The organism is Lactobacillus taiwanensis (genome assembly GCF_017894345.1).
GTDB classification, from domain to species: Bacteria; Bacillota; Bacilli; order Lactobacillales; family Lactobacillaceae; genus Lactobacillus; species Lactobacillus taiwanensis.
Genome location: NZ_CP059276.1, coordinates 807,399 through 865,069, shown reverse-complemented (window position 1 = coordinate 865,069; position 57,671 = coordinate 807,399). Strand labels below are relative to the sequence as shown.

51 protein-coding genes, 1 tRNA gene and 5 pseudogenes (2 of these 57 cut by a window edge) are annotated in these 57,671 nt (G+C 34.1%); 8 read left to right on the top strand and 49 right to left on the bottom strand.

What is annotated here, in order from left to right; all coding sequences use genetic code 11:
* The 24 genes and pseudogenes from H1A07_RS04115 to rpsU all read right to left on the bottom strand — a co-directional run.
* A protein-coding gene (locus H1A07_RS04115; protein ID WP_094498782.1) for an IS110 family RNA-guided transposase crosses the window boundary here: on the bottom strand, positions 1–948 show its 5' portion. It extends 279 nt beyond the left edge of the window; the window shows 948 of its 1,227 coding nt (coding positions 1–948); it begins with the start codon at positions 946–948; its stop codon lies beyond the left edge, outside the window.
* Positions 949–1,217: 269 nt separating this feature from the next.
* On the bottom strand, positions 1,218–2,054 hold the full coding sequence (locus H1A07_RS04110; protein ID WP_094503172.1) for an ABC transporter permease: 837 nt from the start codon (positions 2,052–2,054) through the stop codon (positions 1,218–1,220).
* Positions 2,055–2,063: 9 nt separating this feature from the next.
* Positions 2,064–2,873: an ABC transporter permease gene (locus tag H1A07_RS04105; protein ID WP_094503173.1), complete on the bottom strand. Its 810-nt coding sequence runs from the start codon at positions 2,871–2,873 to the stop codon at positions 2,064–2,066.
* A 2-nt stretch (positions 2,874–2,875) separates the two neighbouring features.
* On the bottom strand, positions 2,876–3,583 hold the full coding sequence (locus H1A07_RS04100; RefSeq protein ID WP_094503174.1) for an ATP-binding cassette domain-containing protein: 708 nt from the start codon (positions 3,581–3,583) through the stop codon (positions 2,876–2,878).
* Position 3,584: 1 nt separating this feature from the next.
* Positions 3,585–3,953, bottom strand: a complete 369-nt coding sequence (locus H1A07_RS04095) for a GntR family transcriptional regulator (RefSeq protein ID WP_094498983.1) — start codon at positions 3,951–3,953, stop codon at positions 3,585–3,587.
* A gap of 313 nt (positions 3,954–4,266) precedes the next feature.
* Positions 4,267–5,514 carry a peptidase T gene (pepT, locus tag H1A07_RS04090; RefSeq protein WP_094498984.1) on the bottom strand — a complete coding sequence of 416 codons (1,248 nt, stop codon included), beginning with the start codon at positions 5,512–5,514 and terminating at the stop codon, positions 4,267–4,269.
* A gap of 11 nt (positions 5,515–5,525) precedes the next feature.
* Positions 5,526–6,323: a Nif3-like dinuclear metal center hexameric protein gene (locus H1A07_RS04085; protein WP_094496783.1), complete on the bottom strand. Its 798-nt coding sequence runs from the start codon at positions 6,321–6,323 to the stop codon at positions 5,526–5,528.
* Positions 6,320–7,033 carry a tRNA (adenine(22)-N(1))-methyltransferase gene (locus tag H1A07_RS04080; RefSeq protein WP_210145418.1) on the bottom strand — a complete coding sequence of 238 codons (714 nt, stop codon included), beginning with the start codon at positions 7,031–7,033 and terminating at the stop codon, positions 6,320–6,322. The genes H1A07_RS04085 and H1A07_RS04080 overlap by 4 nt, the downstream gene beginning before the upstream one ends.
* Before the next feature lie 84 nt (positions 7,034–7,117).
* Positions 7,118–7,410 (bottom strand): annotated as a pseudogene (locus H1A07_RS04075) (ABC transporter substrate-binding protein); the annotation flags it as partial.
* Positions 7,407–7,523 (bottom strand): annotated as a pseudogene (locus H1A07_RS10530) (amino acid ABC transporter permease); the annotation flags it as partial. The pseudogenes H1A07_RS04075 and H1A07_RS10530, both read right to left, overlap by 4 nt.
* Positions 7,524–7,771: 248 nt before the next feature.
* Positions 7,772–8,473: a ribonuclease H1 domain-containing protein gene (locus H1A07_RS04070; RefSeq protein WP_210145417.1), complete on the bottom strand. Its 702-nt coding sequence runs from the start codon at positions 8,471–8,473 to the stop codon at positions 7,772–7,774.
* Between the two features lie 45 nt (positions 8,474–8,518).
* Positions 8,519–8,746, bottom strand: coding sequence for a hypothetical protein (locus H1A07_RS04065; RefSeq protein WP_210145416.1), 228 nt, complete (start codon positions 8,744–8,746; stop codon positions 8,519–8,521).
* Position 8,747: 1 nt separating this feature from the next.
* The gene (locus tag H1A07_RS10140; protein ID WP_244974172.1) at positions 8,748–9,266 is read right to left on the bottom strand and encodes an LPXTG cell wall anchor domain-containing protein; all 519 of its coding nucleotides are present in this window, start codon (positions 9,264–9,266) and stop codon (positions 8,748–8,750) included.
* A gap of 220 nt (positions 9,267–9,486) precedes the next feature.
* Entirely contained in the window at positions 9,487–11,643 is a 2,157-nt protein-coding gene (locus H1A07_RS10135; protein WP_244974171.1) for an SEC10/PgrA surface exclusion domain-containing protein, read from the bottom strand.
* 387 nt (positions 11,644–12,030) lie between these two features.
* Positions 12,031–13,149 carry an RNA polymerase sigma factor RpoD gene (gene rpoD / locus H1A07_RS04050; RefSeq protein WP_004897200.1) on the bottom strand — a complete coding sequence of 373 codons (1,119 nt, stop codon included), beginning with the start codon at positions 13,147–13,149 and terminating at the stop codon, positions 12,031–12,033.
* A 15-nt stretch (positions 13,150–13,164) separates the two neighbouring features.
* Positions 13,165–14,976, bottom strand: a complete 1,812-nt coding sequence (dnaG, locus tag H1A07_RS04045) for a DNA primase (RefSeq protein WP_210145415.1) — start codon at positions 14,974–14,976, stop codon at positions 13,165–13,167.
* Between the two features lie 23 nt (positions 14,977–14,999).
* Complete coding sequence (gene glyS, locus H1A07_RS04040; RefSeq protein WP_210145414.1) at positions 15,000–17,072, bottom strand: glycine--tRNA ligase subunit beta; 2,073 nt, start codon at positions 17,070–17,072, stop codon at positions 15,000–15,002.
* The gene (gene glyQ, locus H1A07_RS04035) at positions 17,065–17,982 is read right to left on the bottom strand and encodes a glycine--tRNA ligase subunit alpha (RefSeq protein ID WP_210145413.1); all 918 of its coding nucleotides are present in this window, start codon (positions 17,980–17,982) and stop codon (positions 17,065–17,067) included. Before glyQ ends, glyS begins: the two co-directional genes overlap by 8 nt.
* A gap of 293 nt (positions 17,983–18,275) precedes the next feature.
* Complete coding sequence (gene recO / locus H1A07_RS04030; protein WP_094496701.1) at positions 18,276–19,028, bottom strand: DNA repair protein RecO; 753 nt, start codon at positions 19,026–19,028, stop codon at positions 18,276–18,278.
* Positions 19,029–19,940 (bottom strand): GTPase Era, encoded by a 912-nt coding sequence (gene era / locus H1A07_RS04025; RefSeq protein ID WP_210145412.1) that lies wholly within the window; start codon positions 19,938–19,940, stop codon positions 19,029–19,031.
* A gap of 24 nt (positions 19,941–19,964) precedes the next feature.
* Positions 19,965–20,492 carry an rRNA maturation RNase YbeY gene (ybeY, locus tag H1A07_RS04020; RefSeq protein ID WP_210145411.1) on the bottom strand — a complete coding sequence of 176 codons (528 nt, stop codon included), beginning with the start codon at positions 20,490–20,492 and terminating at the stop codon, positions 19,965–19,967.
* A complete protein-coding gene (locus H1A07_RS04015) occupies positions 20,492–21,400 on the bottom strand; it encodes a PhoH family protein (protein ID WP_153939140.1) in 909 nt (302 codons plus the stop codon). The genes ybeY and H1A07_RS04015 overlap by 1 nt, the downstream gene beginning before the upstream one ends.
* An 82-nt stretch (positions 21,401–21,482) precedes the next feature.
* Positions 21,483–21,926, bottom strand: coding sequence for a GatB/YqeY domain-containing protein (locus H1A07_RS04010; protein ID WP_057719105.1), 444 nt, complete (start codon positions 21,924–21,926; stop codon positions 21,483–21,485).
* A 104-nt stretch (positions 21,927–22,030) separates the two neighbouring features.
* Positions 22,031–22,207 carry a 30S ribosomal protein S21 gene (gene rpsU / locus H1A07_RS04005; RefSeq protein WP_210145409.1) on the bottom strand — a complete coding sequence of 59 codons (177 nt, stop codon included), beginning with the start codon at positions 22,205–22,207 and terminating at the stop codon, positions 22,031–22,033.
* A 151-nt stretch (positions 22,208–22,358) separates the two neighbouring features.
* Between rpsU and H1A07_RS04000 the strand changes: the two genes are divergently transcribed.
* The gene (locus H1A07_RS04000; protein WP_210145408.1) at positions 22,359–23,198 is read left to right on the top strand and encodes a pyruvate, water dikinase regulatory protein; all 840 of its coding nucleotides are present in this window, start codon (positions 22,359–22,361) and stop codon (positions 23,196–23,198) included.
* Positions 23,199–23,342: 144 nt separating this feature from the next.
* Here the strand turns inward: H1A07_RS04000 and H1A07_RS03995 are convergent, their stop codons facing one another.
* The 4 genes from H1A07_RS03995 to msrB form a co-directional block, all read right to left on the bottom strand.
* Entirely contained in the window at positions 23,343–24,221 is an 879-nt protein-coding gene (locus H1A07_RS03995) for a YitT family protein (protein WP_057719103.1), read from the bottom strand.
* Between the two features lie 88 nt (positions 24,222–24,309).
* Complete coding sequence (gene msrA / locus H1A07_RS03990; RefSeq protein ID WP_210145407.1) at positions 24,310–24,873, bottom strand: peptide-methionine (S)-S-oxide reductase MsrA; 564 nt, start codon at positions 24,871–24,873, stop codon at positions 24,310–24,312.
* A 154-nt stretch (positions 24,874–25,027) separates the two neighbouring features.
* Positions 25,028–25,795, bottom strand: coding sequence for an SGNH/GDSL hydrolase family protein (locus H1A07_RS03985; protein WP_210145406.1), 768 nt, complete (start codon positions 25,793–25,795; stop codon positions 25,028–25,030).
* 2 nt (positions 25,796–25,797) lie between these two features.
* Complete coding sequence (gene msrB / locus H1A07_RS03980) at positions 25,798–26,229, bottom strand: peptide-methionine (R)-S-oxide reductase MsrB (protein WP_057719100.1); 432 nt, start codon at positions 26,227–26,229, stop codon at positions 25,798–25,800.
* Positions 26,230–26,335: 106 nt separating this feature from the next.
* Between msrB and H1A07_RS03975 the strand changes: the two genes are divergently transcribed.
* Complete coding sequence (locus H1A07_RS03975; RefSeq protein WP_094496353.1) at positions 26,336–27,520, top strand: aminotransferase class I/II-fold pyridoxal phosphate-dependent enzyme; 1,185 nt, start codon at positions 26,336–26,338, stop codon at positions 27,518–27,520.
* A gap of 136 nt (positions 27,521–27,656) precedes the next feature.
* Here the strand turns inward: H1A07_RS03975 and aspS are convergent, their stop codons facing one another.
* The 6 genes from aspS to prmA form a co-directional block, all read right to left on the bottom strand.
* Positions 27,657–29,510, bottom strand: coding sequence for an aspartate--tRNA ligase (gene aspS, locus H1A07_RS03970; protein WP_210145405.1), 1,854 nt, complete (start codon positions 29,508–29,510; stop codon positions 27,657–27,659).
* Between the two features lie 5 nt (positions 29,511–29,515).
* A complete protein-coding gene (gene hisS, locus H1A07_RS03965; RefSeq protein ID WP_094499001.1) occupies positions 29,516–30,802 on the bottom strand; it encodes a histidine--tRNA ligase in 1,287 nt (428 codons plus the stop codon).
* Between the two features lie 281 nt (positions 30,803–31,083).
* Entirely contained in the window at positions 31,084–31,521 is a 438-nt protein-coding gene (dtd, locus tag H1A07_RS03960) for a D-aminoacyl-tRNA deacylase (RefSeq protein ID WP_210145404.1), read from the bottom strand.
* On the bottom strand, positions 31,521–33,770 hold the full coding sequence (locus H1A07_RS03955) for a RelA/SpoT family protein (RefSeq protein ID WP_057719095.1): 2,250 nt from the start codon (positions 33,768–33,770) through the stop codon (positions 31,521–31,523). Before H1A07_RS03955 ends, dtd begins: the two co-directional genes overlap by 1 nt.
* A gap of 17 nt (positions 33,771–33,787) precedes the next feature.
* Entirely contained in the window at positions 33,788–34,168 is a 381-nt protein-coding gene (locus H1A07_RS03950) for a hypothetical protein (protein WP_057719094.1), read from the bottom strand.
* A 33-nt stretch (positions 34,169–34,201) separates the two neighbouring features.
* Complete coding sequence (gene prmA / locus H1A07_RS03945) at positions 34,202–35,149, bottom strand: 50S ribosomal protein L11 methyltransferase (protein WP_210145403.1); 948 nt, start codon at positions 35,147–35,149, stop codon at positions 34,202–34,204.
* A gap of 61 nt (positions 35,150–35,210) precedes the next feature.
* On the opposite strand from prmA, the gene ybaK reads away from it, so the two are divergent.
* Positions 35,211–35,714: a Cys-tRNA(Pro) deacylase gene (ybaK, locus tag H1A07_RS03940; protein WP_094499004.1), complete on the top strand. Its 504-nt coding sequence runs from the start codon at positions 35,211–35,213 to the stop codon at positions 35,712–35,714.
* A 66-nt stretch (positions 35,715–35,780) separates the two neighbouring features.
* On the opposite strand, the gene H1A07_RS03935 is transcribed toward ybaK, so the two are convergent.
* The 10 genes from H1A07_RS03935 to H1A07_RS03890 all read right to left on the bottom strand — a co-directional run bounded on the left by H1A07_RS03935 (position 35,781) and on the right by H1A07_RS03890 (position 49,152).
* The gene (locus H1A07_RS03935) at positions 35,781–37,472 is read right to left on the bottom strand and encodes a glycosyltransferase family protein (protein WP_210145402.1); all 1,692 of its coding nucleotides are present in this window, start codon (positions 37,470–37,472) and stop codon (positions 35,781–35,783) included.
* Positions 37,473–37,551: 79 nt separating this feature from the next.
* A complete protein-coding gene (locus tag H1A07_RS03930; protein WP_210145401.1) occupies positions 37,552–39,978 on the bottom strand; it encodes a cation-translocating P-type ATPase in 2,427 nt (808 codons plus the stop codon).
* A gap of 14 nt (positions 39,979–39,992) precedes the next feature.
* Positions 39,993–41,009 (bottom strand): asparaginase, encoded by a 1,017-nt coding sequence (locus tag H1A07_RS03925; RefSeq protein ID WP_057718455.1) that lies wholly within the window; start codon positions 41,007–41,009, stop codon positions 39,993–39,995.
* 97 nt (positions 41,010–41,106) lie between these two features.
* On the bottom strand, positions 41,107–42,489 hold the full coding sequence (locus H1A07_RS03920) for a threonine/serine exporter family protein (RefSeq protein WP_094499009.1): 1,383 nt from the start codon (positions 42,487–42,489) through the stop codon (positions 41,107–41,109).
* Between the two features lie 108 nt (positions 42,490–42,597).
* The gene (locus tag H1A07_RS03915) at positions 42,598–43,524 is read right to left on the bottom strand and encodes an L-lactate dehydrogenase (protein ID WP_210145400.1); all 927 of its coding nucleotides are present in this window, start codon (positions 43,522–43,524) and stop codon (positions 42,598–42,600) included.
* Positions 43,525–43,602: 78 nt separating this feature from the next.
* On the bottom strand, positions 43,603–44,976 hold the full coding sequence (locus tag H1A07_RS03910; protein ID WP_210145399.1) for a flavocytochrome c: 1,374 nt from the start codon (positions 44,974–44,976) through the stop codon (positions 43,603–43,605).
* 14 nt (positions 44,977–44,990) lie between these two features.
* Positions 44,991–46,397 carry a class II fumarate hydratase gene (locus tag H1A07_RS03905; protein ID WP_210145398.1) on the bottom strand — a complete coding sequence of 469 codons (1,407 nt, stop codon included), beginning with the start codon at positions 46,395–46,397 and terminating at the stop codon, positions 44,991–44,993.
* 139 nt (positions 46,398–46,536) lie between these two features.
* Entirely contained in the window at positions 46,537–47,238 is a 702-nt protein-coding gene (locus H1A07_RS03900) for a methionine ABC transporter permease (protein ID WP_057718446.1), read from the bottom strand.
* Positions 47,231–48,280: a methionine ABC transporter ATP-binding protein gene (locus H1A07_RS03895; RefSeq protein ID WP_057718445.1), complete on the bottom strand. Its 1,050-nt coding sequence runs from the start codon at positions 48,278–48,280 to the stop codon at positions 47,231–47,233. The genes H1A07_RS03900 and H1A07_RS03895 overlap by 8 nt, the downstream gene beginning before the upstream one ends.
* A gap of 17 nt (positions 48,281–48,297) precedes the next feature.
* A complete protein-coding gene (locus tag H1A07_RS03890) occupies positions 48,298–49,152 on the bottom strand; it encodes a MetQ/NlpA family ABC transporter substrate-binding protein (protein ID WP_094496669.1) in 855 nt (284 codons plus the stop codon).
* Between the two features lie 421 nt (positions 49,153–49,573).
* Here H1A07_RS03890 and H1A07_RS03885 point away from each other — a divergent pair.
* The 3 genes and pseudogenes from H1A07_RS03885 (at position 49,574) to H1A07_RS03875 (ending at position 51,674) form a co-directional block, all read left to right on the top strand.
* A pseudogene (locus H1A07_RS03885) lies at positions 49,574–50,213 on the top strand (cell envelope integrity TolA family protein).
* Positions 50,214–50,226: 13 nt separating this feature from the next.
* Positions 50,227–51,056 (top strand): annotated as a pseudogene (locus H1A07_RS03880) (DNA/RNA non-specific endonuclease).
* A 228-nt stretch (positions 51,057–51,284) separates the two neighbouring features.
* Positions 51,285–51,674, top strand: a complete 390-nt coding sequence (locus tag H1A07_RS03875; RefSeq protein WP_077410342.1) for a helix-turn-helix domain-containing protein — start codon at positions 51,285–51,287, stop codon at positions 51,672–51,674.
* Positions 51,675–51,782: 108 nt separating this feature from the next.
* Here H1A07_RS03875 and H1A07_RS03870 read toward each other — a convergent pair whose 3' ends face one another.
* The 4 genes and pseudogenes from H1A07_RS03870 to H1A07_RS03855 all read right to left on the bottom strand — a co-directional run bounded on the left by H1A07_RS03870 (position 51,783) and on the right by H1A07_RS03855 (position 55,914).
* Positions 51,783–53,405: an ABC-F family ATP-binding cassette domain-containing protein gene (locus H1A07_RS03870; RefSeq protein WP_057718443.1), complete on the bottom strand. Its 1,623-nt coding sequence runs from the start codon at positions 53,403–53,405 to the stop codon at positions 51,783–51,785.
* 67 nt (positions 53,406–53,472) lie between these two features.
* A pseudogene (locus tag H1A07_RS03865) lies at positions 53,473–53,712 on the bottom strand (hypothetical protein).
* 154 nt (positions 53,713–53,866) lie between these two features.
* Complete coding sequence (eno, locus tag H1A07_RS03860; RefSeq protein WP_057718442.1) at positions 53,867–55,153, bottom strand: phosphopyruvate hydratase; 1,287 nt, start codon at positions 55,151–55,153, stop codon at positions 53,867–53,869.
* A gap of 176 nt (positions 55,154–55,329) precedes the next feature.
* Positions 55,330–55,914, bottom strand: coding sequence for a phosphatase PAP2 family protein (locus H1A07_RS03855; RefSeq protein WP_210145397.1), 585 nt, complete (start codon positions 55,912–55,914; stop codon positions 55,330–55,332).
* Between the two features lie 139 nt (positions 55,915–56,053).
* Here H1A07_RS03855 and H1A07_RS03850 point away from each other — a divergent pair.
* Positions 56,054–56,141, top strand: a tRNA-Ser gene (locus tag H1A07_RS03850).
* Between the two features lie 285 nt (positions 56,142–56,426).
* Here H1A07_RS03850 and H1A07_RS03845 read toward each other — a convergent pair.
* Positions 56,427–57,275 (bottom strand): LysR family transcriptional regulator, encoded by an 849-nt coding sequence (locus H1A07_RS03845; RefSeq protein WP_153939060.1) that lies wholly within the window; start codon positions 57,273–57,275, stop codon positions 56,427–56,429.
* Between the two features lie 121 nt (positions 57,276–57,396).
* Here H1A07_RS03845 and H1A07_RS03840 point away from each other — a divergent pair, with 121 nt between their 5' ends.
* Positions 57,397–57,671, top strand: partial view of an HAD-IC family P-type ATPase gene (locus H1A07_RS03840; protein ID WP_210145396.1) — the start only. 1,993 nt of this gene lie beyond the right edge of the window; the window shows 275 of its 2,268 coding nt (coding positions 1–275); it begins with the start codon at positions 57,397–57,399; the stop codon falls past the right edge of the window.

Genomic DNA, 57,671 nt, shown 5'->3' with positions numbered 1-57,671 from the left:
CATTTCACCTGATTGGTAACGCCCTGGATCAATACCAATAAAAGCGTTGATCTTGTTAGGATTAGAGAATCTGCGAATATCGCCTAATTCTGCTAAAACTCTAACAGCAGTAGTCTGTGCAAAACCAGGAATGCTCTCTAGATTCTCAAGATCATGATTTGGCAAAGATTTAGCTAGTTTTACCATTCTAGAAATTAAGTTTTCTCTTTGCTCGTTCAAGTTAATTAATCTTTGGGCATAGTATTGCACTTGTTCAGCTTCTACGCTGGTTTCAGAAACAACTGGATAAGTCATATTGGCGAGTTTCTTTAACTTAGCTGCAGTCTTTTGCGCATGCTTTATTCCAATACCTTTAAGCTGGATCAGCCAGTTGATAATTTCTCTTTCTTGGGCTTGTCTAATTAATTCACAGTGTGGGTAGTGACTGATTATTTTCCAATAGTTAAAGCCCTTCGCTGTACAGAATAATTGCTCTACTTCAGGAAAAGTAGATTGTAAAACTTGATGAAGTCTATTTTTAGCCATCACTAAATCAGCTGTTAGCTGGTCATAAAATCTGCTTAAAGCATTAAGCTGATGATATGCATTAGCTTGTATTTTATTAACCGGATGATGATAAAGTCGTTGAATTAGGGCTAGGTGATAAGCATCGGTTCGGTCGGTTTTATTATGACGCAAGCCCAAATCCATCTCTTTCTTAGCCTTAAGAGGATTAATAATGACATAGTCGTAGTCATAGTCTTCAAGAAAAGCTTGTAGTCTGCGAGAATAAACACCAGTAGCTTCAAAGATTATCTGTGGCTGTTTAGAGAAAGCAGCTAAGTCCTTTAACAGCAATGTGAAACCAGGAAGATCGTTAGTAATGGTGAGTTCATTTTTACTTTCACCAATTAATTCACAGACAGTAGAAGTAGCTTTGCTTACATCAATTCCGAATACAACTTGCATAATAAATACCTCCTAAAAATTAGTAGTAAAACGTATTTACTTAAGGAATCATATCTAATTTTCTAAACTCGACATCTAAGTGTCCACATTCTTCGAAGAGACTATTGAATTCTTGAGCAAAACTGCCAGTTTTTTATACGACATCAAGTGTCTAAGAACAAGACGGCATATGGTTTTACTACTATTTTCATCCTACGACTAGAACAAAAAATAGTGAATTGATTATCCCGTCGGATATCAATTCACTATTTAGCTTAGAATGTTTTTTATTATATTTTTGCCTCATGGTATTTATTTAATAAAACAATATTAATCGCAATTAAGATTAAATCTACGATAAAAATTGCAAGCATAGTTAAGTAATTAGAACTTAAATTAGATTTCACCTCGAGTGCATCCTTACTCAAGGTATTTAAAAACATCCCATTTTGTAAAAATCCAGTAAGTGAGTTCAAAACAAACCAATAAACGTTTATTAAAACTATCAAGCCGACACAGGTCAATGCGACAACTACTAAAAAGTAAACCATCTTACTAATTTTTTCTGGTAAAAAGTCACTGACTACTTTTCCAGTAAAATTAACTGAACTAATAGCAACGTAGATAAAAATTGCAATTAAAATTAGCAATATAACACTGCAAGCTAGATCAGTTAGATGAGCTTCTTGCCATAGTTTTCCTTCACCAATTGATCCAAAATTCTTAAATGTTGTCTTCCAAAATTCATTTGTAGTAATGACCGGTAATCCTGCTATAGCAATCATACCTATTTGTAAAACAACTAAATATAATCCATCAACAATTGCTGAGAACAAATTGGCAAATAGCAATGTACTTTCTTTTATCGGGACTAAGCGCCAAGTTTGAGAAGCATATATCTCTTCATTTTTTCTACTTGAAAGAACAAGATATGCTAGATCAAAGAAAGGCGTAATACTGATAAAAGCAACCATCATATAGGACTTACTCTCACCTTCAAAAACTGAATAAAATAGTGCCCAGAAGCCAAATAAAATTCCAGTAATTACCTGTAAAAAAGCCAAGCGGCGAACTAATCTAGCTTTATTTTGCGTTAACTCTTTAAAAATTGACGAAAATGTTACCATACTAGTTTCCTACTTTCCCTCGTGAAACTCCTTTAGTAGCCAAATATTAATTGAGCCTAAAATGATATCAATCAAGGCCATCACTAGATTACTTTCCGCAAAAGCAAGCAAACCATTATCTGTATCACCCCAACGTAATTGGTTCAATAAGCCACCTAAGTTGTTTGTCAGAACAATAAAGATAAAAATTAAGATAATCATAATTACAAAACGCACTAGCTTACTATGCTTATCTGGAAGAAAGTCCGTAATTGTTCTACTTGAAAGATTTAGTGTGGTAATAATGCTATAAACTAAAATAGCAAATAGTAAAAATGCTAAGAATGCGCTCAATATTTCTCTAATTGGAAACGAATCTGAAACTTTTTGCCAGAAGTGTGTTTCTTTCCCAAATGCCTGATTTATTTGCCAGATATTAGTTCTAATATCTTTACTCAAGAAAGCAGGCAAAAAAGTAACAATTCCCATTCCAATTTGGATTAAAACTAAGTAGAGTCCATTAACAATTGCTGATAAAATATTAGCCAAATAAAATTTGCTTGAAGAAATTGGTACTAAACGCCAAGTTTGAGAACTATATTCTTTCTCATTTTGCCACGCAGAAAGTATAACATACGCTATATCTGTAAAAGGAGTAAACGTAGCCACCATTACAAACCATGCAACTGGCTTATCAGTATTTGAAAATGCACCACCATTTGAAAAGAATGCCCAAAGCGCGAATACTGATCCAGCTACTAGTTGCAATAGAGCTAATAAATATACACTACGACGCTTCTTTTTGCCCATTTGATTAAATAATGCTTTAAAAGTAGTCATTTTTATTCAGCTCCTTCATCTGCATATAAACTTTCATAGTATTCTTCAATGCTATGTCCTTTTGCTCTAATATCATCTGCTGATAGATGACTAGCGATCTTTTTATCTTTAACAATTACTACTTCATCCAAGATCGTCGTAATTTCATTTACAAAGTGATCAGAAATAATAATTGTGCTATCAGCACTTTTCCAAAGCAAAATGGAATTAATAATCCTTTTTCTTGACATTGGGTCAATTCCAGAGAAAGGCTCATCAAGTAAATATAGCTTAGCTTCTCGGCTCAATGTTAAAGCAATTTCTAACTTTTCCCGCATTCCGCGAGAAAGTTGTCCCAATTTCATATCATTACTTAGCTTCATAAAAGAACGTAATTGTTCAAACTTACTACTATCAAAATCAACAAACAATTTTTGATAAAATTCTTCTACTTCTCCAACTTTTGTCGAATCGCTTAATCCTTTTAAATTGTCAGTCATTGCAATATTGGCCTTACGGTAAACTTCACTTCCATCACCATTAAGAAGCACTTTTCCTTGATAATGCTTGGCAATAGCCACGATTACTCTCATTAACGTTGTCTTACCTGCACCATTTTCACCAAGAAGAGCAATAATCTTACCAGAATCAACATCTAAACTTACATCTTTAAGAATAGTTCTTAAATTCTTTTTGTACGTCAATCCTTTTACTTCAAGTAGCTTATTCATTTTAATCCCCCTTCTCCTCTTCAATGAACTTTTTAAGCTCTTCAAGCGTTTTTTCAGGCGTAAGACCCAATTGCGCGGTACTTTCTAAAAATTCGCTCATTGTGTCTTTAATTAACTCCTTACGCTTTTGTAAAATTAATTCTGTATCTGTAGTAACAAATGATCCTAGCCCGCGTCTAACCTCAAGAATTCCCTCTGTATTCATCTGATTCAAAGCTCGTTGAACCGTGTTTACATTAACAGTTAGGTCAACTGCTAATTGACGCACTGAAGGGACTTTTTCTCCTGGTTTTATTTTTCCTAAGGCAATTTGTCGATAAAGATACTTTTCAATTTGTACATAGATTGGAATATTATCTTGAAATTGCACTCTTCACACCCTCTTTACTAGTGTATGATTTATCTATCACACTAATATAATACCAATATATATTTTCAAATGCAAATGCTTATTATGTTTCACAATTTTTAAATCGGATTTTTTAATAAAAAAATAGTAGATAAAATACTAAAGTATCAAGTATTTCATCTACTATTTAGCAAATTAATAATATCAGTGTAAAACAATTTTTAATTTTTAATTAATTTAATAATATTGATATAAAAGCATTTAATTGTCCTCAAAGAAAACCAGAAATCATTAAATTTAATCAAAATTAGTTAAAAAATGTTTCACTAATTATTTATTTCTTATTTCTTTCAACATTCAATTGATTAATCTTACGTAAAACATCCACAGCTTTCCACATGCTTTCGAGCACCGTATATTCATATCTCCCGTGCATATTTTCTTCACCAGCAAATAAGTTTGGACAAGGCAGGCCCATATAAGTTAATTGTGAGCCATCTGTACCACCACGAACTGGATCTTCATTAACAGTAAGCCCTTCAGCTTTATATGCATCCCGTGCTAGGTCAACAATCTCCATGTGCTTTTCTAGTTCATCAGCCATGTTGTAGTATTGATCCCACATCTTTAGCTTAATTCTCTCAGTTCCAAACTCATCATTCATTTTCTTAACGATGTCTTTAACTAGATTCTTTCTTCTCTCAAGACCATCACGTTCAAAATCACGAATAATGTAGTCCATATGAGCGGAATCTACAGTTCCGTCAAAATTCATTAAATGAAAGAATCCTTCACGTCCGTCAGTATGTTCTGGACGATCATGTTCAGGCAATTGATTATGAAAATCAATTCCTACTTGAATTGCGTTAATCATTTGTCCTTTAGCGACCGCTGGGTGAACGTTAACACCTTGAATGTCTAAACCAAATTGAGCTGCAGAAAAAGTTCCCCAGTCAAGTTTACCTGGTGCTTCTCCATCTACTGTGTAAGCAAAATCTGCTCCAAATTCTTCAACATCAAAATGCTCTGCTCCTGTTCCGATTTCTTCGTCTGGAGTAAAGGCTAACTTGATTTCACCGTGCTTTTCTTCAGGATGCTCCATTAAATACTCGGCAAAAGTCATTAATTCGGAAATACCACATTTGTCATCTCCGCCAAGCAATGTATCACCTGATGCAGAAATTATAGTTTGACCTTTATAATTCTTTAAATGTGGAAAAACTTCAGGATCTAAGTAAAATTCACTATTACCCAATTGAATCTTAGACTTACCATCATAATTTTCTGTGATTTGAGGCTTTACGTCAACCGAATTAAAATCTGCTGTATCACAGTGAGCTAGTAAGCCAAACGTTGGCACTTCATAATCAATATTTGAAGGAATAGTTGCAATGACGCAACCACTCTTTTGATTATAGTGAACATCTTTAAGACCTAGTTCTTCTAGGTCCTTCATAATCACATTTTTTTGAAAGTTTTCTTCTCTTTCAGTTGATGGAAAACGGTCTGAATGTTCGTCAGATCTTGAATTTACCTTCACGTATTTTAAAAATCTTGGTAATAAAGTTGGATATTCTGTCATTTTAATCTTCCCTAAAATAAATCTTGAAATGGATTAGTAGATACTTCTGATATTACTACAGGCACATTCCAATTATAGTCCTTATTCCACTTTTCAAGACGCTCGCCTACTTTATATTTAAAGAGCTTCTCAGTATAGTGACCTGGATCAACTACTGTTAAACCTGCAGAGATCATATCATGCCCAACGTGATAATATATATCACCGGTAATAAATGCATCGACACCATCTACCAATGCCTGTCGCCAAAATTTGCCACCATCACCACAAATAAATGCTACCGTAGAAATCATTTTGTCATTATCAGCAGTAATTAATCTTGCCATTGGGATTTGCATTTTATCTTTTACATAGTAAGCAAATTCTTTGGCAGTCATTGATTTAGGTAATTTTCCTTTTCGACCAATTGCGATTCCATCAGCATCTAAAGCAAAGGGTTCAATATCTCTTAACTCTAATTCCTCTGCTTGCCAATCAGCTGAGCCATTTTGAGCTTTATCAGAATTAGTGTGAATTGAATACACAGTAACACCGTTAGCAATTAATTTGCCATACATGGCATTTTGCGGATCTGCAAAATCAAGATTTTTAGCTGGTCTAAACATTACTGGATGATGACTAATAATTAAATCAACACCATTTTCAATCGCTTCATCAACTACTTGTGGACGTACATCCAAAGTTGTCATTACTTTTGTAACATCTGCATCCATTGAGCCAATTTGCATCCCTACAGGATCGCCTTCAGAAGCAATCTCTTCTGGAAAATCTTCTCTTAAGCGTTTTACAATATCTGCTACTTTCGTCATTTTAATACTTCCTCAATCATTTCAATTAAGGCATTTATTTTATCAATCTTTTCTTGATCTTTATTTTTAGCCTTATTTAAATTAGCAAGTAAGTTTTTATAATAATGAAGTTGGTTACTCCACTTTTTAATAAAAGCTTGATTCTTTTCTTTTGACAAAAATGATCCAAATTCCAAATCTTGTTCAGATAAAACCACTTTTTCTCTGCCTAATTTTGCCTTAATTATTTCATAGATATGGCCAGCAACTTCAATGATTTTTTCATTTACTATTTCATAGTGATGATCCATCAACCACTTTCTTACTAATGGTTCGCCAATATTAGCTTCCAAAATTAAGGTTGGATACTTTTTACCTTCTTGATATGCCGTTTCTAAAAGATTAGTCATCAGCTTTCCGCCCATTCCCGCAATTACTACGGTATCAATTCGATCTTCAGCCTTTAAAGTCTCTAAGCCTGATCCTAATCTTGTTTCAATTTTCTCTTCTAAACCTGCTTGTTCAATATCTTGTTTTGCATTATTCAAAGGACCTGCAGCAACGTCGCTTGCAATCGCAAAATCTATTTTTTCTTCTTTTACTAATGCAATTGGCAAATATGCATGATCGGTACCAATATCAGCCAATCGGCTTTCAGGATCTACCATTTTACCAATTTGAGCTAGTCTTTCTTCTAACACACTCTCACCTCTTATTAAAAATTTTAGCATAGATAGCTTAAAACTTACTTGAAAATATTTTTAACAAAAAAAGCAACAGAAGATCAATTAAACTTCTGTTGCTTTAAAATCAATTTATTTATTCATAATAATATCAGATGGCTTAACATCATCACCAAAGCAAGGCTTCAATTCTTGGTTATAATCATTTAATCATTTACAAAGAATCCATCCTTACTAAGTTTATTGATGTGCTTATTAGCCCAATCGAGAAGTGACTTGTTACCCTTCTTAACTGCAGGAGCGATGTATGAATTTGGACCTAAGTGCTTAATTCCAACAGTATACTTAGGATTGTTCTTTGCCCAAGCATACAAGTATGAATTATCGTCTGCTAAAGCGGCAGCACGACCATTCTTCATTACATTATTCGGAAAAACTCTAAATATAGTCTAAATATCATTTTCACAAGTCGACTCTTAGAAGTTCTTAAAACGCCAAATAAAGCTCCGAGCGCTAATCCAATTATCAAGGAAAGTATATTAAATTTATATCTACTACCATACATCTTCTTTATACTAAAAAAGCCTTGCGGCAATATTAGTCTCTATAATAAGTCTTATTACCAAGATATATTTACGTCATTTTATCAACAGAATTTTTCATTAATATTTACATTCTTCACAAAAGAGAACATATCACTCAAGTCTTGGAGTGTATGTTCTCTTTTGTGAAGAATGTAAATATTAATGAAAATAAAAAGTTATTTATTAGATTAGTTATTTAATACTATTTGCCATAGTTTTCTACAGCATCTTTTGCTAAGTGGTCTGCCTCTTCGTTATATTTAACGTTAGTATGAGCAGATACTTTATGAAAGACAAGTTTCATATACTTACTTGTTTCTTTAATTAGATTATAATAGCTCGTCTTAACGTCCTTTTTCTCAACAGCTTTGGAATCTTGGGATCTATTTCCATCAATGTTGTAGCCATAAGCCCAGCCAACTAGGCCTGCATAATCAAAGTAGATGTCTAAACGTTTAAAGCCTTTACTGCGTGCCCACTTGATACCCTCTTCAATAGCTTTAATTTCACCTGCAACATTTCTCATCCCCTTAGGATCACAAGTGTCATTTTTAGGTTCTTTATGATCCTTAGAAATCTCAATCCAGCCAGCGCCAGCGATATCTTTATTGATATCTTCCATGTAACTACCATCTGTTGCAATGATAGCCTCATCATCAGTTAAGGAAGAAATACGATTTTCTATTTCCTTATTAACTGCTTCGTTATCGTTTGGATCAACGTCGTTCTTTTCAACATAGCCTTGATTAATAAAGTCTTTGGCTTCATTTTCTGTATTAAAGCCCTTATAAATAAGACTAGTTTTCCCTTGAATTTTAGATTTTACTTCAGTATTCCAATCACCAGAATATATATTGGTTTCACCTGTATTTGCATCAACAGTTGCATAAAATCTTTTACTCATATTATTTAATGACCTCTCTTATAAGAAAAGAAATAATTAGATTGTTTACCAACGATAATTGCGTTTAATTGGCACATATCTTATGATTGTTTTTACTTTTTCCTTTTTTGGTTTAAATTCAGAGCCAGAATCATCAAAAAGAATTCCACAAATCATAACGAATAAACCAGCAACTAACCAAAAAGCAATGACACACAACAACTTAACCGTGCACCAAATAAATGCGAAGAATTTGCCTTTCTTTGTTTTCGCGTTTCTAAAACAATCGTACATACTAATTACGTCTTCTCTTCTTATCTGAAATTAATGAACCTAAACCGATTGAACTTAATGATAAACCTGCAAGTGCTGCAAATAAACTTAATTTATCATTTGCGCCTGTTTGTGGTAATGCATGTTTAGTATTCTTAGTTGAAACAGCAGGTTTTACAGTAGCTGCTTTAGCAGTGTGTTGACTAATTGTCTTAGTGCCATAAACAACATTGTCTAAAGCCTTATTGATTTGAGCATCAAAGGCTTTACGTGCAGCTAATTTAGCAGCTTTTGCGTGAACTTGCTTGTTGTTTTCGATAATTTGAGTATTTGAAGCAATTCTGTTATTAAGTGACTTGATAGTCTCTTGTGACTTAGCAATTGATTGGTCTAAATCTTTAACCTTGTTTGCTAACTTGTCAGCTTCCTTCTTAGCAGCTTCGTATTCTTGACTAGCCTTGTCGTAATCTGCTTGAGCAACACGGACTGCTTCTTCCTTATCAGCCAATTCTTTATCAGACTTAGCAATACTATCAATCAAGTCTTTATGAGTGTTTACGTAGTTATCGTAATCAGCTTGTGCCTTTTCTAAGTTAGCTTTAGCGCTTGTTTGGGAGGACTTAGCGTCTGATAGCTTAGTTGTTAAGTCAGCTAATTGTGCTTTAACAGCATCTAATTCTTGATTGATATTAGCTAATTTAGCTTTGTTTTGGTTGAGAACTTTCTCGGCTTCATCTTTAGCCTTAGTAGCTGATTGAAGCTTAATTGTTAGCTTGATCTAATTGTGACTTAGCATTGTTGTAGTCGTTAAGTACAGTAGCATGTGTTTGTTCATAATCAGCTAACGCATTAATAGTGTTATCTCTTGCTTGAATTAATGCTGGTTGTGCAGCCTTCAAAGCGTCAACATGCTTAGACACTTGACCAATTTGACCTTGAACAGTACCTTGTTCAGTCTTAGCATTTGCTAATTTAACAGATAAATCAGTAATAGTTTTTGTTAAATCATTTACTCTAGTTTGTGATTGAGCAATATGATCATTCAATGACTTGATTTGATTATCTAAATCAGTCTTTTGACCTTGCAAAGCATTTACTTCATTTTGAGCGACTGCATAAACTTGTCCAGCTTGAGAGCTATCTGAATTATCAGTAGGAATTACATCTTTGACATTGAACTTGTTATAGTCAATTGGGTGTGATAATGGATTTCCAGGAATTGTATTATCGATAATAGTTTCCAAATTGATTCCAAGATCTCCACTAATTCCACCTAATTCTTCATGAGGTGCATTTGCCATGATAGCAAAGCCAAAATATGTTGGGTCTTCTTCATTATGATTTTTATAATTTGTGTTATCCCACAGACTCATACTTGTAACAATGGATGCATGTTCCCATTCGCCTTGTTCATAATTAAACATCCATTTGGTGACAGCATTATATATATTTTGCTTTAAATCATCCATGTTTTTAATGCTAAATGATCCAAAACGGCCATCAAGATCACTGTCATAATAGGTACCATAGTGGCCGGCTTCCCCCCCCATACCGGGTTTTACGCCATTTTCAACTAATGCTTTATTAATTGCTTTTGTATCATGACCTGGGTGGCTTCCATCAACATTACCGTTAGCAAAACTATCGGCTGGATGATCTGCTTCATAATACTTAGCTACGTCATTAGCATATTTTAATGATCCTACAGTTAACTTCACAGGCTGTTTACCCATTTGGGTACGAATTTGGTTAACTAAATTAATGCCAAATTTATTAGCGTCTAAGCGTTCCTCATATGTTAAATGCATCATGTCAATTTTGTGTTCTTTATCTTTTGCATTATGCTCGAAGTGATTCATTGCTCGTTCTTGCTTTGATAAATCACCTAATTCTTTGACCATTTCAGCATCTTTTTCAGGGGTCCATTGTACATAATTTGGATCATGATTATCATTCCACTTATGAAATGCTTTATTGAATTCAGGCGTGATAACAATCTTAGTTTGGTTTTCACTTTGTGAATCTAATGCACTCTTTGCTTGATCACGTTTAGCGATAGCACTAGTTAATTTGCCATTTACATCGCTGTTTTGCTTTTGTATATCATTTAACTTAGCTTGACTTTGATTAAGATCAGTCTTAGTTTGTAAGTCAGCTAATTGCTTTTGACTTTGAGCTAAATTAGTTTCATTTTGCTTTAAATCCTGAGCTGCTTTGTCAGCTGCTGACTTCTTAGCATTATATTCATTTTGAATAGGTGCATAATCCTTTTGTACATTATCAAAATGCTTTTGAGCTTGAGCTGAATCAGCTTGAGCCTTATTTAATTGCTCATTAACATTATTCAATGTTTCAGTATTGGTCTTGATTTCGCTTTCAGCGTTAGTTCTTTGACCAAGCAAATCAGTTTGCTTATTTTGCGTATCTTGAACTTGACCACTTAAGTCATTAACTTTTTGATCTAACTTCTTTTCAGCGTCTTGAGCAGTATGTACCGCATTTTCAGTAGTAGTATCATATTGAGCGTGCAAATCCTTATTTTGAGCTTCAGTTTGAGTCAATTCTTGTTTAGCATTGTCTAACTTAGTTTGAGCGTTTGAAACTGCATTTTCTTTAGCTGGCAAAGTATTTTGAGCTTCAGTTTTAGCTGATTCTGCTTGAGTCTTAGCTGCTTGATCTTGTTTTAATTGATCTTGCGTCTTTTGAACAGTATCAGTATCTTGCTTAATTTGACCTTGTGCAGTCTTATCTTGAGCAACAGCTTGTTTTTCTTGCGTTGCGTTATTTAAGTCTAGCTTGCTATTAACATTAGCTTGCTTCACTTCAGCAGCCTTAACATTTGTAGTCTTAACACCGGCTACAGATCCAGCAGCTAGCACAGCTGCAGATACATACAATAGTTTGTCTTTGTTCTTCATTACTACGTCCTCCATCGTATTAAATAACTGAATCTACCTATTTAAAGGTTGATACGAGCCTATTCTACCCCCCCCATCTTTGCTTTTGTCAATGCTCTATATGAAAATTGATCGTATATTTTATAACATTCTATTTAACTACCATCGCTTCCATCTATAAAACAAACAAAATAGTCTATCTAAAACTTAAAAGTTAGAAATTACGTGTTTCTTTCATGGTTTCTGCTTTTTTTAAAAAAAAGCAAAAAAATAAGAGGTACAGCATGTTATGCTGTACCTCTTATTTAGGTTGCTTGACAAGTAGCCTAAAGAACTGAATCCCCACGATTCGATTCTTAAAAAGTTTATATTTCAATGTATCAATGTCTTAACTTAATGGCATTAATACTAGTCTAAGAAATCTTTCAATTGGTTTGAACGACTTGGGTGACGTAACTTACGCAAAGCCTTAGCTTCAATCTGTCTGATACGTTCACGAGTTACTCCAAATACTTTACCAACTTCTTCTAAAGTACGAGTACGTCCATCATCAAGACCAAAACGCAAACGTAAAACATTCTCTTCACGATCCGTTAAAGTATCAAGTACTTCTTCAAGTTGTTCTTTTAACAATTCATATGAAGCATGTTGTTCAGGACTAGTTGCATCCTTATCTTCGATAAAGTCTCCTAAGTGAGAATCATCCTCTTCACCAATTGGCGTTTCAAGAGAAACAGGTTCTTGAGCAATCTTCAAAATTTCACGAACCTTATCAGTTGGCATGTCCATTTCGGCACCAATTTCTTCTGGAGTTGGTTCTCTACCTAAATCTTGTAAAAGTTGTCTTTGAATTCTGATTAACTTATTGATTGTTTCAACCATATGTACTGGAATACGGATAGTTCTAGCTTGGTCAGCAATTGCACGCGTAATTGCTTGTCTAATCCACCAAGTTGCATAAGTTGAGAACTTAAATCCTAGACGATAATCGAACTTGTCAACGGCTTTCATTAAGCCCATATTACCTTCTTGGATCAAATCAAGGAAGGACATCCCTCGACCAACATAACGTTTAGCAATAGAAACAACTAAACGTAAGTTAGCTTCAGCAAGTTCTTGCTTAGCTTCTTCATCACCAGATTCAATCCTCTTAGCTAACGCAATTTCTTGATCAGCATTTAATAAGGAAACACGTCCAATTTCCTTCAAGTACATCCGCACTGGATCGTTCATTCTTACGCTTGAAGGTGCTGACATATCCTTTAATTCAGCCTTCTCAACATCTTTTTGCTTCTTTAAAGCTAATTTTGAAGGTTCACCATTTTCATCAACAATACTAATTCCATTGTCTTCAAATTCTTGAACGAGTTGATCTACTGCTTTTCCTTGAAGATCATATGGCTTAATTAGTTGAGCAGTAAATTCTTTTTCAGTAATTTGTTTGTCTTTTTTAACTTCCTTAACAACTTCCTTGACCTTTTTATCAAGTGTCATTGTTGTTTCTTTGGTAGTCTTACTTTCTGCCATGTAAAAAAGCCCCCTCTAAAACTTCTTTCTTCTTAACGCAATTACTTTTTGCGCTATTTCAAGCTCTAAACTATTATCTTGTTTTCTTTGAGCATCCTTCAATTGATTAAGCAACTCATTTAATTGCTGATCAATCTTACTTTTTTCCAATGCCCGCAATTGATCATCTAATTCACGCTTAGAATAATCAGGAGGCATTGAAATCATCTCCATATTAATAATTATACCTTGAAGTTCTTCAGGAATAAAATCAATGAAGCCAGTAACATCTGCTCCTTCATGAGTTTGATGATACTTTAACCAAAATTCTGCTAATTTTGCATAACGTTCATCTGGAAACAAGAATTGCTGACTCAATAGGTAATCTCGCGCTTCATCACTATGTATAAACAAGTAAAGCAAGCGATCAAGAGTAGGATTTCTTGTCTCAAGGTCAGTCCCTGCTTGTTCTTCTTTAGACTCACTAGGCTGATCTATTGGAAATGATTCAGTAGTTTGATAAGTTTGCTGATGATTCTTTGCACGCTGTAACTTCCGTCTTTCACGCACAAAAGTCACTTTCAATGATTCACGAGTAACCCCTGTTTGACGTGCTAATTTATCAAGATACAAATCCGCTGCAACTAGATCATTTAAGCCAGCAATCATTTGTACACTAGCCGTAATATATCCTAGCTTCTCTCGATCATTATGTAAATTATATTGATTAGCTAGTCTTTCAAGCAGAAAATCCATTGAACTAAGCGCACCGGCAACCTCTGCTTGATATTTTTCTACTCCATATTTCTTTACATATTCATCTGGATCGAGATTTTCGGGTAAAACAATTACTCCCAGATTAAATCCCTGCACTTGTCCGAATAATTTCGTTGCTCGTTCAGCAGCATGAACGCCAGGCGGATCTCCATCATAGTTAATTAAGATATTGGGAGTGATCCGTCTCAGCATATAGACTTGCTCCGTAGTTAAACTTGTTCCCATCGAAGCAACCCCCGACTTAATTCCAGCCTTATACGCAGCAATTACATCCATGTATCCTTCGTAAAGAATTAAATGTTTTTCGCTTCTTGCTGCTTTTTTTGCTTCAGCAAAGTGAAACAGCAATTTAGATTTATTAAAAATCTTAGTTTCTGGACTATTCATATACTTAGCAATAGTTTTATCATTACTAATTCGTCGACCAGAAAATCCTACTGTATAACCTGATTCATCCCCTAAAGGAAACATTAATCGATCACGAAAACGATCAAATAACTGTCCGTCCTGCGATTCTACAAATAAGCCACTCTCTCTCAGTTCGTCATCTGTGTAACCTTCTTGGCGAAGATAGGTTAACAAAATTGTATCGTTATCAGGTGCATATCCCACCTTAAAATGCTCTAATAAGTCATTAGTTAATTCACGTTTTTGAGCATATTCAAGTGCTCTTTCACCAACTTTAGTTGTTAAGAGAATATGTTGATAAAATTCGGTTGCCTGTCGATACATCTTTCTAAGCGGACTAAGCGGCTTTACTTTTTCGCCATAGCCGTCTGGCATGTGAAGATGGGCTAATTCAGCAACTTTTCTTACACTTTCAGGAAAAGTTAGATGATCCTGATACATTAAGAATTTAAATACGTTTCCACCTTTACCACATCCAAAGCATTTAAAAAACTGTTTTCCTTCATTAACAGTAAAGGAAGGTGTTTTTTCTTGATGGAAAGGGCACAGGCCTAAATAATCTTTACCTTTTTTTTCTAAAGAGACATATTGACTTATTACATCCACAATATCGACAGAGTTTCTAACTTCATCGATAAATTGTTCAGGAATACGTCCTGCCATCGATGGATCATCCCAATCAATTATTATTTAATTACTAATTTACTTAAGTCACCCATTCGATCAGCTAAGTTATTAATCTTTAATAATTGAGCTAAACGATTATTCTTTACCTTTTCATCCTTATCAAGAATCATATTACTTTCAAAGTAATTATTAATTACAGGTTGTAATTCTACAAAGCCTTTGTAAAGATCGGCAATACTTACATCAGTATTTTCTTCTAATGCATTTACACCAGCATATAATTCTTCTTCACTAACATCTTGGAAAAGACTTTCATCAATGTCATTAGCATTTCTATATTTTGCTTTCTTCAAAATATTAGTAATTCTAGTCAAACTTTCAACTACTGGCTTGAAGTCAGCATCATCATGATGCATTTGCAAGGTCTTAGCAGCAGCCAAAATTTGAATTGGATCTTGTTGACTAGATGCAAGAACAGCGTCAATTACATCATAGTCATACTTTTCAACTTGTAATTGTTGCTTTACACGATCACGAATAAAGTCGGAAATTTCATTTTCAGCTTCAGCACTCTTAGGTAACTTAGCTGCGGTCTTACCTGACAGTAATTGAATCAATTCTGGTAAAACATCTTTAATAGGAAGTGACCAACCTTCGGTCAATAAAATTCTTACAATTCCGTATGCGTTTCTTCTTAATGCATATGGGTCATTAGATGAAGATGGAATCATACCTGCACCGAAGAAGGAAATGATTGTATCAAGTTTATCTGCAATTGAAAGTAAAGAACCTACAGTAGTACTTGGTAATTCACCTTCAGCACTAGTTGGCATATAACTTTCTTTAATTGCTACACTAACATTTTCATTTTCACCAATTAAGCGTGCATAGTGCATTCCCATAACACCTTGTAATTCAGCAAATTCACCGACCATTGAAGTAACAAGGTCAAATTTGTAGATATCACTAACTCGGTCAAAGTCCTTCATTTCAGTATCTGAAACCTTAAACTTCTTACCAAGGTAATCACCAATAATTTGAACACGTGCCATATGTTCAGCTACTGAACCAATCTTATCATGGAAAGATACATTCTTAAGCTTATCAACGAAGTGAGCTAATGGGTACTTCTTATCTTCATCATAGAAGAATTGAGCATCATCTAAACGAGCAACAAGAACTTTTTCATTACCAGCGATGACATTGTCTAAGTACTCACTATTTCCATTTCTAACTGAAATGAAGTGATTAATTAATTTGCCGTTTTCATCATAGACTTCAAAATATCTTTGATTATCTTTCATTGAAGTAATTAATACTTCATCAGGAATGTTCAAGTATTTTTCATCAAAAGAACCAGCAAATACAGTTGGATATTCAACCAAATTAGTAACTTCTTCAAGTAAGCCCTTATCAATATTCACTTTCCAGTTATGTTGAGCAACGAGTTCTTGGATTTGGTTAAGAATCATACCCTTACGTTCATCAGCATTAGCAATTACGTATTGGCTCTTTAATGCTTCCTCATAATCATCAGCGTTAGCTAATACAACACTGTCACCTAAGAAACGATGACCTTGAGTTTTACGACCAGCTACTACATCTAGTAACTTAACTGGCACTACTTCACTACCAAGTAAAGAAACCATCCAATGAATTGGACGAACAAATTCGAAGTCGTAGCTACCCCAGCGCATCTTAGTTGGGAAAGTCATTGCTTTAACAATATCGCTCATTCCCATTAAGATATCAGAAGCTTTTTTACCTTCTTTTTGAACATGAACATAGGCATATTCAGTGCCCTTAAGCTCTTCAAAATAAATATCATCAGTAGTCATCCCTTGACCACGGGCAAATCCTTGAGCAGCTTTTGTCCAATTACCATCTTTATCTTGGGCAATCTTCTTAGCTGGACCCTTTTTTACTTCATCAATATCGTCTTGCTTTTCAGCTAAATCTTGAACTAAAATCGTTAAACGACGTGGAGTTGAATAAGTCTTAATATCTTTAAAGGACAAACCATTTTCCTTTAAATACTTTTTAGTACGATCAGCTAATTGTTTAACACTTCTAGAAACAACGTGAGCTGGCATTTCTTCGGTGCCAATTTCAAATAAATAATCTTTAGTCATTGTTTTGCCCCGCTTTCTTAGTTTCTTCTTGGTGTTTCAATAATGGGAAGCCACGTTTTTCACGTTCTTCAACAAATCCCTTAGCAGCAAGGTGAGCTAAGTTTCTAATTCTTGATAAGTAACCTGCTCTTTCAGTAACAGAAACTGCACCACGTGCATCAAGCAAGTTAAAAGTATGACTACACTTCAAAATGTAATCGTAAGCTGGATGAATTAGATTTTGGCTTAATAAGCGTTTAGCAGTTGCTTCATAAGTATCAAAGAACTTAAGTAATTGTTCTTGATCACTTTCTTCAAAAGCATACTTAGAATGTTCATATTCTGGTTGCTTGAAGATATCACGATACTTAACTCCATCGCCCCATTCAAGATCAAAGACTGAGTTTACATCTTGAATATAAGAAGCAAGACGTTCTACACCATAAGTAATTTCACTCATAGTTGGTTTAACATCAAGTTCTCCAACTACTTGGAAGTAAGTAAATTGAGAAACTTCCATTCCATCAAGCCATACTTCCCAACCAACACCGGCACAACCCATAGATGGGTTTGCCCAGTTATCTTCAACAAATCGAATATCATGTTCAAGAGGTTCAATACCTAATACTCTTAAACTATCTAAATAGTATTGTTGAATGTCCTTTGGTGCAGGCTTAATAACTACTTGGAATTGGTGGTGCTGGTATAAACGATTAGGGTTATCACCATATCGACCATCGGCAGGTCTTCTTGAAGGTTCGACATAACAAGCTGCCCAAGGTTCTGGTCCAACAGCACGTAAAAATGTATATGGACTCATTGTCCCGGCACCTTTTTGTTCATCATATGAAGGCATAATCATACAACCTTTAGAGGCCCAGAACTGTTCCAATTTAAAAATCATATCCTGGATATTCAGTTTTTCTGACATCTATCTCTCTCCTCACAACATAGGCATAAAAAAAGCCTATGCAAAAATTGCATAGGGACGATTTACTTCGCGGTTCCACCCTAATTCAGGAAAATATTCTTCCTGCCCTTAATTAACAACTTTGACTAAAAGGTGCCTTTTCCCAAATGCACTTCCACCATTCTACACTCGCTGTATTGGTACTTTTCTGTTCCTTTATAGTTGTCAAAATACGTATCTATTTTATCATCTTTTATAAAAAAAGACTAGTAAGAAACCTTACTAGTCTTTAAACGAATATAAAAAGTCAACAGCTAAAAAAGCGCCAATTCATCAAGAAACTTTTTAGTTTTTAAATTAAGATCCAGATAATTAACATACATCCGATCAATCACTTTGCCAGAGTCCTTTTTTAATTGCGGATTAATTTTTATTTTCCCTAAACGATCAATATCAACCAAAGCTAGAGTACGAATCAAGGCTACTACTTTAGGATCTAGATGCATCCTTTGACTGACACTATTAAAGTGATCACTACAAATAATTCCACCTAATTCCAGCGAGTAGTCAAACACGCCTTGTACTTTACCACAAATTAAACAACGATCTAATTGTGGTGCTACTCCATATGCATTAAGCAACTTCAATTGCACCATCTGGGTAATAATTGCCGCATCTTCTCCAGAATTTATCTTCAGCAACGCTTTCATAATCAAATCATAAAAACTTCCAATATCTTTATACTCAACAAAAGCATGGTCAAGCAAGTCTAAAACATAACTCGAATACGCATTCTTAGTTAAATCTAAATATAAATGGTCCAGCTGCTTTACATCCTTGAAAGTCCGCAGCGTACTGATTCCCTTCCAATTTGTATTTACAATATACTTTCCATAAGAGAAGTTAAGGGTTGCAGCTCCTAATCTGGACTTTGGTCTCAGTGCTCCTCTTACATCTATTGTAAAAATACCCTGATCTTTAGTCATGATCTTGGTTAGAACATCAGCTTCTTTATACTTTTTTCTTTTAAAAATTAATCCTTGAACCTCACAAAGTTCACGTGCCATCTATCTTAATTCCTTAGCGTTGTAGCCAATAGATTTAAGAAAGGCAGGATCAGAACGCCAATTCTTTTGAACCTTAACCCATAGGCGCAAATTAACCTTTTCACCTAATAAAGCTTCAATTTCCTGACGTGCAGCAATTCCAATCTGCTTCAACATTTGACCTTTCTTGCCGATAATAATGCCCTTTTGACCGGAACGCTCAACATAAATTGTAGCCTCAACTTGAAGCTTACCACCTTCATGATCCCGCATTCGGTCAACTACCACGGCCGTTGCATGCGGAACTTCTTCATGAGTGAGCTTCAAAACCTGCTCGCGAATTAATTCAGCTACAATAAAATATTCTGGACGGTCAGTCAATTGGTCTGCATCATAAAATTGCGGACCTTCTGGCAAATATTTAGCAATTGTTTTAATCAACTCGGAAACATTATTTCCTTGTGAAGCAGAAATTGGAACAATTTCAGCAAAATCGCCTAGATTCTTATATGAATCTATAATAGATAATAACTCATCTGGGTGGACTTTATCAATCTTATTTATCACTAAAAATACAGGCTTTTTAATTTTTTTAAGAAGTTCAGCAATATATTGGTCTCCCTTACCCGCTGGTTCAGGTTCAACCATAAATAAAACTACATCCACTTCATCTAAAGCAGAGTAACTTGACTTATCCATAAAATCATCTAATTTATTTTTTGGCTTATGAATCCCAGGAGTATCAATAAAAACTATTTGCTCCTGATCATCAGTATAAATACCTGAAATTTTATTTCTGGTGGTTTGTGGTTGTGGTGACATAATTGCCACTTTTTGACCTACTAAATAATTCAAGAGAGTCGATTTACCCACATTAGGTCGACCAATTAAAGCCACAAAACCTGATTTAAAGTCTTTTTTTTCATCCATCATTGTTACATCCTTTTTATTTAAGTTTTAGTGAATTTGCTTTCCATGATTTTCTTGATCAGGATGGAGCGGAAGTCCATATTCACGTAAAACTTTACCTTGGATACCAAACATAACCTTGGCTTCATCATCTTCAATATGATCATAACCATTCAAATGAAGGTATCCATGAACTAGTGTATATCCAAACTCCCGATTAAATCCAGTTTCATACTCTACACTATGTCTTTTAATGACTTCAGGGCAAAGAAATAAATCCCCAATATCTTCTACAAAATCAGGGTTATCACTAAAAGCACTCATAAACCCTTCATCTAATCCATCTTCAATCGCAAAAGAAATTACATCAGTTGGACGATCTTTTTTGCGATACTTTTTATTAATTTCATGGATTTTTTCGGAAGAAACAAAGTTAATACTCATTTCTTGAGCATTCTCTTTATGAATTTCTTTTTTTGCTGATAATAACAGCTTGCTAATCCATGGAATCCAATCTTTATCGCTATCTTTTAAGAAATTAACTTCATCATTAAAAGAAATGTCTAAATTATTCACTAATGTCCCTCTTCTTCATATGCTCTAACAATTTTGGCCACAACGGGATGACGAACTACATCATTAAAAGTAAAGTTAATGAATTTTACTTGCTCAATATTATTTAAAATATGCTCAGCTTGCAATAACCCACTCTTTGCTTTTCCTGGTAAGTCAATTTGAGTTTGGTCCCCATTGACAACCATTTTAGAATTAAAACCTAATCTTGTTAAAAACATCTTCATTTGTGCTTGTGTTGTATTTTGTGCTTCGTCTAGAATTACAAACGCATCATCCAAAGTTCTACCGCGCATATATGCTAGGGGAGCTACTTCAATCACTCCACGTTCCATTAAACGATTGGTTGGCTCTACTCCTAAAATTGCATAAAGAGAATCATAAATTGGACGTAAATATGGATCAACTTTTTCTTTCAAGTCTCCTGGAAGAAAACCTAACGATTCACCCGCTTCAACTGCTGGTCTAGTTAAGATAATTCGTGACACTTCTCCCTTTTTAAAGGCAGCAATAGCCATAACTACCGCTAGGAAAGTCTTTCCTGTACCAGCGGGTCCAATCCCAAAAACAACATCATATTTTTGGATTGCTTCAATATAGCGTTTTTGTCCCATATTTTTAACACGAACAGGGCGTCCTTTAGCATCCCTAATAAGGATTTTATTATACAACTCTCCAAAGAACTCTAAGGTTCCTTTATCCGCCATTTTAATTGCACTTACAACATCAGTTGCGGTAATAGTAACTCCACGGGTAACAACCTTATCTAAAGCAGTAAAAATTTGCATAATTTTCTTAACAAGGCTTTCTTCCCCGGTTACTTCAATTTCGCTACCAGTATCAGTCACTTGCACATCATAAGATTCTTCAATTAAACGCAAATTTGCATCGTTAATTCCAACTAAATTCATAATTATTTCTGGTTTAGTTGGTGTAAATGTTGCTTCTATAGTTTGTCCCACTTAAAATTTATCCTCCGTTAAATAAAAGCTATCAGTTAAGCTTTTTACCAACAATTGAAGAAGCTGCTTTACCATCAGCTCTACCCTTAATTTTTGGCATTAAAGCTTGCATAACTTTACCAAAGTCTTTCTTAGAACCTGCTCCAATTTCTTTGATGGTTTCTTCAACAGTTTGTTCAAGTTCTTCCTCAGACATTTGTTTTGGCATATATTTTTCGATTAATTCCATTTCTTTTTTAGTTTGATCAATCAAATCGTCTCTGCCTGCTTTTGTAAATTCTTCCAATGATTCTTTACGTTGCTTAAGAGCACTCGACAAAACTGTTAATTCATCATCATTAGTTAAATCATGTCCTACTTTAATTTTATAATTCATCGTAGCAGCCTTAAGAGAGCGGATGGTAGTTAATGCTTCCTTATCCTTAGCCTTCATAGCTGTTTTCATATCTTGCATTAAAGTATCATTTAATGACATCTATTTTTTCTCCTCTTTAATCAAAACTTACATAATCTATTTTAAACTTTTTATACAAAAAAAGCTCTTGATAGATTGAATTTCTACCAGGAGCTTTCTTTATATTAATAATGTCTACGCTTACGAGCAGCTTCGGATTTTAACTTTCTCTTAACGCTTGGTTTTTCGTAGAATTCACGCTTGCGGTATTCTTGCAAGGTACCACTTCTAGAAACGGAACGTTTGAAACGACGAAGAGCATCATCAATAGACTCCTTTTCGTGAACGATTGTCTTAGCCATGTGAGATCCCTCCTTCCATTTCTTGGCACACAAATATGTGCCACAACAATATAGTTAAATTATAGCTAAACGAGAAAAATCGGTCAATAGTCGATTAACATTTTTCTTACTTATTTTGGTATAATTTAGATAAATAATGAGGTGAAGATATATGACTGAAGAAAAGAAAAATCAAAAAATTGTTAACCTAATTATTATCTCTGACTCTGTAGGTGATACAGCTTTCAACATGGTTCAAGCTGGGGCAGTTCAATATCCCGATGTTAAATTTAACTATCGTCGCTATCCTTTTATTACTAATCGTGAGAAGTTAGAAAAAGTATTTAGTGAAATTATTGAATTTGAAAACGTATTAATTGCCTTCACACTAATTCATGAAGATGAGCAATTAGCTGTCATTAAATTTGCGCGTGAACACAATATGAAATATGTAGATTTACTTTCTGGAGTAATTGAAAATATTCATGCCCTAACTGGTGAAGAACCTAAACATGAAATTGGGGCTGTACACCACATGGGACAAAATTACTTTGATAGAATTTCTGCAATGGAATTTGCCGTAATGTATGATGATGGTAAGGATCCTAAAGGATTCTTAGAAGCCGATGTTGTTTTACTCGGAGTTTCAAGAACTTCTAAGACTCCTCTTTCATTATTCCTAGCAAATAAGAACTTAAAGGTTGCTAACCTACCTCTTGTTCCTCAAACTCATATTCCAGATGAAATTTACAAAGTAGATCCTAAAAAGATTATTGGTTTGACCAATGACCCATCTGTCTTAAATGAAATCAGACGTCAAAGAATGATCGCTTATGGTTTAAATCCTGATACTACTTACTCTAATATGGATTCGATCAATGCAGAACTTGATGCAGCTAACAAGCTTTATAAAAAACTTGGTTGTTATGTAATTAATGTTGCTCATCGGTCAATCGAAGAAACTGCGGCTTTAATTATGGAACACTTAGGCATTGATGACTATGCTAAATAGACTGAAATAATCAGAAAAAATATTGATATAAAGCTAAAGTTACAATCTATTTTGAAATGGATTGTAACTTTTTTGCGTCAAGTCTCCATTATAAAAAGGCATAATCTACAAAACAAAATTATGTAGATTATGCCTTTTCGTTTATTAGACTGGTTTCTGCTCCTTAAAGCGACCATATACTTTATCAACTTCACTTACACTCATAAATGCATAAGGATCAGACTGAATAACAATATTATAAATATCAAACATATCATAGCGGTCAATAATCGTCATTAAAACAGTTTTTTCTGTATGACTATAGGCCCCTTCAACATCATGAAAAATAGTAATACCACGGTGCATCTTACGCTGAATACCTTCAATAATATGTTTAGGATGTTCAGTGACAATAAAAACTTGCATCTTCTGATGTTGAGTATAAACAGCATCAATTACTCTACCGTTAACAAAAATGTTCAAAGCAGTATACAAAGCCCGTGTCCAACCAAACACGAAACCAGCACAGATAACAATAATCAAATTAAAGAAAATATTAATTTGACCAAAACTTTTGCCAGTTTTCTTTCTTAAGATAATACCTAAAACATCTAGTCCGCCTGTCGAAATTCCTGACTTTAATGCAATTCCAGTTCCGACACCATTAATTACACCACCAAATAAAGCACAGATGATTGGATCATAGGTAATTTTAATTGGTGCAATTGCTCGCATCATGATGGACCCAAGTAAAACAGCAATAATTGTAAAAATTGTAAAGCGATGCCCTATTTTACACCATCCCAAAATAAAAAGTGGGATGTTCAAAACAAAGTACATCACTGATGTCGACAAAGTAAATGGCATGAATCGTTCAGACACTGATTGAATAATCTGAGCAAAACCAGTAATGCCTGAAGCGTAAATTTTACCTGGCCCCCAGAAGAAATTGAGGGCTACCGCAACCGCTAAAGCATAAAGGAATGCAGCAGATAATTTTGAAATTAGATAGTGTCTACGAGACAGCTTTTCTAATTGACTCATCTTGATTTTCCTTTTTGTATCAAATAATCTTTTGCATTATCTATTCTAACAATCATTACTAAAAAAGAAAGCAAATTCTTCGCTTTATCTATTTATTATTTTTCCAATGTCTCTCTATAAATTGTGCTCTTCCACCTGCTTCTTCCATTTGATAACGAAGAGGATTCTTTTTATAAAAATCTTGATGATATTCTTCCGCTGGATAAAAAGAGTGCGCTGGTTCAATTTTGGTTACAATTGGTTGATCAAACTTATGTGATTGTTCTAATTGCTTTTTAGATTCTTCTGCAATTTTCTTCTGCTCAGGAGAATTATAAAAAATAATCGGTTGGTACTGATTACCACGATCTTGGAATTGTCCCATTGCATCTGTTGGATCAGTTACTTGCCAATAAATATCAACAAGTTTTTTATATGAAATAATTTTAGGATCAAAGGTAATCTTTACAGCTTCAACATGCCCCGTTGCACCTGTACAAACTTCCTCATAACTTGGATTCTTGACATGACCACCGGTGTAACCAGATACTACACTAATAATTCCAGGATATGTGTCAAACGGTTGCACCATGCACCAGAAACATCCGCCAGCAAAGATAGCCGTGTCATACTGCGATTCTTTAGTGTTATCAAGGGGTTTAGCTACTTTCATTTTATTAGCACTTCTTTCTAAATTTTAATAATTCTGGATTATTTCCACTATTTTTTCACTATCAAGAAAAACACATTCTGCTTAACTTATACTTTATCAAAAAATAGTGAACCAGTTTTCTACTAATTCACTATTTAGCTTAAAATCTTTATCTTTACTTACTATTTTTGATTTTCAGTAATTCATTTTCAATTGCAGGTAACCAACTTAGCTTATAGCCCGCACGCGTTGGATGAATTGGGTCAAGCATATAAAGTTCTCTGTCTTTATCATCATAATCAAAAGAATCTTCATCCCATAAATCAAGAAAATCAAAGTTCCACTTGTTTTGTAGTTCTTTAACTCTTTCAACCATTTGACCATAGAGCTCCGAATCAAATTTGGGATTACTAAAAATCAAAACAGGACAATTCCAATTTTTCTTTACATAATTTAAAATATATTCAATTGCGCCAGTTACAGTTTGAGTATCATAATCCGTATCTTTAACAATTTCACCTAAATTTTCCTGTCCTTTAGTAGCATCATTCGTTGATAATTGTAAAACAAAAGCAGTCAATTCCTCTAATACTGGTAGTCTTCCTAAACGTCCAACATACGAATTACCATCATTATCAACTAATGTCGTTCCAGAAACAGCATCTTTAAAGACACAAACATTGTCCTTCTTACTTAGATAATCAACAAATGATTCTCCTAAGGAACCTGCTCCATACGTTACTGAGCTACCCAAAAACGCAATCTGGTTATTAATTAAGTCACTAGGTTCCATTTGAGTTTCAGCAACACTATACTTTTTAGCATTTCCTTTTGCTTTAATAGCTCTAATTAAAAAATCTGGATTCATCTTACCAAATTTTAATAATTTCGGAATATGTTCTTCGGGTACATCTAAATTATAAAGTTCTTCTTCAAAATTCATTCTTATCGTCCTTTGAATAATTTTTGATATTCTCCATAACCTTCCTTCTCTAGCTTATCATAAGGAACGAACTTTAACGCAGCAGAATTTATACAATATCTTAATCCACCTTTATCTTTTGGACCATCTGTAAATACATGTCCAAGATGCGAATCAGCCACTGGACTTTTTACTTCTGTTCGCTCCATTCCGTGGGACTGATCTCGATGATACACTAATTTTTCAATTGGCTTAGTAAAACTAGGCCAGCCACAACCTGCATCATACTTATCTTCACTAGAAAAAAGCGGTTCACCAGATACTACATCAACATAAATTCCTTTTTTATTAAACTTATCATACTTTCCAGTAAAAGGATATTCTGTCGCAGCATGCTGTGTAACTTCATATTGTTCAGAATTTAATTTCTTAAGTGCTTCTTCTTTATTAAACATTTTCTCACCTTCTGTGTTAAAGATATCAAATTTTAGTAGAAAAATGTTGTTTCATAATTTTCCTTTCTATACAATAATTTATAATATTAGTGGAGGGATTTATATTATGCTAAAATTAGCAAACGACTTATCACTTACAAAAAACACACGATTAAATTCATTAGGACCTTCTAAAATTAGAGCCTTTGATGCAAAAGCTTCTAAAATTCCCGGAATTATTAAATTAACTATTGGTGAACCTGATCTAAATACACCCGATCATGTTAAAGAAGCTGCTATTGCTGATATCAAAGCGAATGATTCTCACTACGCTCCACAGGCTGGTAAACCGGAATTATTAGAAGCTATCAGTAAGTATTTAAAAAGAAGCATTGGTGTTGATTACGATTCAAAAAGTGAAATTTGTGTAACTGTCGGCGCTACTGGTGCTTTAAACGATGTCTTCATGTCTATTTTAAATCCAGGAGACAAAATTTTAGTTCCTACTCCAGTTTGGGCTCTTTATTTTCAATTAATCAAATTAACAGGTGCTATACCTGTTCAAATTGATACTTCAAAAGATGGCTTTATTCTTACACCAGAACATCTTGAAAGTGTTTTACAAAATGAAGGTAAAGGCGCCAAGGCAATTATCTTGACTGATCCATCAAATCCTACTGGTCGAGTATATCCAGAAACAACTTTAAAAGCACTTGCAGAAGTTATTACTAAGTACCACCTATTTTCTGTAACTGATGAAATTTATGGAGAATTAGTTTATGGCAATAACGTTCATCACTCTCTATCTCAATATATCCCTGAACGAAATATTTTGATTTCAGGTCTTTCAAAAGCTTACGCAATGACAGGATGGAGATTAGGATATATTGCTGCTCCAGCCGATATTATGAAAACAATTCAAAAAGTTAATGCCTTTTTAGTTACTTCAGTCACTGATAATGTGCAAGCAGCAGCAATTGAAGCCTTAAATAATGGTCAAGCTGATCCGTTTGAATCTAGAAAAATTTACGAAGATCGACTCAAATTTATGAAGGCTGGACTAGAAAAATTGGGCTTTGAAATGTCTACTCCACAAGGCGCATTTTATATTTTCGCTAAGATTCCTGATACCTTTGGTACTGATGATGAAGCATTTGCAAATGAACTAGCTACAAAAGCAAAAGTCGGCGTAACTCCTGGCCGCTACTTTGGTAAAGGTGGTCAAGGATATGTAAGAATGTCTTATGCCTCTTCAACTGAGCAGTTACAAGAGGCATTAAAACGAATTGCAAAATTTGTTGAAAATATTTAATTAAATAAAATCATGTACATAAAAAGCCATTCTAAAGACTAATTTCTAGAATGGCTTTTTTAACTACATTTAACTAACAAAAAAGTGAAGTCTATTCCATGAATGGACTTCACTCTTTTTAATTCTAAATTATTATTTATTCATCCCAAGTTGAATTTTTATCGGCATCTTCTTGAGCTTCCTTTTCAAGACGTGCTTCAATTTCTTTAACACTGTCTTCATACTTGTCTTCTACCTTGATGCCAATATCATCTAATTGTTGATCAGCAACTGGAGCTGGAGCATGCATCATTGGTTCAGAAGCAGAGGCATTCTTTGGAAAGGCAGTTACGTCACGAATATTATCTTTTTGTGCTAGCATCATAGCAAATCTGTCTAATCCAATAGCAAGACCTGCATGTGGTGGAAATCCCATATCTAAAGCATCAAGTAAGTAACCGAATTGTTCATAAGCACGTTTCTTAGTAAAACCAAGTGCCTTGAACATTTTTTCTTGAATTGAACGTTTATGGATACGGATTGATCCACCACCCATTTCATCACCATTCATAACAATGTCGTATGAACGCGCATGAGCCTTGTGTGGATCTGTATCAAGTAACTTAATACCTTCATCATCTGGCATTGTAAATGGATGGTGAGCAGCAATCCAGCGACCTAGACCTTCATCATATTCAAATAATGGCCAGTCAACAACCCATACAAAGTCATAAACATTTTCTGGAATAATACCAGTTTCTTTAGCGAATTCACGACGTAAGTGATCAAGTGAATCAGTTACAACCTTCCACTTATCAGCAACAAATACTACTAATTCGCCACCTTCAAGTTCGAATTCCTTCTTCAGAGCTTCTTTGTTTTCATCAGTTAAGAAACGAGAAACTGGTCCTGAAAATTCACCATCTTCGTATTTAACCCAAGCTAAACCTTTAGCGTGGTAGCGTTTAATGTAGTCTTGTTTTTCTTCAATCTTCTTACGTGAGTATTGCTTAGCACCATTCTTAACAGCAATTCCTTTAACATAACCACCGTCAGCTATTGCACCTGAGAAGACCTTAAACTCACTATCCTTAAAGATTGGACTTAAGTCATGAATAAACATTTCGTAACGAGTATCTGGCTTATCAGAACCGTACTTGTTCATTGCTTCATCCCAAGTAATACGCTTGATTGGTGTCTTCAAGTCAATTCCCATTACATCTTTCATAATCTTCTTCAAAAGACCTTCAGTATAGTCTTGAACTTGCTTTTCATCAGTAAATGATGTTTCCATATCAATTTGAGTAAATTCAGGTTGACGGTCACCACGCAAATCTTCGTCACGGAAACAACGTGCTAATTGGTAGTACTTATCAAAACCTGCGCCCATCAATAATTGTTTAAATAATTGTGGTGATTGAGGAAGTGCATAAAAACTACCCGGATAAATTCTTGATGGAACTAAGTAGTCACGAGCACCTTCTGGAGAAGACTTACCTAAAATTGGAGTTTCAATATCAATAAATCCATTTTCGTCAAAGTATTCATGAGTAGCCTTTAAGATCTTTGAGCGAAGCATAATTGCCTTTTGTAAAGTTGGGCGACGTAGATCAAGGTAACGATACTTTAATCTAGTTTGTTCAGCAGACTTAATATCATCTTTAATTTCAAAAGGTGGAACCTTAGACTTATTCAAGATATCAATTTCAGTTGCATCAACTTCAACTTCACCAGTCTTCATATCTGGATTTACACTCGAACGCTTAACAACTTTTCCCTTAACTTCAATTACATCTTCATTGTTAAGAGAATCAGCAATGTCCATTAATTCTTTACCGGAATCTTTATTAACAACAACTTGAACAATACCTTCACGATCACGAAGATCAATAAATACTAAATTACCTAAATTACGAACACGTTGTACCCAACCATAAAGAGTTACTTCTTGTCCTTCATATTTGCTAGTAATATTACCAGCATAGTCTGTTCTTTTTTCCATATTCATCATAATTTTTAATCCTCTATCTTTTTCATTACAGATTTCATATCATTTAAGTCTTCTAAACTTAAGTCTAGAGTCTTTCCATCAGCTAAACGCTTAATATTAAGAACACCATTTTCAAGTTCTTTAGCACCCAATGTAATTACAAATTTTGCATGAACACGATCAGCTTTTCTAAATTGTTGCTTTAATTTCTTTTGATCAACATCGTATTGTGCCTTAAATCCTTGTTTGCGAAGAGAACGAGCAATCTCAACAGTCTTCATTTCAGTACCAGCACCAATATTAGTAATAAAGAAATCAATTCCTTCATCTTCAAATAATGCAGGATTTTGTTCTTTAAGAACAAGCATCAATCTTTCTTCACCAATACCAAAACCAACTGCTGGCGTTTCTGGGCCATCAAATTCTTCAACTAGATGGTTATAACGTCCACCACCTAAAATTGTAGTTGCTGATTCCCATAAGTTCTTATCTTCAACTTCAAATTCAAAGATTACCCCAGTGTAGTAGTCAAGACCACGAACTAAATCATCATCCAAAACATAATTAATGCCTAATTGTTCAAGCATATCAGTAATAGTTTCAAAATTCTTCTTAGAATCTTCATCTAAGTAGTCAACAATTCTTGGCGCATCAGGTAAAAATTGTTTATCTTCTTCAGCCTTTGAATCAAGAATACGAAGTGGATTCATTGACAAGCGTCTTTGTGAATCTTCTGAAAGTTGATCTTTAAGCGGAGTAAAGTAATTTACTAAGGCATCATGATAATCTTTTCTAACTTGTTCATTACCTAAAGTATTGATGTGTAATTCATAGTTCTTAACACCAAGTTCAGCAAGTAAGTCATGTCCCATCATAATGGTTTCAACGTCAGATAGTGGACTATTTGAGCCAAAGCTTTCAACACCAATCTGGTGAAATTCACGTTGACGGCCTGCTTGGGGTCTTTCATATCTGAAGGTGTTATCGATATAGTAAACATTAAATGGCTTTACTACATCTGGCCCATATAATTTATTTTCAACATAGGCTCTAACTACGCCAGCTGTTCCTTCAGGACGAAGTGCAATATGACGTCCCCCTTTATCATTAAAATCATACATTTCTTTTTCTACAACATCTGAACTTTCACCAGATGAACGAGAAAAGACCTCATAATTTTCAAAACTTGGTGTACGAATCTCACGATAGTTTGCACGCTTAAAGAAATCTCTTGCGATTTTTTCTACTTTTTCCCATGAACCAGAATCTGCTGGCAAAATATCGACTGTACCTTTTGGTCTTTGAACTTTCATTTAATCATCCTTTAATATATTAATAAAAAAGCGCCCTTGAACTAAATCAAGGGCGCAATAAATTAGCACGGTACCACCTTTTGGTTGCTGCGATTAACGCTCGCGAAACGATCTATTATCTGCTAAAGGTGTCACAGATCGCAATCTATCCGCTCTCTCACCCAACAAGCGGTCTCTGTGATAGATCATGCTAATCTACATTCTTTGTCATCGATAATTCCTTCTTAGCTTATATTTTTAAGACTAGAAAGTCAACCTTTGTAAGCTCTTTCTTGAATATTTTAAATATCTAAAACAATTGTAAATGGACCGTCGTTTTCTAAGCTAACTTGCATATCTGCTCCAAATTCACCAGTTTCAACGTGAAAGCCTCTATTTTCTAATTCATGGTTAAAGTCTTCCCACAACTCTTTTGACTTAGGCGGCCGCATTGCATCTACAAAACTTGGTCGATTTCCTTTTTTTGTATTAGCTAGCAAAGTAAACTGACTGACACTTAAAATTTCTCCGTTTACGTCTTTTAAAGATAAATTAGTTTTTCCCTCTTCATCTTCAAAAATACGCATTTTTGAAATTTTATCAGCAGCCCTTTCTACTTGTTCTAATTCGTCACCCTCGCGCAAGCCTACTAATAAAAGAAAACCACGTTCAATCTTACCTACAACTTTATTATCAATAGCAACTTGAGCTTTATTTACTCTTTGAAGAACAACACGCATTAATTAATTGACCTCTTTGCTTCATAAACATTTGGCACATCCCTCATTCGGGTCAGGATATCTTCTAAATGCGCAGCATCCCTAACTGATACAGTCGCATAGATATGTGCCATATTATTACTATCTACTTTTCCAGATATATTAACAATATTCTTAGTCTTAGAATTTAGTGCATTAATTACATCACTTAAAAGACGTGAACGGTTAAAGCCATAAATTTCAATATCAGCATTATAGTTCTCTTTATTCTTATCTTTAGCAATGTTTTCCCAAGCAACATCAATCAATCGGCCCTGCTTTTTAGCTTCTTCGGTTATATTTGGACAATCTGCACGATGAATAGTTACGCCACGTCCTTTAGTTACATAACCAATAATTGGATCACCAGGAACAGGATTACAACATTTAGCTAAATGCAGCATTAAATCCGATACACCCTGGACCATAACACCATTATTATGCTTAACGCGCATAATGTCTGCTGGAGCATCTGAATCGTTGTCTTCTTCTGTACTTTGCTGACCAGCGTTCATAATTTTTTCTTCAAGTTGACGCTGCTTTTCATCTTCAGCTTTTTTACGTAAATCTTCAGTCAAACGATTTGCGACTGTTGCCGCAGAAACTTCACCATACCCAACTGCAGCAAACAACTCTTCATCGTTGTGATAGTTGAAATGATCAATAACCCGCTGAACATCAGCTTTAGTCATAAACTCTTTAGGAACTAAATCACGATTTGACAATTCCTGTTCAATCATGCTTTGGCCCTTTTCAATATTTTCTTCTTTATCTTCTGCCTTGAAGAAACGTTTAATTTTATTCCGTGCACGTGAAGTTTTTACTAAGTTAACCCAATCACGAGATGGTCGAGCTGAAGCTTGAGTCAACATCTCAACAATATCCCCAGTTTTCAACTTATAGTCTAACGGTACTATTTTACCGTTAATTCTAGCTCCAACTGAATGTGCTCCCACTTCAGAGTGAATCATATAAGCGAAATCTAATGGACCAGATCCTTTAGGTAACTCATAAACGTCGCCCTTAGGAGTAAAAACATATACACGATCTGAGAAAATATCAGTTTTCACACTCTTCATAAACTCATGAGAGTCTTTGGTTTCATTTTGAAGTTCAAGGATTTCTTGGAACATGTTGAGCTTCTTATTTGCATCAGTTTGCTCAACTTCACCCTTTACACCTTCTTTATAAGCCCAGTGTGCGGCAACACCATACTCAGCTACTTGGTGCATAGCTTCAGTTCTAATCTGAATTTCTAAAGGCTTGCCGCCAGGACCAATAATGGTTGTATGAAGTGACTGGTAGCCGTTTACTTTTGGAACTGCAATATAATCTTTAAAACGACCTGGCATTGGCTTCCACTTAGTATGAACTGCACCTAAAACAGCATAACAATCTCTTACTGACTTAACAATTACACGAACAGCTAACAAGTCATAGATTTCACTAAAATCTTTGTGCTTATTAACCATTTTTTTATAAATCGAGTAAATATGCTTAGGACGACCGTAAATTTCATACTTGATACCTAAACTATCTAAAGTTTGCTTTAAGGTTGAAATTGCATCTGCAATGTATCCTTCACGCTCGCTACGCTTAGACTGCATTAAATTCACAATTCGGTAGTATTGTTGTGGGTTAAGATAGTGCAAACTCATATCTTCAAGTTCCCACTTAATAGTTCCAATACCTAAACGGTCAGCAAGCGGAGCATAGATATCTAAAGTTTCATCAGCAATTCTTCTTTGCTTGTCAGGACGCAAATGATCCAAAGTATGCATATTGTGCAAACGATCAGCTAACTTGACCATGATTACACGCAAATCTTTAGCCATCGCGATTAGCATCTTTCGATGATTATCAGCTAGATATTCTTCATGACTTTTAGATTTATACTGAATCTTACTTAATTTAGTTACACCGTCAACAATAAAAGCAACATCTTTGCCGAACTTTTCTTTAATATCATCATTTGTTACTGGTGTATCTTCAACTGTATCATGTAAGTAGCCTGCCGCAACCGTATCAGGATCTAAACGCAAAGTTGCTAAAGTTCCTGCAACTTGAGTAGGGTGAATAATATAAGGCTGACCAGACACTCTAAATTGACCTGCATGAGCTTTTTTAGCAAATTCATATGCTGATTCAACAAAAGCTAAGTGCTCATCATTCATGTACTTCTTACATTCAGCAAGAACCTCTTCATGAGTCATTTCACGATATTTTGACATAAAGTATCACCTATTCTTTATTTCTTTTCTTTGTAAAAATCATCATGCCATAAACCAAATAATTCAAAACTTAAATATACTAAACATAATAAGAAATTGTATTTAGCAAAGTGAATTAAGACTGCAATAGCAAAAACAATTGGGAAAAGTAATAACCACCAGTAGCTTAATTTGCGAACTTGCATGATACGACCAATTTGATAACTTAAATAAGTATTAAAAATAAAGAAAACTAATCCAATTCGCCAAACACGACTCAAGTGAACTAGTGGACATATAATCCAAACAATTACTCCTAATAAAGTTAACCAAATAAGTGGCATAAATGATTTTTCATTTATTTTACTCCACCATGGCTTAAAATTAAAATTTTTCTTTTCTTCACTTTTTTTCTTCATTTTTTGCTTACCTTTTCATTCTATAAATTATTTTTAATCTGACTTTCTAGCAATTAATAAACCAATCCAGCGTCCTTCTTGCATTTTCATTTTAATCTCAAAGTTATTTTCTGCAAGAGCTTTTTCAATTTTTGGAAGCTGCAAATAATCAATTCCTGAAAAAATCACTTTACCATTTTCACTTAAATGACTATCCAAATCTGGAATTAATTCTAATAAAATATCGGCTAAAATATTTGCCACAATTAAATCATATTTTTCATCGATATCTTTTAATAAATTAGCTTTTCGGACATCGATATTGTCGATATTATTTAACGCAATATTTTCTTTAGCGGCAGTAACGGCTTCATCTGAAATATCCGTTCCTAAAACATGACTTGCCCCTAATTTACTTGCAGCAATTGCTAAGATTCCTGAACCAGTTCCTACATCTAAAACAGACATTGGTTTTACTAAAGCACGTTCCATGGCTAATAATACTAACTGAGTTGTAGTATGCCCACCAGTTCCAAAAGCTAGGCCAGGATCTAACCGAATCAATTGTTGATCAGAAAATGCTGGTTGATAATCTTCCCACTCCGGAACAATAGCCAAATGGCGAGAAAAATCAATAACATGATAATACTTTTGCCAAGCTGTATTCCAATCTTCATCAGCTACTTCTTTAGTACTGATTGAGACCTCTCCAGCACTTAGTCCATAGCCTTTCATTTCGTTTATCTTATCAGTAATTTTTTGAACTAACTCTTTTTTATCAGCATCTTCATAATTAAAATATGCTGTTAACTCTAAATCCCTAGGTAGGTTTTCAATGTCGTCTAGTTCAACTAAACTGCTGTCATGCTTTTCACCTTCGGCAACAAAATCACTTCGCTTGCGACTTTCAATGCCTTGGGCATTCAGTTCATCTTGCATGAAAAAACTTAATCCATCTTCAAGTTCATGGCTACATTCAACTTTTATTGCTAATAATTTCACTAATCTTGTCCCCTTTTGACATGTTAAATTCTCACGTTTATGATATTAAAAGGTGAGAAAAATGTCGAAAAAAAATAAAAAGAAAAAACTTAATAAGACGTTGGTCGAAAAAATGCTCGATCAACAAAAAATTCCATATAAACAATTACAATTCGCTACAATTCAAAAAGGCGATGTTAAACAAATGGATACTTCTATTTTAGACGATGAAGAGGCTTTGGTCTATAAAACCTTGGTATGTGAGGGAAATAAAAATAGCCCAATTGTTGGCGTTGTTCCTGTTACCGAACATTTGAGCATGAAGAAATTGGCTAAGGCTTCTGGAAACAAAAAATGTGAACTTCTTCCCCTCAAGAAATTAGTCGCAACAACTGGCTATGTTCATGGTGCAAACACACCAATTGGTATTTATCAAAAACATCATTTTCCAATTTATTTAGACAGCAGCATGAAAGACCATAACCAAATTGCTGTTTCAAGTGGTGAAATTGGTAGAAGTATCATGATCAATCCTGATGATTTACAAAAAGTTACTGAAGCGACTTTTGTAGATTTATTAGAATAATAAATCCAATTAAAAAGCTTCTCATAGCTAGAACTATTAATTCTAGCTATGGGAAGCTTTTTTAGATTATTTCTTTATTATTTTGACTAATCTAAATACCCCATAAATCATCATTATAACCCAACCTAGGATTGAAATACACAATAATACTGTAAACCAAGTTGGTGTCTTAAATGAAAGAATAGCTGTATTTTCTCCTACTTTTACTGTTACTTGAGGCATTCCAATTTCATTAAGTTTTGGATTCACCTTTTTGCCATTTACATTCAATTGAGATTGGCGATACATAAAAATTGGTAGAGTAACTAGCTTTGCCTTAGCCTCATTCCACTTAAGTTGCAATTGGCCACCTGGTAAATTTTTCTTACTAAAGTTTTTTTCTTGCGGTGCCATACTCATCAATATCCCCGTAACATCCGAAGACTTGATTTTCCTTTGAACAGGAAGATAATCAGGGCTATTAATTGCAATCTTTTTAATATATACGTCTAGCCCCTGTTCTTTCATTTCTTTAACATTACTAGTAATCCCTTTGTTGTAAGTAATATTATTATTTATTTCATTAAAGTCAGCTCTAACGTTGAATAACACTACTACAATAGCTAAAGCACTAGCAATTATACCAATCTTTTTACCATGATTTTTAATTATTTCAGTAATAGTTAGGCCAATACCGATAAATAGTAGCGGATAAGCTACTACCGTAAATCGATTTGGAAATTGCAGATAACCAGTTACTGCTGGAAAATTATCTTTAATAAATTGCCATGGAAATAAGTTAGAACTTAAATAAAGAAATACTACTCCTTCAAGAGTTACGAAAGTATTTAGTCTAGAAGACCTAAAGTTAAATAATACATAAATTATTTGGACGATAAATAGTAATAGAGTAACTTCAGTAATGGATGTCCACATCGTAGACGCACCAGCAACAGATAAGTTCAAAGCTGTTAGAACTGGTGAATAATTAATTGGGGATGCCATTTGATTAGTAGGATAAAGCAATAAAAATGCTCCCCAAACATTAGCTGTTAAAATAATAAACAAGCCAACTGCTTTAAAGGCATCAATCCACATTTGATGTTTATTTTTACTTAAAACTAAGCCGTAAATAAAGAATGGAATTAAAGTTAAAATAGCAAAAAAGGTACTCAATAAATGAATTTGAGCTACAATTGCCATAACAATTCCTAGACTAACCCAGCTAAAACGTTTCTGATGATTATTCAGTAAATTAATCCCCTGCATTAAAACAAAAGGTATTAAAACTGCTCCCCAAGAGTTAAATGCATTTGAACGCGGCCAATAAGCAATATATCCAGTTGTCAAAAACATAGCAGTGATTATCGCAGAAACTGTTTTTGATATTTTTACTTTTCGGCTTAAATGATAAGTACCTAGCCCACCAATTATAAAAATCAAATAAGTTATTACAATTTGAAAGCGAAGCCAGGAACTACAAAATAATAATAAAAATCCCATTAAATAAGCTAAAAATGGACCATAGAGGGCATTTACTATTCTCCCACTTGCTCCCATACCATAATTCATCTGAAAATATGAAAAATTATGATTCTGTATTTGCTGATATGTATCATAAAAACGATGAAAATGAAAAGCAGTATCATCTAAAGTTAGACCAGACCGGGTACTTAATTCTGTCCAAATTAGAATAGTTGCAATAATTACGCTTAATACAATTGGAATAAGATAATCTATTATTCGACTTTTATATTTATTTATAAAACTATTTTCCATTTTCTACCTCGAATAAGTATTTACTTAACTTTCTAATTGTATCATTACAAACAATAAAAAATTATGCTTATTTAACAATTTACTCTTTTGTTGGTGCATTAACCATATTTCTTCCCTTGCGATATGCTTGTTTAATATCATTTAGAGTCAAATCTTTTCCCTTTTGATCATAAACTACTAATACTTCTCTTACACCATCCGCAAACTTGCTTAATAATCTAAATACTGTAATTTCTGCAAAAAATAAAACCAATAATAAGAAAACAGCAGTCGCTGAAATACGGGAAAGAGCAAATAAATTATGGAAGAAAATTATAGACAGAACTAATGCTAAGAAAGAAACACCTAGTACGGTCCATCTAAATTTATTTAAAGGTCTTGAAATATGGTATAAAACCATCATACCCACTGCTACTAATAACATTGTAGCCGTAGTGGCTACTTCTTGTCGTCCCAGAACTAGCACAATATCTGCAACCACTAGAATAGAAACAGCTAACATATCTGTAATTCCACCTGGAATCGCTCTAGATAACACATTAGGTATAAATTTTCCACGAATACGATTGTAATTATTTTCAAGAGCCAGTAAGAATGAAGGCAGACCTATCGTAAATGCAGAAATCAAAGCAATTTGTGCTGGTCTTAATGGATAAGACATTGCAAAAACTAAAGAAAAGATTGCCATTAAGAAAGAAAAGATATTTTTAACTAAAAATAAACTAGCTGATCTTTCAATATTATTAACTACTTTCCTACCCTCATCTACAACTTTAGGCATTCTAGCAAAGTCAGAATCTAATAAAACAACCTGAGATGCTTGTACAGCGGCACTATTTCCAGAGGCCATGGCAATAGAACAATCTGCAGTTTTCATTGCTAAAATATCATTGACACCATCCCCAGTCATAGCAACTGTATTACCATTTTTTTGAAGTGCCCTAATTAACTTTTTCTTTTGATCAGGTTTTACGCGGCCGAAGACATTGTATTTTCTGACAACTTCTCCGTAGTCACCTTCACCAATTTCAGTCGCATCAATTAATTTATTTGCATCTCGAATACCAGCTTGCTTAGCAACGCGTGCTACAGTTAAGGGATTATCGCCAGAGATTACTTTAATATTTACACCTTGACGATCAAAATATTCAAAAGTACTCTTTGCTTCCTTTCGAATTGGATTAGAGATCAAAATATAACCGAGCAACTCAACTTCTTTAGAGAGTTTCTGCTTTTCATCCTTTAAGACTTCTGGATATTTGGCAAATGCTAAAACACGGTATCCCTGACTCGTATATTGATTTATTTCTTTTTCGTATGCTTCAAATTGATCTCGTAGTACAAATTCTGGTGCTCCCATGAGTAAAGTATTACCGTTAACAACTGCACCACTATATTTGTTTACTGAAGTAAAAGGAATAATTTGCGTAGCCTGAACATTAAATTTTTTATTAAAAGCTTTTGCTACCGCTTTAATAGTGGCATTATCATGTGGCATATTTTGAGCAAAAATAGAAATTTCTTTCGTCAAGCTTTCCTTGCTTGTACTAACAGGAACAGTTTTTTCAACTTCCATTTTAGGTTCAGTAATGGTTCCAGTCTTATCAACACATAAGACGTTAACCCGGGCTAATGTTTCTACGCTCTTCATATCATGAAGCATCACTTGTGAACGTGCTAAGCGCATTGCAGCTAAAGCCAGAGCAATGGTAGTTAATAAATATAAGCCCTCCGGAATCATTCCAATTACTGCTGCTTCCATTGATACAATACTTTCGGGTAAAGTTAGATGATTTACATATCGAGCAACAATGAATAGAGCAATCCCGCAAGGAATAATAATGATTCCTACCCACTTAATTAATTTATTAATTGAGCGAACCATTTCGGAACCTTCTTTTGAATTCATCGCTTTCGCTTCTAAGGTTAGTTTAGAAACATAAGAATTTTTACCCACTTTTTCAAGACGTGCATATGCTTTGCCCGCTACTACAAAACTTCCAGACATGAGGGCTGAGCCAACGTCTTTTTCTATTTCATCCGCTTCCCCAGTTAACAATGCCTCATTAACTCTCAATGTACCTGAGATAACTTGTCCATCGGCTGGAATTTGATCTCCTGTTTGAAGTACAATTACATCTCCCAACACTAAATCTTCAATTGGAATAACTTTTTCCTCTTGATCACGAATTACAGCAATTTTAGTTGTATTCATCACGTTTAATTTATCTAAAACACTTTTTGCTCGTAATTCTTGAACAATTCCGATTATCATATTAGCTATAATTACTGGTAAAAAAGTTAAATCTTTGTATTCACCAACTACAACTAAAAGAATAGCTAATACCAAAAAGATCAAGTTAAAGTAAGTAAAGGTATTTTCTTTAATAATCTGCCATGTAGTTTTAGCTTGATCGTTAACTGCACGGTTAATTTTTCCTTCTTTAATTCTTTGCTCAACTTCAGTAGTTGTTAAGCCAATTGGTCGTTTAAACTTTTCTTTCATTCTATCCTTAAAAATTAATCTACATGTAAGTTATCATCTTTTTCAATAGTGACCTCGCCAGCAACATCAGTATTAAAAAATTCAGAAATTTCATGAACATTCCAGCCTTGCCCAAGACCCCACATTAACTTGGTAATTGCACTTTCTGAAGTCATATCTCGAGCACTAATTGCACCTTCAAGTAATGCTTCTCGGCCAACTTCATACTTAGTAAGATCACTGCGTTCATACAAACATTGACTAGTAGCAATAATTGGAATACCTTTTCGAATTAATTTTCCAACAGCTGCTACCATATTTCTTCTAATATAATTCATACCGCCTAGACCATAAGCTTCAATTACAATTCCCTGACAGCCACTATCAACCATCGCAAACAACAAATTAGGATCAAAACCCGGGAAAAGTTTAACTAAAGAAACATGTGGATTAATCTCGGTATTTAAAACAGTTTCTCCAGTATTTTTAGGTAAGTTTTGTTCAGAAAAAACTAACCCATCAGATGTTACTCGCGCAACTGGAGGTACATTTACACTTTCAAATGCATCAAAGTTAATAGTTCTGACTTTAACGCTTCTACATCCAAGCATTACTTTTTGATTAAAAGCTAAGTAAATATTTGGATGACAACTAGCTGCTGCTGCAAAAGCCAATTTTAAATTATCTGGTGCATCACTTAAGACAACATTAATTGGCACCTGACTTCCAGTTAAAACAACAGGAATATTAATATTTTGCAGCATAAAAGCTAACATTGAAGCAGTGTAAGACATAGTGTCCGTTCCATGCGAAACTACGATTCCATCATATTTATTTCGATTTTCATAAATTTTTTCTGCAATCAGTTTCCATTCCTCTGGTTGAATATTTGAAGAATCTAACTGTAAAATATCTTCGACCGTAATATCATACGGTAACTCACCCAACATATTAATTAATTGTTCTCCAGATTCCTTAGGAACTAAACCTGCATCTGACATAACAGAAGCAATTGTGCCTCCAGTAGAAAGCAATAAAATTTTCTTTTGCATAATCGTCACTCATTCTTTATTTTCTATTCTATTGTTCTATTAATTATACGAAAAAAGTTGCCATAGTTTAAATTCTATGACAACTTTTTGTGAAATTTTATCCTGCATGACGCCAATCTTTGTCCATTAAAATACGTGCTGCAATAAGTCCCAATGGTAAGCAAATGACAATCATTAAAGCTTGTACCATCCATAGTGCACCTGCATTTAATGAGGTTAATCCTAAGTTAAACATTGCTCGATACATATAAAGTCCCGGAACCATGATAACTATTGAAGGAACAGTAATTGCAATTCTTGGAAAACCAATTTTACGTCTAATAATTGATGCTAACATCCCAGCAACAAAAGCTCCAATAAACGCAGCAACTGCTGGTGGAACGTTTGACCAATCCACTAAACTTAAACGTAAAGTATTGGCTATGGCTCCAGAAATGCCAGCAATAGTTGCCATTGAGATTTTAGAGTTAAACATAATTGAGAAGCCGAATACACCGCAAAAGCTAGCTAGTAATCTTAATAAAGTCAAAACTACTGGGGTTAATCCTAATTTTTCAAAATTCTGTGGATGTAAGTTTAAAAGCAAAGCCATTACCCAGCCAACTGCAGTTGCGACCACAATAATCATTATTGCGTAAGCCATTCGTTCAAGTCCCGACCGCATATCAAGTTTAGAAATATCTAGTCCAGAGGTAATAAATGGAAAACCAGGAATCACGAACAACATTGCACCAATATATCCATCTAAATGATGTAAACTTACTGGATAAAATAATCTAATTAAATAGAAACTAGCTACATATACAAGACACGCAATAGCAACTGACACTGTAATATTAGCCAATATAGTAAGATGTCGATCGGCCATTTTTCGGCGAACGTAGTTACCACAAGCAGCTCCTAAAAAAGCACAAATAACTTCAAAAATCCCCCCACCAAGTAAAAAAATAAATCCGCCACATGCAAGTCCAGCTGCTAAACCAACTTGCCAAGGTTCATATTGTGACTTCATAGTAGAAATTTCTTCTAAACGATTATGAATTTGACCAATTGTCCAGTTTCCATCATCTTTTTTAAACTGATTAACAAAATTTTCCATTCGATCTAGCTTATTTGTATTAACTCCTGTTGATGGCAAACTCAAGGCCTGAGTATAACTTTTACCATCTGCATCAACACACGTATATTCAATTGAAACTAGTCCAATATCAGTACTACAAGTCATATCTAGACACCGAGCAATTGTATTCATAGCCGATCTTACTCGCCAAGCTCCGGTCCCATAAGACAATAGCATCATTCCAATATGACCTACAATTACTGAGCGTTCAGCTAAAGTAGCATTTTTAGCTGGCGTAATATTATCACTAGTAAAAAATTCTTGCCAGCGAATTCGCATATGATGATGATGTGATAAAGTATGCTGGTGGTGTAGTTGATTTACACGTTCATTTTGAATTTCTTTATTTTTCACTTTCATAGTCCCCAAACTTCGATTAATATCATACCTTTAAAATTTTATCACAGAAAAAACGTCTTGCACTCTTAACTTAAGTACGAGACGTTTTAATTTTATTAAAAATATTGACTATAATTCGATTCTATCAACAACTTCTTTCATCTTCGTTGCTGAATAAGTCATTTTCTTCTCTTCATCATCGGACAAATAAAGTTCAATTACATCACTAATTCCATTAGCAGTAATTACAGCTGGACTTCCTAAGTAAAGATCATGGATACCATACTCACCATTCATTGGGGCTGAAAGTGGTAAAACTTGAGCCTTATTCTCTAAAATCGATTTACAAATTTGGGTTAAGCACATTGCAACACCGTAGAAAGTTGCACCTTTATTAGCAATAATCTTTCCACCCTTTTTACGGACATCAGTTTCCAAATCTACTAAAGTCTGCTCATCTAATTCTTTATATGAACGAAGCGGTTTATGATCAATAATCGCTTCATCAAAGTTTTCAAAAGAAGTATCCCCGTGTTCACCTAGAACATAAGCATCAATGTGGTCTACATTAACTCCCGTCTTATGTGATAAAGCAACACGCAAACGTGCAGTATCAAGAGATGTTCCTGTTCCAATAACTTTATTCTTAGGAAAACCAGTTAACTTTTGAGTCAAAGTAGTCAAAATATCTACTGGATTAGCAGAAACAACAAAGATGCCATTAAAACCAGATTTAACAATTGGCTTTACAATTGACTTCAAGATTTTAACATTAGTGTTTACTAAATCTAGTCTCGTCATTCCGGGCTTCCTTGCAGCACCTGCAGTAATTACAGCAATATCTGCATCTTTAGCGTCGCTATAGTCGCCACTCTTAACAGTACATTGGCCAACAAATGGTGCGAGATCTTCTAGATCTAAAGCATCCCCTTCAGTGATTTTCTTAACTACATCACAAATTACTAGTTCATCAATTTTAACGTTTTGCAATAAGTCATTTGCAAAAGTTGAACCTACACGGCCGTCACCAACTAAAAATACTTTTCTACGACTCATTTTTATATACTCCTTTAAAATGAAAACTTAACTTCTACAATTTAAGTGTACACAAGCTGCCTTTCTATTGAAAACGCCTTATTTAATTAAATTTGCCATTGCTTTTCCTGCTTCACGGCCAAAAATAATTGTTTCAGCAATAGAATTACCACCAATTCTATTGTTTCCGTGTAATCCTCCACTAACTTCACCAGCAGCATATAAACCATGAATAAAATTACCATTCGTGTCATATACTCTTGTATCTGGAGCAATATGAATGCCGCCCATTGTATAGTGAATAGCTGGAGCAATGTGAATAGCATAATATGGTGCATGATCTAAGCTAGCCATCCCAGTACTACGGTTAAACTCTGTATCATCATGCTTTTCAACAGCTTGATTCCACGTATTGAGAGTTTGTTCAAGAGTAGCCACGGGTACATTGATACTTTCAGCTAGCTCTTCAATAGTACTTCCATGAATCACTAGATGAATTGAATCATAAAATTCAATCGCTTTTACTCGATCTCTTACTCCTTGATCAAAAATCAAAAACGCAGAATGTTCAGGTGTATTAGTTATCGCATTTGATACAACTTTTCTAGTATTTAACTCATTAACAAATCTTTTACCTTGATGATCAACCAGAATGGCTCCTTCCCCGCGGACTGCTTCTCCAATTAAATAAGCATGGTCCGTATCTTGTTGAACAGTTGGGTGAACCTGAACTAATTCTAACTGTTCTAATTGAGCTCCTACCTTATCAGCTAATTTTAAGCCATCTCCAGTCGCACCAGCTTGATTAGTTGTCTTATAATCACGCAAATCTGGCCGATATTTAGCAATTAAATCCTTTGAAGCTCCAAAACCACCCGTAGCAAGTAAAACAGCTTTTGCATTTACTTTAAGATCATTATTAATTTCTACACCGTTAATTTTTTTATCTGCATCTTGCAACAATTCAGTAACTTTAGCACCAGTAAAAATTGGAATATTTTTCTCATCAGCAATTTTAAGTAAGTTATTAACTAAAAATGCCCCAATTGGTGCCATTGATGATGGTCGGTGCGTACGCTTCTTAGACATTCCACCAGTAATAGTTAAATCATCTACTTTAATACCCAGATCTTCAAGCCAAGCAATTGCTAAAGGCGCATGTTCTACAAAATAATGAAGCATTTCACGGTCATTCATATAGCCGCCACCCTTTAATGTTTCATCGTAAAATTTTTGCATACTGTCATTTACACCTAAACGAGCTTGAACAATACTTTCAGCGGCATTCATTCCTGAGCTTGCACGCATAGTATTGCCACCTAGGAAATTATTTTTTTCAAGAATTGCAACATTTAGGCCATATTGTTGTGCTTGGATAGCAGCAGCTAATCCTGTACCACCACTACCTACAATAATTGCATCGTAATCTTTTTTTAGGTTATCTAATGTTTGCGTTGGAAATTTATATGCCATTGTTTATCCCTCTTTTAATCATCAATTGGCTCAGTATTCATTGCATTCGTCATGGTAATTGGCTTCATCCACTTATCATATTGCTCTTTAGTTACTAATCCACTCTTTAAAGCTGCTGTACGCAAAGTTGTATTATTTTTAGCAGCAGTTTGAGCAATTGTAGCTGCTTCATGGTAACCAATATGTGGTGAAAGTGCAGTAACTGTCATCAAAGAATCAGTCACATCTTTAGCCATTCTTTCTTTATTGACAGTCATACCATGAATCATCTTGTCAGCAAATCCAGAAATAGTTCCTGATAAAACATTTGCGGACTCTAAAAAGGCAGCAATGATAACAGGTTTAAAGACATTCATTTCCAAATTACCTTGGGATGCAGCCATAGTGATTGTAGTGTCATTACCAAAAACTCTTACACATGCCATTGTAACTGCTTCGGCTTGAGTTGGGTTAACCTTACCTGGCATGATAGAAGAGCCAGGCTCATTTGCTGGTAAGTTAAGTTCACCTAAACCAGCTCTTGGACCAGAACCTAAAAAACGAATATCTTGAGCAATCTTGAACATGTCAGCTGCTAAAGCTTTTAAAGCCCCATGAACTACGTTTAAACCGGAGTGATTTGCCAAGCCAAAGAATTTATTTGTCTTAACATCAAATTGATGACCATATTTCCTTGATAAGCGTTCAGCAATATCTTCAGCCATCCCAGGAGCAGCATTAAGACCTGTACCAACTGCAGTTCCTCCAATTGGTAATTCATATAAAGTTTTTTCTAATTCATTAATGTAAGATAAATCATGATTAAGAGCAGAAATGTAACCAGATATCTCTTGACCAAAAGTTAATGGTACCGCATCTTCTAAATGTGTTCTTCCCACTTTAACTGTCGTCCAGTACTCATCTTGCTTAACTTTTAATTCCTTAATTAAGTGTTTAATAGATGGCTTTAAATCATCTAAAGCTTGAGTTGCAACTAAATTCATTGCAGTTGGAAATGTATCATTTGAAGATTGCCCCATATTTACATCATCATTGGGCAATATATTTAAGCCAGGATGGTTTTTATTAGCTAAATTAGCCACCACCTCATTTACGTTCATATTAGTTTGAGTACCGGAACCTGTTTGATATACATGAAGTGGAAAATAAGGTTGCAATTCATCATTATTTAAATCAAGTAATTGATGAATTGCTTCGATAATTGCTCGCCCTTTTTCTTCTGTTTCAGTTCCAGCCTCAATATTAGCTTGAGCTGCTGCAAGTTTTATCTGAAGAAGTGCTCGAACAATTCCAATTGGCATTAATGCACCTGTATGGAAGTTATCTTTACTTCTTTGAGTTTGCGGCCCCCATAATGCCTTCTCAGGAATCTCTACTGGACCTAATGTATCACTTTCAACACGATAACCTTTTTTTACCATAATTTTTTATCCTCCGTTTTCATTATCTTAATTATAAGCTAAATTTTAATGAAAGGGCATACAAAAAGCGGAGAATATAATTCTTCGCTAATATCATGTATTAAAATTATACTAAAAATAGTTTTACAATGCTATACGCTTAGCGCTCTTGGTGATTTAACTTCTTGGCCACCAAGTCTCCGACAACTTGTACAATAAGCACTAATAAAAGTACTAATAAAGTTGCTACTAAAGTAACATCATTATTAAACCTGTTATATCCATAAGAAATAGCTGTGTTTCCAAGTCCACCAGCTCCAACAGCACCGGCCATTGCTGTTAATCCAATCAAGCTAATTAAGGTTACTGTTGAAACTCTAGCCAACTCTGATCTACTTTCTCTTAAATAAACATCAAAAATAATATCTTTTGTAGAAGCACCCAAAGCTTCGGCTGCTTCAACCTTTCCATTATCAACACTTTCAAGAGCAACTTGAACTTGGCGTGCAAAAAATGGAAAAACTCCTAAGGTTAGTGGCACTAAGGCTGCTTTCATTCCAATTTGAGTACCTACAATCTTCTGAGTAACAGGAGCAACAAAGGCTAACAAAATAATAAATGGAACTGCTCTAAAAATTGATACTAATTTATCAACTATCCAATAAACTACTTTATTCGCTAAAATTCCTTTAGGCTTAGTCAAAACTAGTAATAAACCAAATATTAAACCTAGAACTCCTCCAAAAATAGCTGACCAAAAAGTCATAAATAAAGTTTGAAAAATAGCTGTTCCCCAACCAGCATCTCCACCCCATCCAAGGGCTACAACATTAGGAAAGTTTTTAGTAAAAAAACTAATCATTAGTCAGCACTCCTTTATCTAATTTAGTTACCACTACATTCTTACTTTTCAAGAATTTAATTGCTTCTTCTTGTTTTTGTTTGTCTAAATTCAATAAGATAGCTAGTGTTCCAATTGGTTCACCACTCAATACTTCCACGTTTCCATATAGAATACTTGCTTTTGTATTTAAAGCAACGTCTAAGTCAGCCACAACTGATTTAGTAACATCATTAATGCTATAAACCAATTGATAGAGTTCCGCATTATCGGCCAACTTATCAAAATTGTAGGTATTCAAAATATGTTGTGCTTGTAAAGCGCCACCCACAAATTGTCGAGTTAATTGCTTTTGCGGATGTAAAAATACTTCTCGTAAGTCCCCTTTTTCAATTATTTTTCCCGTTTCCATTACAGCAATCTTATTTGCTACTCGCTTTACTGCATCCATTTCGTGAGTAATCAATACAATTGTTAAACCTAATTTTTTATTTAAATCATATAATAAGTCTAATATTTGATTAGTCGTTTTTGGATCAAGTGCACTTGTTGCCTCATCAGAAATTAAAATATCAGGATCATTAGCTAATGCACGTGCAATTGCAACACGCTGCTGCTGTCCACCAGACAATTGAACTGGATAAAAATTAGCCTTATCTTTCAAGCCGACTAATTCTAATAAGTGGAGTGACTTTTCCTCAAGCTCTTTATCAGATAAATGTGTATGTTGTAATGCAAAAGCAACATTTTCAATGACTGTTTCTTCGTTTAAAAGATTAAAATTCTGAAAAATCATTCCAATTTTTCTTCTTTTTTCCTGAAGCTGCTTTTTACTAACTTGTAATTTATTATCTTTAAACAAAACTGTTCCATTAACTTCAACTGAACCAGCAGAAGGATATTGCAATAAGTTAATGGTTCTTACTAGAGTTGATTTTCCTGCACCGGAGAAACCAATTACTCCATAAATATCACCCTTATTTATTTCTAAACTTACTTCATTAACTGCTTTATTCTGTCCAAATTGAACTGTAATATTTTTTAAATCAATTTGCGCTGTCATTAGAATCTCTCCCTATCTTATTTCAGCTTTAGTCCCCAAGCTGCGATTTCAGTCTTACCGTAAAGTTTATCAGACAACTTCTTAGTCTTCTCTGTTTGATATGCCTTAACTAATTCTTTGTACACCCTATTATTCTTGTCTTTCTTATTAGCAACAATAATATTAATCCATTGTTCTGAATCCTTGTTTAAAGGTTCAATATAAATTGTTTGTTTGTCCCCTAATTTAGCTGGAACTGCATATGTATTATTAACGATACTTGCATCAACGTCATCAATTACTCTTGCTGTCTGTTCAGCACTAACTTCTTTAATTTTCAATCCTTTAGGATTTGAAGTTATATCAGCAACTGTTGCCAGCTTAACTCCTTTTCTTAATTTGATTAAACCTGCATTCTTTAATACATATAAAGCTCTTGATTCGTTAGAAGCATCATTAGGAACAGCAATTGTAGCTCCTTGTGGTAAGTCTTTAATATCTTTATATTTCTTTGAATACAATCTAATTGGAGCGATATAAGTATTACCAATTGCGACTAATGAACCATGATTTGCCTTGTTCCAAGCATTCAAGAAAGTGTAATGTTGAAAAGCATTTAAATCAATATCTCCATTTTGAAGTGCCTTATTAGGTTGATTGTAGTCAGTAAAGTTCTTAATTTTAATTTTTATTCCATAATCTTCTTTAGCAGTCTCTGCTACACTCTTCCAAATTTCAGCATCTTGTTTTGTTTGACCAACTACTCCCACCACTACTTCTTTTTGATCTTTTGTAGTATTACTTGTTGGTCCAAAGCTAAACCATCCTGCAATTACAATTAAAATTGCAACTACTGACCAAATTATCCGATTTCTAATTCTCTTCTTATGCATTGTGCTTTCCTCCTAAAACAAAAAAGCACTCATTCCCAAAAGGACGAGTGCTCGCGTTACCACCTTTAATTTGTCATTTATTCACATAAATGACCTTAGTAAGTAGCTCTTAAACTTAATTAAGAATTACCTTGCGTTGTTAACGATCGCAACTCCGTTGATAGCTTACTATTAAAATTCGCTATCACCATTTTAATTTCTAGTCCATCTTCAATTAGACGCTCTATCTACTTACACCATGCGTAGACTCTCTAAAAGAACATTACTAATTTACTCAACCAGCAAAATGTTTAAATTAATTGTTAAAAGTATATTATAATTTTAATCAATTTTCGTCAAGCATTTTTTTAATTTTTTATTTTATTATCGAAATCATTATATTATCCTAACAAATGAGGATATTAAGAATGTAGAAAGTAAGATGAAAAATATAGTTGTCAAAATAATTATGTGGATCCTCTTTTGGTTCTACCTAATTCCATATTATCTTGTTAAAAAAGTTTTATTCAAAAAAGCTGCTCATCCGATTCTTTGGGCCAACTGTGTCACAATTGGATTATTCTTCGTATTAGGATTGTTTACCTCTCCTAGTTCGCATAATACAAGCCAACAGTCTACTCAAAAAACTACTTTAACTAAAAGTAAAAAAGTAGCCCACAAAACTATTACTAAGACAATTACAAAAAAAGTAGGAACGAAGGAACTTAATAAAGAAAAAGCTAGAGCTAAAGTTCTTACGCAGGAAGAAAAAACAAGAAGCTGAACGGGAAAGAAAGGCTACTGAAGCTCAATCTCAAAAAGAAGCTGCTGCTAAAAAGAAAGAAATTCAAGAAGCACAGAAAAAAGCTAAGCAAAATCAAGAAACAAACAATAATAGCTCATCTAGTCAAAGTCAAGGTAATCTATATACTGCAAATCAGGGTACAATTGTAGGAAATCGCAATTCAATGATCTACCACGTTTCCGGACAAGCAGGCTACAACATGCATTCAGCCAATGCAGTCTATTTTAATAGTGAGCAAGATGTAATTAATGCTGGTTATAGAAAGGCGAAAAAATAATGATAAATAAAAAATTACTCAATTTTTAGCCGCTGCCCTCTTGTTTTCGCTAGAAGCTGGTCAAACATATACCTCTCAGACAAGTTCAGCTAGTGCTATTAAAATTATAAAAAATACAAGTATGACTATAGTGATCAAAAAGAAGCTAGTCGCTTAAAAAATAAAAATCAAAAAATTGAAAAGAAAATTAGTTTTTTAGATAAAAGGAAAGCTGATCTTCAAAACCAATTAAAAAACTATACTAACCCCAATGCCGTCGAATCACTAAGCAAACAAAAATTAGCTACTCTTAACTACGACGGTAAAAGCATCGTTAATGTTGATAATAATCCAGATTTTTCAAAATCAGACTTAGATACAAGCCATGGGGCTTGGCAAAAATATGGTGACTTTGATTCCCAAAATCTTGTAACAGCAGCTAATGCGCTTTTAAATAAATCATTAATGCCTAAAACAAAACGTGAGGCTCTTCATGTTAATCCAACTGGCTGGCATAATAAAAAAATCAATCATTATTGGCTTTTCAATCACTCTCACTTAATTGGTTATCAATTAACTGTCCAAAATAATGGGAAAAACCTAATGACTAGAACTAGACATTTAAATGATCCAGACATGCTGATATATGAAAATGAAGTTGCAACTTATCTAAAATCTTCACCAAATAATTACGTTTGCTACCGTGTGACAACAATTTTTAGAAATAATGAATTACTTGCTTGGAGAGTCGAAATGGAGGGACAATCTGTCAATTCCAATGATGTTCATTTCCATGTTTATATTTTTAATGTTCAAGATGGAGTAGATTTAAACTACTCTAATGGCAGCAGCAAAGTTTCTTAAGTTTTAATAAAATAACTATCGTAGAAAATTAATATTTGTTATACTTCTTTTTGCTCCTCTCAAATTTCCTAAGTTCAAACCTATATATTACTTTACAATACCTATTTAATTAATGTTAGCCCCCGTAGTTTAGGTGTATGAATATACTAAATGAAGGAAGATAATATTATAAATTCTTCATTTAATTACAGTTTAACTTTATTCTAAAAAGCGCAGGCAGAAATCTGTGTGAAAGGAATTGTGATTGAAGTGATAGACAACTTAGGAGCTGCGATCAAAAAAAGACGCAGGAGTTTGAGAATGACTCAAGAGGACCTTGCGGAATTCAGTAGTCTATCAGTAAATTTCATCTCTAAAATTGAAAGAACAGGTAACCAAAATATCAGTATTCAAAAATTAGATGCGATTGCAAAAGCACTACAAACATCCGTAATTACTTTAATTGATGAATCCTCAAAAACTCCTAAATCACAGACATTTGTAAATAAGTTAAGTAATGACCGTGTTTTTCTTGACAAACTTACAAATGATATGAAAAAACTTCCTGTCGCTCAGGAAGAAGCTTTAGCCAAGAGTTTTATTACTATAATTAATACTTTTGCTAAAGAAGATAAATAAAAAACTTTGACATTTAGAATTACAATTTTGTGTCCTATTTGTCAAAGTTTTTTTCTTTTATTTAAGAGTAAAATAAAAAGGAATTTACAAATCCCTCTTTATATAATATTAGTAAATCTTTTCAACTTGATCTTGAATATTTGAATTATTTAAAAATTCATCATAACTAGTCTCTGCACGACTGACAATTCCCTTAGATCCTACTTCAATAATATGATCTGCAATAGTTTGAATAAATTCATGATCATGAGAAGTAAATAGGATTGATCCTTGATAGTCTTTTAACGCATCATTAAGAGATGTAATTGACTCTAAATCCAAGTGGTTAGTCGGATCATCCATTACCAATACATTAGCTGGCTCAAGCATCATTCTTGAAAGCTGACAACGAACCTTCTCACCACCAGAAAGAACTTTTATCTTTTTATCAATTTCATCGCCTGAGAAGAGCATCCTACCTAAGAAGCCTCTTAGGAAAGTATTATCGTCCTGTTCTTTTGTCGCATATTGACGAAGCCAATCTAAAATTGTTAATTCATCATTGTTAAAATTAGCATTTAAATCACGAGACATATAATTGAATGCTGTTGTTTGACCCCAAGTCACAGTACCCGTCTCTGGCTTGATTTTTCCAGCAATAATATCCATTAAAGCGGTTGTAGCTAAAGTATTACGTGATAAAAAGGCAACTTTATCTCCGGGACGGACAATAAACGAAACATGGTCTAAAATCTTTTCACCATCAATACTGTAAGAAACATCTTCAACTTTTAAAAGATCATTTCCTAAATCACGATGCATTTCAAATTTTACATAAGGGTATTTACGTGATGAAGGTTTAATATCATCAAGCGTAATCTTCTCTAATTGCTTCTTTCTTGAAGTAGCTTGCTTTGATTTGGAGGCATTTGCTGAAAAGCGGGCAATAAATTCTTGTAATTCTTTAATTTTTTCCTCTTTCTTAGCATTTTGATTTGCTGCTAATTCAGAAGCTAACTTACTTGATTCATACCAGAAATCATAATTTCCCATATAAAGTTGGATTTTACCATAGTCAACGTCACACATTTGTGTACATACTTGATTCAAAAAGTGACGATCGTGAGAAACAACAATAACAATATTTGGATAGTCAGCCAAAAAATCTTCTAACCAATTTACAGTATGCACATCCAAACCATTAGTTGGCTCGTCAAGCAAAAGAATATCAGGATTGCCAAATAAAGCTTGAGCTAATAGCACCTTAACTTTTTCAGCTTCAGGAAGCTCACTCATCTTACTCTGATGCATATCTTCTGGAATACCTAGTGATTGCAATAATTTTGAAGCATCGGCTTCTGCATTCCAACCATCTAGTTCCGCAAACTTAGATTCAAGTTCAGCAGCTTTAACACCGTCTTCATCACTAAAATCAGGTTTAGAATAAAGTTCATCCTTTTCTTTCATTACTTGATAAAGTTCTTTATGTCCCTGAATTACTGTATCTAAAACAGTAAAATCTTCAAAAGCAAAGTGATCCTGATTTAAACTGGACATTCTTTCATTGGCATCAATGGATATATTTCCAGTAGTCGGTTCAATTTTACCCTCTAATAGTTTTAAAAAAGTAGATTTCCCGGCGCCATTGGCTCCGATTACTCCATAACAATTACCGGGAGTGAATTTTAAGTTAACATCTTCGTATAATGTACGACCAGATAAATTTAAACTCAAATCTGAGACAGTAATCAAATTATTTTCCCCTCTTACATCTAATTTTTAGTTATAACACATTATAGAAAGTCACTTTATGAAAAATCTAATGCAAACTGGTAATGAATGTAGCTAATCCAAATAAAATACCTGGAAAGTTAGCTACAAACAATGGCCAATCCTTTTTCTCTCTTAATAAAGCATATAGAACCCCAAAAAGGCAGTTTATAGCAGCTACAAGTGGTTAAATGGGATTACCATAATTTTCTTGTAAATTATTCATAATTTGCGGAATATAGGAAACATACATTAACACAGATAATATTGATCCAATTCGTCCAATCATGAGTACAGTCTTATTATCAAAAGATCTAATTTTCTTTTTCAACTAATCTTCCTTTCTATCTATGATATCTAGTTTACTTACTTTTTATAGTTATCTCAAGCACAAAAAAAGAGATTGATTAAAAATCAACCTCTTTTTTAAAATATTAACTTAATTAGTCTAAGTCAACGTTGTCTGGGAAGAATGCTAAACGTTCACCCTTACCAAGTTCTTCTTCGATTTCAAGTAAACGGTTGTACTTTTCAACACGTTCTGAACGAGCTGGAGCACCAGTCTTCAATTGACCACCGTTAACAGCAACTGCGAAGTCAGCGATGAAAGTATCACCAGTTTCACCTGAACGGTGAGAAATCATAGTGTTGTAACCATTCTTACGTGAAAGACGAATAGTTTCAAGAGTTTCAGTAACAGTACCGATTTGGTTCAACTTAATTAATGAAGCGTTACCAGCACCTTCGTGAATAGCTTTGTTCAAAAGCTTAGGATTAGTACAAATGAAGTCGTCAAGAACGATTTGGATACGGTCCTTGTGGCTTTCAGTAAACTTAACCATACCTTCAACATCGTTTTCATCGTATGGATCTTCCATAGAAATTAATTCTGGGAATTCGTCAAGTAACTTGTCGTAGTAGTCTGCCAATTCTTCGTCAGTAAGAACTTTACCTTCAAGGTGGTACTTGCCATCTTCTTTGTTGTAGAAGTATGAAGCAGCACAGTCACATGCAATAGCAATATCTTCACCTGGCTTGTAACCAGCCTTGATGATTGATTCATGTAATGCCTTCAAAGCTTCTTCTGAGTTCTTCATGTTAGGAGCGAAACCACCTTCGTCACCTAAACCAGTTTCGTAACCCATGTCTTCAAGAACTTTCTTCAAAGTGTGGTATACGTTAACGATCTTTTCAAAACCATCACGGAATGAAGTCTTAGCAACTGGAGTAATCATGAATTCTTGAATATCAATACCGTTGTCTGCGTGTTCCCCACCGTTAATAACGTTGTGGAAAGTTTGAGGCATTTCAAGGTCAGTACCACCAAGGTAACGGTATAATGGTTGGTGATTATCCTTAGCCGCTGCAGCAGCAGTGGCCATAGATACACCTAAGATAGCGTTAGCACCTAGACGACCTTTGTTTGGAGTGCCGTCTAAAGCAATCATAGTAGCATCGATGTTTGGTTGATCATGTGGATCTAATCCCTTTAAAGCGTCGTTAATTTCAGTGTTAACGTTGTTAACAGCGTTCATAACACCTTTACCACCAAGACGTGAACCACCATCACGTAATTCAACAGCTTCGTTTTCACCAGTTGAAGCACCTGATGGAACTTCAGCCTTACCTACAACACCGTTTGAAAGAGTAACGAAAACTTCAACAGTTGGGTTACCACGTGAATCAAAGATTTCAAGTGCATGTACATTCTCAATAACTGATTTGAGCATTAAAAAAATCCTCCTTAAATTTGTGGCGAAAAATACAAACTAACCGAATTGGCATTTAGCCAGTGTTTTTCGTCGCTTTTAGGCATAGCCCTTTTGACTACAGATTTATTTTAAAGCAACTTTGTGAGGATGTAAACTAAAGAAAGCAATTATTTTTTACAAAAAAGATTGACTTATTAAAAAGCCAATCCTAAAAGCTGTTGTGCAATTGTAAAACAAAATAGAGCCAAACTTGTAGCACCTAAAACGTCTGATGGGTAGTGCGCTCTCATGTTTAAGCGAGAAATTACTACTAGTCCCCAAGCAATTATTAGCGTAACTAATAGCCAAATTCCCATTACATGACCAAAAATTTGCCAAAGCATAAGTGACATAATTGTCGCACTTAAAACATGTCCACTAGGAAAACTATATCCATCTCGATAAGTTTTCATTGATAGAGGTCTTCTTCTTTTAACTGAATGTTTCAAGAAAATCCCTACTGCATCAGTTACTGCTAACGTCCCCAAAGCCCAAATAGCAAGCCAAGGGTGTTTTAACATAACTAAAAGTCCTGCTAATATAAAATCCCAAACTACTATTACTTTAGGTTCATTCAAGATAGTAATAATCTTCCAGATCTTACCTTCTCTATTTCTAACAAGTTTATGGTGTAATAAATGGTCATAAAAATTAAATAAGCGAGAATTTCTAATGTTAAATATTAAACCCAGCAAAATTATCGCCGAAATCATTAATTGAATTAAACAATGCAATTTCACTTTTATCTAACCTCAATCAAATGTGCTAATGATCATTGTAACAGCAAATAAATAAAACACATACGTTTTTAAATTTTATTTAAATATTTTTTGTATTTACCATTTATTCCTAAATTGTTATAATTAAATCGTTGTATTTGGAGAGTTGGCAGAGTGGTAATGCACCGGACTCGAAATCCGGCGAACCGGCTTATACCGGCGCGCAGGTTCAAATCCTGTACTCTCCTTAAAATTGAAATAGAATTTTTAATCGTAAGCAAAAGCTTACGATTTTTTTATTATCCGCAATTCTAAAATTAATCTTTAAAAAGTCATTATTATTTCACACTTTTCTTGTATCTTAAAAATATACCGATTGATACAACGAAAGGACTCATATTATGGCAAGGATCATTATTTACAAGCCCCGCAAAGTTAAGTTGATGCGTCAGGCTATTGAACGTTACTTAAATCATAAAATTTCTAAAAATAACTAATTTATGTGGCTAATCTGTAAGGTTAGCCTTTTTTAATTAAAACATTTCAATTATTTTATCCATTAATGGTGTTACTTGCCTATCTTTACGCCACACCAAATTTAAGTGAGTAATCCAATGTTCATGTTTAATTGGAATAATTTTACTTTTACCATAAGTATGCGCAATTGATTCTGGAACTAGTGCCACTCCCAATCCTTCATCTGCCCAATGAATTGCAGTTCTAGCATCATCACATATTACAGCATAAAAAGGCCTTATCCCTTGATGACGAAAACTTCTATTAAATATTTCTTGAAAACGACGATATAAAATTAATGGTTTATTCTCTAATTGACTAAGATGATCAATTTCATTTTCCTGTAAAAAATCATTATTTGCTACCGCAACCATATGTTCTTGATAAAAATCTTTAGAATTCAATCCTTCTAAATTAAAAGGTGTTCTAACAATTCCTAAATCTAAAATTCCATCCTGCAATTGTTCTACAATCCCAAAAGTATTAGCTTCATGTATTTCAAAAGATACACTTGGGTAATAATTTATTAGTTGTTTAAACTGCTTATTAGGTACAACTCCCCCACATGATGAAATAACTCCAATTCTAATTTTTCCTAATTCGCCTTCTTTAATTTGATGAATTTGACTTGTGACTGCCAAGCTAAGATTAACAATCTTCTCAGCATACTTTTGAAAAATTTTTCCTTCTTCTGTTAATTCTATTCCATGTGCATTTCGGACAAAAAGCTGGGTTCCAACCTCCTTTTCCAGTTGTTTTAGTTGATAACTTAACGGCGGTTGAGCAATGTATAACTTTTTAGCTGCAGAAGTAATCTGCCTTTCTTCAGCAACTACTAAAAAATACTTTAATTGTTTAATATTCATTATCATTCATCTTCTAAATTATCTATATTTTTAATATCTTCTATCTTAATTTGATATTTTCTTAATAACAAGAACTGCGCTAAAATATTTTAGGAAATTAGATAAATATCGGAGGATTATTATGGAAAATAAAAAACTGCAAGGACTAACCCAATCCCAAGCAGAAGAGCGTCTGAAAAAAGATGGTCTAAATGAAGTTCCAGAACCTGAATTTAACTTTTTTAAAGAATTCATGTCTAAATTGTGGAACTTATCAGCTTGGATTTTAGAAGCAGCCCTTTTACTAGAATGCATTTTAGGAAAATGGATACAATCTTTATTTGTGCTATTAATGCTTTTGTTTGCTGCGTTTAATGGTGCAACTCAAAAGAAAAAATCACGTCGCGTTTTAAATAC

Coding starts and splice junctions, on each gene's coding strand:
- H1A07_RS04110 (WP_094503172.1), bottom strand. CDS start 2,054: ATGGTAACATTTTCGTCAATTTTTAAAGAGTTAACGCAAAATAAAGCT.
- H1A07_RS04105 (WP_094503173.1), bottom strand. CDS start 2,873: ATGACTACTTTTAAAGCATTATTTAATCAAATGGGCAAAAAGAAGCGT.
- H1A07_RS04100 (WP_094503174.1), bottom strand. CDS start 3,583: ATGAATAAGCTACTTGAAGTAAAAGGATTGACGTACAAAAAGAATTTA.
- pepT (WP_094498984.1), bottom strand. CDS start 5,514: ATGACAGAATATCCAACTTTATTACCAAGATTTTTAAAATACGTGAAG.
- H1A07_RS04085 (WP_094496783.1), bottom strand. CDS start 6,323: ATGACGAAAGTAGCAGATATTGTAAAACGCTTAAGAGAAGATTTTCCA.
- H1A07_RS04080 (WP_210145418.1), bottom strand. CDS start 7,033: ATGCTAAAATTTTTAATAAGAGGTGAGAGTGTGTTAGAAGAAAGACTA.
- H1A07_RS04070 (WP_210145417.1), bottom strand. CDS start 8,473: ATGAGTAAAAGATTTTATGCAACTGTTGATGCAAATACAGGTGAAACC.
- H1A07_RS04065 (WP_210145416.1), bottom strand. CDS start 8,746: ATGTACGATTGTTTTAGAAACGCGAAAACAAAGAAAGGCAAATTCTTC.
- H1A07_RS10135 (WP_244974171.1), bottom strand. CDS start 11,643: ATGAAGAACAAAGACAAACTATTGTATGTATCTGCAGCTGTGCTAGCT.
- rpoD (WP_004897200.1), bottom strand. CDS start 13,149: ATGGCAGAAAGTAAGACTACCAAAGAAACAACAATGACACTTGATAAA.
- dnaG (WP_210145415.1), bottom strand. CDS start 14,976: ATGGCAGGACGTATTCCTGAACAATTTATCGATGAAGTTAGAAACTCT.
- glyS (WP_210145414.1), bottom strand. CDS start 17,072: ATGACTAAAGATTATTTATTTGAAATTGGCACCGAAGAAATGCCAGCT.
- glyQ (WP_210145413.1), bottom strand. CDS start 17,982: ATGTCAGAAAAACTGAATATCCAGGATATGATTTTTAAATTGGAACAG.
- recO (WP_094496701.1), bottom strand. CDS start 19,028: ATGGCACGTGAACTTTGTGAGGTTCAAGGATTAATTTTTAAAAGAAAA.
- era (WP_210145412.1), bottom strand. CDS start 19,940: ATGATGGATGAAAAAAAAGACTTTAAATCAGGTTTTGTGGCTTTAATT.
- H1A07_RS04015 (WP_153939140.1), bottom strand. CDS start 21,400: ATGAATTTAGTTGGAATTAACGATGCAAATTTGCGTTTAATTGAAGAA.
- H1A07_RS04010 (WP_057719105.1), bottom strand. CDS start 21,926: ATGTCATTAAATGATACTTTAATGCAAGATATGAAAACAGCTATGAAG.
- rpsU (WP_210145409.1), bottom strand. CDS start 22,207: ATGGCTAAGACAATCGTTCACGAAAAGGAGTCTATTGATGATGCTCTT.
- H1A07_RS04000 (WP_210145408.1), top strand. CDS start 22,359: ATGACTGAAGAAAAGAAAAATCAAAAAATTGTTAACCTAATTATTATC.
- H1A07_RS03995 (WP_057719103.1), bottom strand. CDS start 24,221: ATGAGTCAATTAGAAAAGCTGTCTCGTAGACACTATCTAATTTCAAAA.
- msrA (WP_210145407.1), bottom strand. CDS start 24,873: ATGAAAGTAGCTAAACCCCTTGATAACACTAAAGAATCGCAGTATGAC.
- H1A07_RS03985 (WP_210145406.1), bottom strand. CDS start 25,795: ATGAATTTTGAAGAAGAACTTTATAATTTAGATGTACCCGAAGAACAT.
- msrB (WP_057719100.1), bottom strand. CDS start 26,229: ATGTTTAATAAAGAAGAAGCACTTAAGAAATTAAATTCTGAACAATAT.
- H1A07_RS03975 (WP_094496353.1), top strand. CDS start 26,336: ATGCTAAAATTAGCAAACGACTTATCACTTACAAAAAACACACGATTA.
- aspS (WP_210145405.1), bottom strand. CDS start 29,510: ATGATGAATATGGAAAAAAGAACAGACTATGCTGGTAATATTACTAGC.
- hisS (WP_094499001.1), bottom strand. CDS start 30,802: ATGAAAGTTCAAAGACCAAAAGGTACAGTCGATATTTTGCCAGCAGAT.
- dtd (WP_210145404.1), bottom strand. CDS start 31,521: ATGCGTGTTGTTCTTCAAAGAGTAAATAAAGCTCAAGTTGCTATTGAT.
- H1A07_RS03955 (WP_057719095.1), bottom strand. CDS start 33,770: ATGTCAAAATATCGTGAAATGACTCATGAAGAGGTTCTTGCTGAATGT.
- H1A07_RS03950 (WP_057719094.1), bottom strand. CDS start 34,168: ATGAAGAAAAAAAGTGAAGAAAAGAAAAATTTTAATTTTAAGCCATGG.
- ybaK (WP_094499004.1), top strand. CDS start 35,211: ATGTCGAAAAAAAATAAAAAGAAAAAACTTAATAAGACGTTGGTCGAA.
- H1A07_RS03935 (WP_210145402.1), bottom strand. CDS start 37,472: ATGGAAAATAGTTTTATAAATAAATATAAAAGTCGAATAATAGATTAT.
- H1A07_RS03930 (WP_210145401.1), bottom strand. CDS start 39,978: ATGAAAGAAAAGTTTAAACGACCAATTGGCTTAACAACTACTGAAGTT.
- H1A07_RS03925 (WP_057718455.1), bottom strand. CDS start 41,009: ATGCAAAAGAAAATTTTATTGCTTTCTACTGGAGGCACAATTGCTTCT.
- H1A07_RS03920 (WP_094499009.1), bottom strand. CDS start 42,489: ATGAAAGTGAAAAATAAAGAAATTCAAAATGAACGTGTAAATCAACTA.
- H1A07_RS03915 (WP_210145400.1), bottom strand. CDS start 43,524: ATGAGTCGTAGAAAAGTATTTTTAGTTGGTGACGGCCGTGTAGGTTCA.
- H1A07_RS03910 (WP_210145399.1), bottom strand. CDS start 44,976: ATGGCATATAAATTTCCAACGCAAACATTAGATAACCTAAAAAAAGAT.
- H1A07_RS03905 (WP_210145398.1), bottom strand. CDS start 46,397: ATGGTAAAAAAAGGTTATCGTGTTGAAAGTGATACATTAGGTCCAGTA.
- H1A07_RS03900 (WP_057718446.1), bottom strand. CDS start 47,238: ATGATTAGTTTTTTTACTAAAAACTTTCCTAATGTTGTAGCCCTTGGA.
- H1A07_RS03895 (WP_057718445.1), bottom strand. CDS start 48,280: ATGACAGCGCAAATTGATTTAAAAAATATTACAGTTCAATTTGGACAG.
- H1A07_RS03890 (WP_094496669.1), bottom strand. CDS start 49,152: ATGCATAAGAAGAGAATTAGAAATCGGATAATTTGGTCAGTAGTTGCA.
- eno (WP_057718442.1), bottom strand. CDS start 55,153: ATGCTCAAATCAGTTATTGAGAATGTACATGCACTTGAAATCTTTGAT.
- H1A07_RS03845 (WP_153939060.1), bottom strand. CDS start 57,275: ATGAATATTAAACAATTAAAGTATTTTTTAGTAGTTGCTGAAGAAAGG.